Genomic DNA, 57,671 nt, shown 5'->3' on the forward strand with positions numbered 1-57,671 from the left:
GTATGACAGCATTGATTGAAATGACTCAAGTGACAAAAACGTATGGGGAAGGAAAGATGAAAGTCGTGGCCCTGCATGAGACGAATTTTCAGCTGAATGCGGGGGAGTTCGTGGCTATTGTTGGGCCTTCTGGCTCTGGAAAGACGACCTTTCTAACGACTCTTGGACAACTTCAGGAAGCTTCGAGTGGAAAGATTTTGGTAAAGGGGAAAGAAACAGGCAGTTTGACGGAGAAGGAGAAAACAGACCTCCGTTTTAGAGAGTTTGGTTTTATTCTACAAGCTTCAAACTTAATTCCTTTTCTAACGGTCAAGGAACAGCTGGATTTGATTGACAGATTGGATAAGGGAAAAAATAGTAAAAGTGACCGAAAAGAGTTACTTGACTTGTTGGATTTGGAAAAGGTACAAGATCATTATCCCAAGGCTTTATCAGGTGGCGAACGTCAACGTGCGGCCATTGCTAGAGCGCTTTATAACAATCCAAGCATCGTGCTTGCAGATGAGCCGACAGCCAGTCTGGATACTCAGCGTGCTTACCAAGTAACGGAGATGTTGGCTGCCATTGCCCACGAACAAGGGAGAGGAGTTGTCATGATTACACATGATACACGCCTTCTTGATAAGGTTGACCGTATCTATGTCATGAATGATGGCCACCTAGTAGAAAAAACACATGCATAAAAAAGAAAGTGGACGGTACTGGTTACCGTTCACTTTTTGATTGCAAACTTTAAAAAAGACTTTGACTTTTTATAAAACTCCTAGTATTCATAGCTGATTTTTGAGAAATGTGGTATAATTTTCCTTATGGAAAAGATTATCATTACAGCAACTGCTGAAAGTATTGAACAAGTTGAACAACTACTCGAAGCTGGCGTAGATCGTATCTATGTCGGTGAGAAAGATTTTGGTCTTCGTCTGCCAACGACCTTTAGTTATGACCAATTGCATGAAATCGCTAAGCTCGTTCATGATGCGGGTAAGGAATTGATCGTTGCAGTTAACGCCCTCATGCACCAAGATATGATGGACCGTATCAAGCCTTTCCTGGACTTCTTGGAGGAAATCAAGACAGACTACATCACTGTTGGAGATGCAGGTGTCTTTTACGTGGTCAACCGTGATGGCTATTCCTTCAAGACTATCTACGATGCTTCAACCATGGTAACAAGTAGTCGTCAGATTAACTTCTGGGGACAAAAGGCTGGCGCATCTGAAGCTGTTTTGGCACGTGAAATTCCATCTGCTGAGCTCTTCAAGATGCCAGAGATTTTGGAAATTCCTGCTGAAGTGTTGGTTTACGGAGCTAGTGTCATTCACCATTCTAAGCGTCCGCTCTTGCAAAACTACTACAACTTTACACATATCGATGATGAAAAGACGCGTAAACGTGACCTCTTCTTAGCAGAACCGAGTGACCCAGAAAGCCATTATTCCATCTTTGAAGACAATCATGGTACCCATATCTTTGCTAACAATGACCTTGATTTGATGACCAAATTGACAGAATTGGTAGAACATGGTTTTACCCATTGGAAACTAGAAGGGCTCTACACTCCAGGTCAGAACTTTGTTGAGATTGCTAAACTCTTTATCCAAGCGCGTAGCTTGATTCAAGAGGGCAAATTCAGCCATGATCAAGCCTTCTTGCTAGATGAGGAAGTGCGCAAGTTACACCCTAAAAACCGTTTCCTCGATACGGGATTCTATGATTACGATCCAGATATGGTTAAATAGGACACAAAAACCCGAAATAAAAATGTTCGGGTTTTTCAAGTGTATTCATGAAATAAAAATGGATACATGTTATAATGAAAGTAGCTCTATATTGGAGGTGTTTGAGTGGAAAATCTGAAGAAAATGGCAGGTATCAAGGCTGCTGAGTTTGTCAAAGATGGTATGGTTGTCGGACTGGGGACTGGGTCAACTGCCTACTATTTCGTAGAAGAGATCGGTCGTCGGATTAAGGAAGAAGGTTTGCAGATTACTGCTGTAACGACTTCCAGTGTGACCAGTAAACAGGCCAAAGGTCTTAATATCCCGCTCAAGTCGATTGATCAAGTGGACTTTGTCGATGTGACAGTCGATGGAGCGGATGAAGTAGATAGCCAGTTTAACGGGATCAAAGGCGGTGGTGGTGCGCTTCTGATGGAGAAGGTTGTCGCAACGCCCTCAAAAGAATACATTTGGGTGGTAGATGAAAGCAAGCTGGTAGAGAAACTAGGTGCTTTTAAATTGCCAGTAGAAGTGGTTCAGTATGGATCAGAACAGGTCTTTCGTCGGTTTGAGCGAGCTGGCTACAAACCAAGTTTCCGTGAAAAAGACGGCCAACGTTTTGTGACCGATATGCAGAACTTTATCATTGACCTAGCCTTGGATGTCATTGAAGATCCAATTGCCTTCGGGCAAGAGTTGGACCATGTCGTTGGTGTCGTAGAGCATGGCTTGTTCAACCAAATGGTGGATAAGGTCATCGTTGCTGGACGAGATGGTGTTCAGATTTTAACTTCAACAAAAGCAAGATAACTAAGATAGTAAGGAGACAGATTATGTCAAAATTTAATCGTATTCACTTGGTGGTACTGGATTCCGTGGGAATCGGTGCTGCACCAGATGCCAATAACTTTGTCAATGCAGGAGTTCCAGACGGAGCTTCTGACACACTGGGACACATTTCAAAAACAGTTGGTTTGAATGTGCCAAACATGGCTAAAATCGGTCTAGGAAATATTCCTCGTGAAACACCGTTGAAGACAGTTCCAGCAGAAAGCAATCCAACAGGTTATGCAACAAAATTGGAAGAAGTTTCCCTTGGTAAGGATACCATGACTGGTCACTGGGAAATCATGGGACTCAATATTACCGAGCCTTTCGATACTTTCTGGAACGGATTCCCAGAAGAAATCTTGACAAAGATTGAAGAATTTTCAGGACGCAAGGTCATTCGTGAAGCCAACAAACCATACTCAGGTACAGCTGTTATCGATGATTTTGGACCACGTCAGATGGAAACTGGGGAGTTGATTATCTATACTTCAGCAGATCCTGTTTTGCAGATTGCTGCCCATGAAGACATCATCCCTTTGGATGAATTGTACCGTATTTGTGAATACGCTCGTTCGATTACCCTTGAGCGTCCTGCCCTTCTAGGTCGTATCATTGCCCGTCCATATGTTGGTGAACCTGGTAACTTCACTCGTACAGCAAACCGTCGTGACTTGGCCGTTTCTCCATTTGCCCCAACTGTTTTGGATAAATTGAATGAGGCTGGTATCGATACTTATGCTGTTGGTAAAATTAACGATATCTTTAACGGCGCTGGTATCAATCATGACATGGGTCATAACAAGTCAAACAGCCACGGAATTGATACATTATTGAAGACCATGGGACTTGCTGAGTTTGAAAAAGGATTCTCCTTCACAAACTTGGTTGACTTTGATGCCCTTTACGGCCACCGCCGCAATGCTCATGGTTACCGTGATTGCTTGCATGAGTTTGATGAACGCTTGCCTGAAATTATCGCAGCCATGAGAGAGAATGACCTTCTCTTGATTACAGCGGACCATGGAAATGACCCAACCTATGCAGGAACAGACCACACTCGCGAATATATTCCACTTTTGGCTTACAGTCCTTCCTTTAAAGGAAATGGTGTCATTCCAGTTGGACATTTTGCAGATATCTCAGCGACTGTTGCCGATAACTTTGGTGTTGAAACTGCCATGATTGGGGAAAGTTTCTTAGATAAATTGGTATAAGATGACGCGACACGCTTTACTGGTAAGGGGCATTAATGTTGGTGGAAAAAATAAGGTTGTCATGGCGCAACTTCGTCAAGAACTAACAGAGTTGGGACTGGAAAAGGTTGAAACCTACATCAACAGTGGCAACATTTTCTTTACTTCGACAGCTCCCAAAGCCCAATTGGTTGAAATGTTAGAGGCTTTCTTTGAAGTCCATTATCCATTTATTCAGAGCTTTTCTTTACTGAGTCTAGAGGACTTTGAAGCGGAACTTGAAAATCTGCCTGAATGGTGGACCAAAGATTTGGCACGAAAGGATGTCCTCTTTTACACGGAGGGCTTAGATGTGGATCAAGTGATCGAGAAAGTGAACGGTTTGGAACTGGAAGATGAAGTCGTTCATTTTGGAAAACTTGGTATTTTCTGGGGGAAATTCTCTGAAGAATCCTACTATGCAACTGCCTATCACAAATACTTACTCAAGATGCCTTTCTACCGCCAAATCACCATTCGCAATGCAAAAACCTTTTACAAAATCGGTCAAATGCTAAAAAATAATAAAGGAGACACACAATGACATTTTTAGATAAGATCCAAGAAACAGCTGCCTTCCTGAAAGACAAGGGAATCCAAGCTCCCGAGTTTGGTCTAATCCTTGGATCGGGTCTTGGAGAATTGGCGGAAGAAATCGAGAATCCAGTTGTAGTAGACTATGCTGAGATTCCAAACTGGGGCCGTTCGACAGTAGTTGGTCACGCTGGTAAATTGGTATATGGTGACCTTGCAGGGCGCAAGGTCTTGGCTCTTCAAGGTCGTTTCCATTTCTACGAAGGAAATCCTCTCGAAATCGTGACTTTCCCAGTACGTGTGATGAAAGTTCTCGGATGCGAAGGTGTCATTGTAACCAATGCAGCTGGAGGTATTGGATTTGGTCCTGGTACTTTGATGGCTATCTCAGACCATATCAATATGACGGGGCAGAACCCATTGATGGGTGAAAACTTGGATGACTTTGGTCCACGTTTCCCAGATATGTCTAAAGCCTACACTCCAGAATATCGTGCTACTGCCCATGAAGTGGCCAAGAAACTTGGTATCAAGCTTGACGAAGGTGTCTATATTGGTGTAACAGGTCCGACTTATGAAACCCCAGCAGAAATTCGTGCCTATAAGATATTGGGAGCAGATGCAGTTGGTATGTCCACTGTTCCTGAAGTTATTGTTGCAGCTCACTCAGGTTTGAAAGTTCTCGGTATTTCATGTATTACTAACCATGCAGCAGGCTTCCAAGAAGAACTCAACCACGAAGAGGTTGTAGAAGTGACTGAACGTGTTAAAGGCGACTTCAAAGGTTTGCTGAAAGCGATTCTTGCTGAACTCTAATCCTATGAAAGCACGACTCCAAAGCCTGCCCTACGGACTGAGGCTACTTCTAGCCACTCTATCATTGGGAATAGGGACGGGTCTGGTTGGAATTGCTTGCCATTATTTACTAGAAAGTGTGCAATGGCTGGCCTTTGACCAAACTAGTTCGGATTTGCTCCAGCGATTTCAAGAAGCTGGGGGTCTCCGTAGATTCCTCGTTCTGTGTGTGACAGGGGTCTTGGCAGCTGGCTTCTGGTATGTCCTACAAAGGCGCAATAAGATTTTGTCTATTCGTCAGCAAATTATATTAGCTGGAGACAGGGAGCCAGCGCTCTTAGCCCACCTCTTTCATGCAGGGATGCAGGTTGCGATTGTCGGAGCAGGCGCATCGGTCGGAAAAGAAGGAGCACCACGTGAGGTCGGGGCTCTTCTAGCTGGTCGCTTGTCGAAGGGATTCTCTCTAACTCTCAAAGAACGAAAGGTGTTGGTTGCCTGTGGAGCAGGAGCTGGTCTAGCTGCGGTCTATCAGGTTCCCTTTGCTAGTAGTTTGTTTGTCTTTGAGACCTTAGGACTTACCTATAGTTGGCAGAGCTTTTTGCTGGTTTTGGCTAGTACTTATCTGGCAACCTGGGTGGCTCAGCCCATTATTGGTCAGGATGTCCTCTATCACCTGTCTGCAGTTTCATGGTCGCTCAGCAGTTTTCTACAGGCTATTTTGATTGCTCTCTTGGTTACTCCGCTTGCTCTGGTCTTTTCTTTCCTAACAAAGCAAGCTAATCGCAAACGGCGCAAGGATGAGACGATCCTTTGGACTCTTCCTCTAGCCTTTCTAGTGTTGGGGAGCCTTGCATCCTTTTTCCCTATCTTTATGGGAAATGGTCAGGTACTAGCGCAAGTCTTGTTATTTCACCAGCCGGTTCCCTATCTTCCACTGGCTCTTGCAATGAAGGGGCTTCTGGTTTATCTCCTCTTACGCAATGGTGCCTATGGGGGAACCTTGACACCATCATTTGCCTTGGGGATTGGGTCTGGTTACTTAGTGACCTTGCTGTTGACAGTAGTTGGCGTCCATCTGGATCCAGCTCTAGGAATGCTACTAGGAGCAACAGTCTTTTTAGGGACGACCTTACACGCTCCTCTAACGGCTATTGCCCTAAGCCTTGGATTTACAGGTCAGGATTGGAGTTTGACAATACCGCTTGTACTAGCGGCAGGAATGTCTTATGTGATTCGAAAGAGATGGGAGAGAGGACAATGAAGGTACATTTTGTACTGCATGAAACATTTGAGGTTCCGAGTGCATATCTAAAATGGGCTCTGGAACGAGGTCATCACATTACATCAACAAAGGTTTATGAAAAAGAACCTCTTCCTGAAACAATTGACGGAATTGATTTTCTGATTGTTATGGGTGGTCCTCAATCACCTGATGAGGATAGAGAAAACTTCCCATACTATGACCCTAAGGCTGAGCTTGCTTTTATGAAAGAAGCAATTGCCGCAGATATCTATATCGTTGGTGTCTGTCTTGGTGCTCAGCTCTTGTCTGTTGCCTATGGTGCGAAGTATGAACATAGTCCAGAGCGCGAGATCGGCGTTTATCCTGTGACATTGACGATGGAAGGTCTAACAGATCCTCATGTCAGCTTGTTCGGAGAAACCATAGAAACCGGCCACTGGCACGGTGATATGCCAGGGCTGACAGATGAAGCTGTCGTCTTGGCGACCAGTCAAGGTTGTCCACGTCAGATTATTCGCTTCAGTCCGAAACATTATGCCTTTCAGGCTCATTTGGAATTTGATCCAGATGCAGTAGAACTTTTAATTACTGCGGATGGTGAGGAGAAATTAAGAGAGCAAAGTGAAAAGTTGCCTTTTGTTCAAACACCAGAAGAATTACGTGGAAACGATTATTCTGAAATGAATGCAAAACTGTATGCATTTTTAGATTCATTGGTAAACTAGGAACTACAGAAAGGCAGAGTATCTGAGTTATAGTCAAACTCGGGCTAACTGTTTTGCGAAATATTTAATTTTAAAATCAAGAAAGAAAGGATGGGTAAATCGTATTTGCTGAACTGAATACGGGCGGAGAACTGTGTAAAAAAGATAAACTGTCTAGCATCTGCGATGCTTCGTCAGTTTCCTATTTTTACTTTGTTCTCTGTCGCTATCCTAAATATACAAAAAGAAAGGTAGAGCAAGGTGTTCTGAATTGAACCCGAGCTATTCTCCTATTTATCATCAAAATTAAGAAAGAAAGGAATTGAACCCACCCTAAAAGCAGTGGGAAAAAGATAGTTGGTCTAGCGAGCATCGCTCACTGCGCCCAACTCCTATTTTCCCTTCGCTTTTTGACGGGTTTGGTATCTTATATTATGTCTATCCATATTGCTGCTCAGCAGGGTGAAATTGCTGATAAAATTCTTCTTCCTGGGGATCCTCTTCGTGCGAAATTTATTGCAGAGAACTTCCTTGAAGATGCTGTTTGTTTTAACGAAGTGCGTAACATGTTTGGCTACACTGGTACTTACAAGGGCCACCGTGTATCTGTCATGGGAACTGGGATGGGGATGCCATCCATTTCGATCTACGCGCGTGAGTTAATTGTGGACTACGGTGTGAAGAAATTGATCCGTGTGGGAACTGCGGGCTCTTTGAATGAAGATGTTCATGTCCGTGAATTGGTTTTGGCACAAGCAGCTGCAACTAACTCAAACATCATTCGCAACGACTGGCCACAGTATGATTTTCCACAAATCGCTAGTTTTGATTTGCTAGACAAGGCCTACCATATCGCTAAAAATCTTGGTATGACCACCCACGTTGGGAACGTTTTGTCATCAGATGTCTTTTACTCAAACTACTTTGAAAAGAACATCGAACTTGGTAAATGGGGAGTCAAGGCTGTGGAAATGGAAGCAGCAGCTCTTTACTACTTGGCTGCCCAACACCACGTTGATGCACTTGCTATCATGACCATTTCTGATAGCTTGGTCAATCCAGATGAAGACACCACTGCAGAAGAACGCCAAAACACCTTCACCGATATGATGAAGGTTGGTTTGGAAACCTTGATTGCAGAGTAAAATGTAAAAGAAAATCCTGTTTTCAAGTGAAATCAGGATTTTTTCATAGATGCGATTTTTTCTGGGTCTGGCGTGACGCGGAGGGTCTTTTGCCCTGTGTAGGTTACAAAACCGGGTTTGCCACCAGTTGGTTTGTTGAGTTTTTTAACTTCAATCATATCCACCTGAACTAGATTTGACAAGCGCCCTTTGGAGAAGTAGGCAGCTAGTTCGGCTGCGTCTGTCTTGACTTCGTCAGAAGGATTGAGATTTCCTGAGATGACGACGTGGCTGCCAGGGATGTCCTTGGCATGGAACCAAAGTTCCTCCTTGCGGGCCATTTTAAAGGTTAGCTCTTCATTTTGCAAGTTGTTACGACCGACATAAATGATGGTTTTGCCATCGCTTGCTAGATACTGCTCTGGTTTTTTGCGTTTCTGAATTTTCTCGCGTTGGCGTCTTCTAATGAAGCCTGTTTGGATCAATTCTTCACGGATTTCAGCGATTTCCTCCAGTCCAGCTTGGTTGAGGACGGTCTCGACACTTTCCAGATAGAGAATAGTTGCCTTGGTTTCTTCAATCAACTCAGTCAAGTATTTGACAGCTTCTTTGAGTTTCTGGTAACGTTTAAAATAGCGTTGAGCATTCTGACTGGGAGTCAGGGCCTTATCAAGCGCAATGGTGATAGGTTGATTAGTGTAGTAGTTGTCTAGGATAACCTGGTCTTGGTCGTTAGGCACTTGGTGGAGGAAGGTTGTTAGCAATTCCCCTTTTTGGCGAAATTCCTCAGCATTGTCTGTCGCTAGTAACTCTTTTTCTTGTTTTTTAAGCTTATGTCGATTTTTTTGAAGTTCATTTTCAACACGTCGAATCAGTTCACTGGCTTGCTGTTTGACACGATCGCGCTCGGCCTTGTCTTTGTAGTAGGTGTCCAAGAGTTCTGATAGACTGGCAAAAGGCTCTCCTACACGATTTGCAAAAGGAACTGGACTGAAGGAAGTCTCCGTTAGGTAAGGCTTGGTTTCTTGATCGAAAAAGTTTCGGAAAGTGGATAGTTTGTCACTGACCAAGAGCCTTTCCAATTCGTTTGCTGTATCGCGTCCTAGACCTTGAAAGAGGCTTTGAAGATTTTTTGCTGTTAGTTCTTGGGTTTGAAGGATTTCAAAGAGCTTTTCATCCTTGACAGTAAAAGGATTGAGAGCATCCGTACTAGGTGGAGCGATATAGGTCGATCCAGGAAGCAAGGTGCGGTAGCTATTTTGTGAAAAGCCGACGTGTTTGATAACTTCGAGGATTTTATGACTACTTTTATCGACCAGTAGAATATTACTGTGTTTACCCATGATCTCGATAATCAGGGTAGCCTGGATATGGTCTCCAATTTCGTTTTTATTAGAAACTGTGATCTCCACAATGCGGTCATTTTCCACTTGCTCAATCGACTCAATTACGGCACCCTGCAAATACTTTCTCAAAACCATGATAAAAGTAGAAGGTTGAGCTGGATTTTCAAAGGTCGTTTGGGTCAGCTGGATGCGACCAAAAACGGGATGAGCAGAAAGGAGCAGGCGATGACTTTGGCGATTGCTGCGGATTTGCAAGACCAACTCTTGTTCAAAAGGCTGATTGATTTTCTGAATGCGACCATTGACCAACTCTCTTCGCAATTCCTCAACCATGTGGTGTAAAAAAAATCCGTCAAATGACATCGTTCTCTCCTTGTGATTGTATTCCATAGTATTATATCAAAAAGGTAGAATAAAATCATGGAAATATGGTATAATAAAGCCAAGTAAAGAGAATCGAGAAGTACATGTATATTGAAATGGTTGATGAAACTGGTCAAGTTTCACAAGAAATCTTGCAACAAACCCAAGAAATTTTGGAATTTGCAGCCCAAAAATTAGGCAAAGAAGATAAGGAGATGGCAGTCACTTTTGTGACCAATGAGCGTAGTCATGAACTCAACCTTGAGTATCGTGATACGGATCGTCCGACAGATGTCATTAGCCTTGAATATAAACCGGAGTTGGACATTACTTTTGACGAGGAAAATCTGCTTGAAAACCCTGAATTAGCAGAAATGATGTCTGAGTTTGATGCCTACATTGGGGAACTTTTCATCTCTATCGATAAAGCGCATGAGCAGGCTGAGGAATATGGCCACAGCTTTGAGCGTGAGATGGGCTTCTTGGCAGTACACGGCTTTTTACATATCAACGGCTATGATCACTATACTCCCGAAGAAGAAGCGGAGATGTTCGGTTTACAAGAAGAAATTTTGACAGCCTATGGACTCACAAGACAATAAACGAAAATGGAAAAATCGTGACCTGGTATCCAGTTTAGAATTTGCTATCACAGGGATTTTGACTGCTATCAAGGAAGAACGCAATATGCGAAAACATGCAGTGACGGCTCTAGTAGTTATCCTTGCAGGTTTTGTTTTTCAGGTGTCACGAATCGAATGGCTCTTTCTCCTAATGAGCATTTTCTTGGTAGTAGCGTTTGAAATTATTAATTCTGCTATCGAAAATGTGGTGGATCTAGCCAGTCACTATCACTTTTCTATGTTGGCAAAGAAAGCCAAGGACATGGCGGCAGGAGCCGTGCTGGTGGTCTCTCTTTTTGCTGCAGTGACAGGTGCACTTATCTTTCTCCCACGCATTTGGGATATACTATTTTAAACACTAAGAGGAAATTATGACATTTAAATCAGGCTTTGTAGCCATTTTAGGACGTCCCAATGTTGGGAAGTCAACCTTTTTGAATCACGTCATGGGGCAAAAGATTGCCATTATGAGTGACAAGGCGCAAACAACACGCAATAAAATCATGGGGATTTACACCACGGATAAGGAACAAATCGTCTTTATCGATACACCGGGGATTCACAAGCCTAAGACTGCTCTTGGAGATTTTATGGTGGAATCTGCCTACAGTACTCTGCGTGAAGTGGATACTGTTCTATTCATGGTGCCAGCTGATGAGCCACGTGGTAAGGGCGACGATATGATTATCGAGCGTCTGAAAGCTGCTAAGGTTCCTGTGATTCTAGTGGTGAATAAGATTGACAAGGTCCATCCAGACCAACTTCTGGCTCAGATTGATGATTTCCGTAACCAGATGGACTTTAAGGAAATTGTTCCTATCTCAGCCCTTCAGGGAAATAACGTTTCTCGACTAATCGATATTTTGAGTGAAAATCTAGAGGAAGGTTTCCAGTATTTCCCAGCTGATCAAATCACAGATCATCCTGAGCGTTTCTTGGTTTCTGAGATGATTCGTGAGAAAGTTCTTCATTTGACACGTGAAGAGATTCCTCACTCAGTCGCAGTAGTAGTTGACTCTATGAAGCGTGACGAAGAGACCGACAAGGTTCATATCCGAGCTACCATTATGGTCGAGCGCGATAGTCAGAAAGGGATTATCATTGGTAAAGGTGGCGCTATGCTTAAGAAAATTGGTAGTATGGCCCGTCGTGATATCGAACTTATGCTAGGGGATAAGGTTTTCCTAGAAACTTGGGTTAAAGTCAAGAAAAACTGGCGCGATAAAAAGCTAGATTTGGCTGACTTTGGCTATAATGAAAAAGAATACTAAGTAGAGGTGGGCTCATGCCTGCTTCTTGTTTTTACAGAAGGAGGATCTATGCCTGAATTACCTGAGGTTGAAACGGTTCGTCGTGGCTTAGAAAAATTGATTTTGGGAAAGAAAATTTCTAATATAGAGATTGCTTATCCTAAGATGATTAAAACGGATTTGGACGAGTTTCAAAAGGAAGTGCCTGGTCAGATTGTTGAGTCCATGGGGCGCCGTGGAAAATATTTACTTTTTTACCTGACAAACAAGGTCTTGATTTCCCATCTGCGGATGGAGGGCAAGTATTTTTACTATCCAGACCAGGTTCCTGAACGCAAGCATGCCCATGTTTTCTTCCAGTTTGAGGACGGGGGAACGCTTGTTTATGAGGATGTGCGCAAGTTTGGCACCATGGAACTGCTGACACCAGACCTTTTGGAAGCATACTTTGTTTCTAAAAAATTAGGCCCTGAGCCAAGTGAGCAGGACTTTGATTTGCAGGTCTTTCAAATTGCTCTATCCAAGTCTAAAAAGCCTATCAAATCCCATCTCCTAGACCAGACCTTGGTAGCTGGCCTCGGTAATATCTATGTGGATGAGGTTCTCTGGCGAGCTCAGGTCCATCCGGCCCGACCTTCTCAGAGTTTAACAGCAGAAGAAGCGTCAGCTATTCATGATCAGACCATTGCTGTTTTGGGACAGGCTGTTGAAAAAGGGGGCTCCACCATTCGAACCTATACCAATGCCTTTGGTGAAGATGGAACCATGCAGGATTTTCATCAGGTCTATGATAAGGCTGGTCAAGAGTGTTCACGCTGTGGCACCCTCATTGAGAAATTCCAGCTCGGTGGACGAGGAACTCATTTTTGTCCTCAGTGTCAAAGGAGGGACTGATGGGAAAAATCATTGGAATCACAGGAGGAATTGCCTCTGGGAAGTCAACTGTGACAAATTTCCTAAGAGAGCAAGGCTTTCAAGTGGTAGATGCTGACCGACTTGTCCACCAGCTACAAAGACCTGGTGGGCGTCTATATCAGGTCTTAGTTCAGCATTTTGGACAGGAAATTATCTTAGAAAATGGAGAACTCAATCGCCCTCTCCTAGCTAGTCTCATCTTTTCAAACCCTGAAGAGCGGGAATGGTCTAAGCAAACCCAAGGAGAGATTATTCGTGAGGAATTGGCTGCACTAAGAGAACAGTTGGCTCAGACGGAAGCGATTTTTTTCATGGATATTCCTCTGCTTTTTGAGCAGAACTATGCCAACTGGTTTGATGAAACGTGGCTGGTCTATGTGGACCATGATATCCAATTAGAACGTTTCATGAAACGGGATCATCTTTCTAAGGAAGTAGCGGAGTCCCGTCTGGCAGCCCAGTGGTCTTTAGAAGAAAAGAAAAAATTGGCGAGTCATATATTAGATAATAATGGCAGTCGTGAACAGCTTGTGGGGCAAGTAGTGAAGTTACTTGAAGGAGGCGATAGCTGTGCAAGAGATTAGTTGGAAAGATAATCTTCGTGTCGCCTGGTTCGGTAGTTTTCTAACGGGAGCCAGTATTTCCTTGGTCGTCCCTTTTATGCCTATCTTTGTAGAGCAGTTGGGAATCGAGAGTGACCAAGTTGCTTTCTATGCTGGATTAGCCATCTCAGTTTCGGCTGTTTCAGCAGCTTTGATTTCTCCTATCTGGGGTATTCTTGCTGATAAGTACGGTCGTAAACCCATGATGATTCGAGCTGGCCTTGCCATGACCATCACTATGGGAGGTTTGGCCTTCGTGCCGAATATCTATTGGTTAATCTTTCTTAGATTACTAAATGGCGTATTTACAGGTTTCGTACCGAATGCGACAGCTTTAATAGCCAGTCAAGTCCCCAAGGATAAGTCTGGCTATGCTTTGGGGACTTTATCAACTGGAGTAGTAGCTGGAACCCTAACCGGCCCCTTTGTTGGGGGCTTGGTTGCTGAAATTTTTGGTATTCGAAATGTTTTTCTGTTGGTAGGTGGCTTCTTGTTTTTAGCCGCACTCTTAACCATTTTCTTTATCAAGGAGGATTTTCAGCCAATAGCTAAGGAGAAAGCAATACCAACAAAGGAATTGTTCGCTTCAATCAAGCACTCTCATCTTTTGATTAATTTGTTTTTAACCAGCTTTGTCATTCAATTTTCAGCTCAATCAATTGGTCCTATCCTGGCTCTCTATGTGCGGGACTTAGGGCAATCCGAAAATCTCCTCTTTGTCTCAGGCTTGATTGTATCTAGTATGGGATTTTCTAGTATGATGAGTGCTGGAGTGATGGGAAAACTAGGAGATAAGGTGGGAAATCATAGACTTTTAGTTGCAGCCCAGATTTATTCAGTCATCATTTACCTTCTTTGTGCCCATGCAACTAGCCCCATTCAACTTGGCTTGTATCGTTTTCTCTTTGGTTTGGGAACGGGTGCTCTGATACCAGGTGTTAATGCATTACTTAGTAAGATGACTCCCAAAGTAGGCATTTCAAGGATTTTTGCCTTTAACCAAGTCTTTTTCTACCTTGGGGGTGTTGTTGGTCCCATGACTGGTTCAGCAGTAGCAGGGCAATTCGGCTACCACTCTGTTTTTTATGCGACAGCAGCCTGTGTAGCTCTCAGTTGTTTATGTAACTTAGTTCAATTTAGATCATTATTAAAAGTAAAGGAAATCTCGTGCGAGTAAAAATTAATCTCAAATGCTCCTCTTGTGGTAGCATGAATTATCTAACCAGCAAGAACTCCAAAACCCATCCAGAAAAGATTGAAGTTTTAAAGTATTGTCCCAAGGAAAGAAAAGTAACCCTACATCTTGAATCTAAGTAGAATTTATGGTAAAATAATAGGGATTTTAAGGAGTTTGATATGTACAACCTATTATTAACCATTTTATTAGTATTATCTGTTGTGATTGTGATTGCGATTTTCATGCAACCAACTAAAAACCAATCCAGCAATGTATTTGATGCCAGCTCAGGTGATTTGTTTGAACGTAGTAAGGCGCGTGGTTTTGAAGCCGTGATGCAACGTTTGACAGGTATTTTAGTCTTTTTCTGGCTAGCCATTGCCTTAGCATTGACGGTATTATCAAGTAGATAAGAAATGGGCGAGACTAGGTCTTAGCCTATTTTTATTTTGAATGATGTTTACTAAAGTTATCACTCAAAAAGAATTATAAAAATCTAGAAAGAAAACATGAAAGATAAAATTAAAGAATATTTAGAAGAGAAGGGGCGAGTGACGGTAAATGATCTAGCTCAGGCTCTCGGAAAGGATGGGTCTAAGGATTTCCGTGAGTTGATTAAAACCCTGTCTCTGATGGAAAGAAAGCACCAGATTCGTTTTGAAGATGATGGTAGCCTCACCTTAAACCAAAAGAAGAAACACGAAATTACACTCAAAGGGATTTTTCATGCCCATAAAAATGGCTTTGGCTTTGTCAGTCTAGAAGGGGAAGAGAACGATCTTTTTGTAGGAAAAAACGATGTCAACTACGCTATTGATGGTGATACCGTTGAAGTCGTAATTAAGAAAGTCGCTGACCGTAACAAGGGAACAGCAGCAGAAGCCAAGATTATTGATATTCTAGAACATAGCCTGACGACAGTTGTAGGCCAAATCGTTCTGGATCAGGAAAAGCCTAAGTATGCGGGCTACATCCGTTCAAAGAATCAGAAAATCAGCCAACCAATCTATGTGAAGAAACCAGCTATCAAGTTGGAAGGTACAGAGGTTCTCAAGGTCTTTATCGACAAATACCCAAGTAAGAAACATGATTTCTTTGTCGCTAGTGTGCTGGACGTGGTGGGACACTCTACTGATGCTGGGATTGATGTCCTTGAAGTTTTGGAGTCCATGGATATTGTTTCGGAATTTCCAGAAGCTGTCCTAAAAGAGGCGGGAAGTGTGCCAGATGCTCCGTCTCAAAAGGATATGGAAGGTCGTCTGGACCTGAGAGATGAAATCACTTTTACCATTGATGGTGCGGATGCCAAGGATTTGGACGATGCAGTTCACATCAAGGCTTTGAAAAATGGCAATATCGAACTCGGAGTTCACATCGCGGATGTTTCCTACTATGTGACCGAGGGTTCAGCCCTCGACAAGGAGGCCCTTAACCGCGCGACTTCTGTCTACGTGACAGACCGTGTGGTGCCAATGCTTCCAGAGCGTTTGTCAAATGGCATCTGCTCGCTCAATCCTCAAGTCGATCGCTTGACCCAGTCTGCCATTATGGAAATTGATAAACATGGTCGTGTGGTTAATTACACCATTACCCAAACAGTCATCAAGACTAGTTTTCGTATGACTTATAGCGCTGTCAATGGCATCTTGGCTGGCGATGAGGAAAAGAGACGAGAGTATAAGAAAATTGTTCCAAGTATCGAACTCATGGTCAAGCTTCATGAAAGGCTAGAAAGCATGCGTGAGAAACGTGGTGCCCTTAATTTTGATACCAGCGAAGCAAAGATTCTAGTGGATAAAAAAGGTAAGCCAGTGGATATCGTTCTTCGTCAGCGTGGTGTTGCTGAGCGTATGATCGAGTCTTTCATGTTGATTGCCAACGAAACGGTTGCCGAGCACTTCAGCAAACTGGACCTACCTTTTATCTATCGGATTCACGAGGAGCCCAAGGCTGAAAAAGTTCAGAAGTTTATTGATTATGCTTCGAGCTTTGGTTTGCGAATTTATGGAACTGCCAGTGAGATTAGCCAGGAGGCCCTCCAAGACATCATGCGTGCTGTTGAGGGAGAACCTTATGCGGATGTATTGTCCATGATGCTTCTTCGCTCCATGCAACAGGCTCGCTATTCGGAGCACAATCACGGTCACTATGGTCTTGCTGCAAAATATTACACTCACTTTACCAGTCCGATTCGCCGTTATCCTGACCTCCTTGTTCACCGTATGATTCGCGACTATGGGCGTTCTATGGAAATAGCCGAGCATTTTGAACAAGTGATTCCAGAGATTGCGACTCAGTCTTCCAACCGTGAGCGTCGTGCCATCGAGGCGGAGCGTGAAGTCGAAGCCATGAAAAAGGCTGAGTACATGGAAGAATACGTTGGTGAAGAGTACGACGCAGTTGTATCCAGCATTGTCAAGTTCGGTCTCTTTGTCGAATTGCCAAATACGGTTGAAGGCTTGATTCATATCACTAATCTACCTGAATTTTATCATTTTAATGAACGTGATTTGACTCTCCGTGGGGAGAAATCAGGCACAACCTTCCGTGTAGGACAGCAGATTCGCATTCGAGTTGAAAGAGCGGATAAGATGACAGGTGAGATTGACTTCTCTTATATCCCAAGTGAATTTGATGTCATCGAGAAGGGCTTGAAACAAACGGATCGTAAAGAAAGAGGGAAATCTTCCAACCGTCGTTCAGACAAAAAAGAGGACAAGAGAAGACAAGGACGTCCTAGCGACAAACGCAAGTCCTTATCAAAAGACAAAAAGAAAAAGAGCAAGAAACCTTTTTACAAGGAAGTAGCTAAGAAAGGAGCCAAGCATGGCAAAGGGCGAGGGAAAGGTCGTCGCACAAAATAAAAAGGCGCACCACGACTATACAATCGTAGACACGCTAGAGGCAGGAATGGTGCTGACAGGAACGGAAATCAAGAGTGTACGAGCGGCTCGAATCAATCTCAAGGACGGTTTTGCTCAGGTAAAAAATGGGGAAGTCTGGCTGAGCAATGTTCATATCGCGCCTTACGAAGAGGGCAATATCTGGAACCAGGAACCGGAACGCCGTCGCAAACTCTTACTCCATAAGAAACAAATCCAAAAGTTGGAACAAGAGACCAAAGGGACAGGAATGACCCTTGTTCCCCTTAAAGTCTATATTAAAGATGGTTATGCTAAACTCCTTTTGGGACTTGCTAAGGGGAAACATGACTATGATAAACGGGAGTCAATCAAGCGTCGTGAACAAAACCGTGACATCGCACGTGTCATGAAAGCTGTCAACCAGCGTTAAGAAGAGGAAGTAAAATGGAAAAACTAATTGCCTATAAACGAATGCCCTTGTGGAATAAACAGACCATGCCAGAAGCTGTCCAGCAAAAGCACAATACTAAAGTCGGCACTTGGGGAAAAATTACTGTCTTGAAGGGGGCACTCAAGTTTATTGAATTGACTGAAGATGGTGAGGTTCTAGCTGAGCACCTCTTTGAGGTAGGAGCTGACAATCCTATGGCACAACCGCAAGCCTGGCACCGAGTAGAGGCTGCAACAGACGATGTAGAATGGTACTTGGAATTTTATTGTAAACCTGAGGATTATTTCCCTAAGAAATACCAGACCAATCCAGTCCATTCAGAGGTCCTAGAAGCCATGCAAACGGTGAAACTAGGAAGAGCCTTGGATTTGGGTTGTGGTCAGGGGCGTAATTCTCTCTTTCTCGCACAGAATGGTTTTGATGTGACAGCTGTGGATCAAAATGAATTGTCCCTTGAAATCTTGCAAAGCATCGTAGAGCAAGAGGATCTCGACATGCCTGTAGGACTATATGATATCAATTCAGCCAGCATTAGCCAAGACTATGATTTCATCGTTTCAACAGTTGTTCTGATGTTCCTACAAGCGGACCGCATTCCAGCTATTATCCAGAATATGCAGGAGCACACCACGGTCGGTGGTTACAATCTTATCGTCTGTGCGATGGATACGGAGGATTATCCTTGCTCAGTGAACTTCCCATTTACCTTTAAAGAAGGGGAGCTAGCCGACTACTACAAGGATTGGGAATTGGTCAAGTACAATGAAAATCCAGGACATCTGCACCGTCACGATGAAAATGGCAATCGCATTCAACTACGCTTTGCGACCATGTTAGCCAAAAAAGTCAAGTAAATCAAACATCTACAAGCGAATAGTAACCACTTTGCAAGGTTTCTATTCGTTTTTATTTGCGTTGGTTGATTGGGGCGAGCAGGATTTTATGCTATACTAGAAGTGGGAAAAGCGAGCAGTAGAAGTGTGTTGCTGTCTCTTTCAGCACAAGAAGTTGTATATGATGGAGGTGATCCAATGACGAGTCTTTTGGTGGAGCTGTATGATCGGCATGTATTGGAAAAGAATGTCTACCAAGCTTTTGTCAGTGATTGTAACGAGATTCTCTTCCTATCTTTGACGAAAATAAGCAGTAATGATAAACTTTCACTGCGCCATTTTATCTTGGATGAGGTTTCCCATATTCAACGAGTGACCTTTCGTCAGCTATCCTTAGAACAACTAGCAGACCAGTTAGATTATTGTCTAGCAGGCTATGACCAGGTTCTCCTTGATGTCTTTGGTGGGGATTCGCTACTAGCCTTATCTCTATATCAATACGGCTTGGCTCACCACCTCCCCATTGTGGCCATGGATGTCGAGCGGGGAAAACAATACAAGTGGACAGCTGGTCAGTTGGAAAAAGAAGACTTGGACATTCCAACCCTAAGCATACAACAGTTGATAGCCTTGCGTGGTGGAAAAATGCTCAAATCCAAACGCCCTATCCACTCGGCTCAGCAAATTGCTGCCATCAAAAAATTAGCCAGCTCAGCTATTGCCAATCCCGCACGCTGGTACCAAGTGACCCAATTTTTCTCGCTTGCTAAAACCAATGACCTTCATGCTGAAACCGAAAAGATACTGGAAAATAATGGCAAGTATTACCACTATCCAAAATCCGTCATCCCCTTACTAGCGGATGCGGGGATGCTTCGTATTGAAAGCGAAGACAAGAAACGAGTAAGCTACAGCTTTCCAAGTCAAGAAGCCCAAGTCTTTTGTCGCAACAAAGGGCATATTTTAGAATTGTATCTCTATCTCTTGGCGCTGGAATCTCAGCTGTTTGATGAGTGCATGATAGGCGGTGAAATTGATTGGAATGGTATCTTTCCAGAGGCGGATAATGTTCAAAATGAGATTGATGTCATTCTGAGAAAGGGGCGCTCGATTACCTTTATCTCTTGCAAGATGACAGATTTATCAGTTGAAGCCATCAATGAGCTAGAAGTCTATGCCAATCATTTTGCTGGGGAGAGTTGCCTCAAGTTAATTGTCTGTACGGGGAAAATCAATCCTGTTTATGCCAATCGCTGTCAGGAATACGGCGTGCTGGTCATTAGAAGTGAGCAGATTCCCAATCTCATTCCCATGCTAAAAAAATACTCTAAGAGACAAAAAAGATAAGAAATAATATCATGAAAGGCTGGAATTCCAGCCTTTTTTACTTCTTTTTCGAATAAATGAGAAAAGGAGGTAGACCATGTTTGTAGCCAGAGATGCCAAGGGAAATTTGGTGAATGCCCTCGAAAAAGATGTGACCAAGCAAGCTTATACTTGTCCAGCCTGTGGGGGCGGACTACGATTACGCCAAGGACAGAGTATTCGAACGCACTTTGCCCATGAAAGGTTAAGGGATTGTATAGCTATTTTTGAAAATGAAAGTCCAGAACACTTGGGCAACAAAGAGGCCCTTTATCACTGGGCCAAGAAGGACAATCAGGTCGCCTTAGAATATAATCTGCCCGATATTCAGCAGATAGCTGATGTTCTCGTCAATGAGAAACTAGCGTTGGAGGTTCAGTGCAGCCCTTTGTCTCAAAAGCTTTTAGGCGATAGAAGCCAAGGATACCGCAGCCAGGGCTATCAGGTTATCTGGCTACTGGGAGAAAAACTCTGGTTAAAAGAGCGATTAACACAACTGCAAAGGGGATTCCTCTATTTTAGTCAAAATATGGGATTCTATGTTTGGGAACTAGATCTCAAAAAGCAAGTTTTGAGACTCAAATATCTTCTGCATCAGGACCTACGTGGCAAGCTTCATTTTCAGGTTAAGGAATTTCCCTATGGACAAGGAAATCTCTTGGAAATTCTACGATTTCCTTATCAAAAACAAAAAATGCCTCGTTTTGCAGTTGTCCAAGATTCCACTATCTGTCACTATATTCGCCAGCAGTTGTACTACCAAACGCCTTACTGGATGAAAAAACAGGAGGAGGCTTATCAACGAGGAGACAATCTATTAAACCGTCAACTGGACGACTGGTATCCTCAGGTCAGACCAATAGAGTCAGGAAATTTTTGTCAAATTGACCAAGATTTAAGTAGCTATTATAAAGAATTTTTCGCTTACTATCAAAAAAATATAAAAAATAATCGCCAAAAGCTCTATCCACCAGCCTTTTATCACTTATATTTTTCAGAAAATGTGATAAAATAGAAAGGATGGAGGAATCTTATGGTATTACAACGACATGAAATAAATGAAAAAGATACATGGGATCTTTCAACAATCTACCCAACAGACCAGGCTTGGGAAGAAGCCTTGAAAGACTTAACTGAAAAAGTACAAACAGCATCCCAGTATGAGGGACATCTCTTGGACAGCGCAGACAGTTTGCTTGAGATTACAGAATTCTCACTTGACTTGGAACGCCAAGTTGAAAAGCTCTATGTCTATGCACATATGAAAAACGACCAAGATACGCGTGAAGCCAAGTATCAGGAGTACTATGCCAAGGCTATGACCCTCTACAGTCAGTTAGAACAAGCCTTTTCATTCTATGAACCAGAGTTTATGGAGATTAGCCAAGAGCAGTATGTGACCTTCCTAGAAGCTCAACCAAAACTCCAAGTTTACAAACACTTTTTTGACAAGCTATTGCAAAAGAAAGACCATGTTCTTTCGCAACGTGAGGAAGAATTGCTAGCTGGCGCAGGAGAAATCTTTGGCGCTGCTAGTGAAACTTTCGCCATCTTGGACAATGCGGATATTAGCTTTCCATATGTCCTTGATGATGAAGGCAAGGAAGTGCAGCTCTCACACGGTACTTACATTCGCTTGATGGAGTCTAAAAATCGTGAAGTGCGCCGTGGTGCTTATGAAGCCCTCTATGCGACGTACGAACAATTCCAACATACTTACGCGAAGACTTTGCAGACAAATGTTAAGGTGCAAAACTACCGAGCAAAAGTCCGCAACTATAAGAGTGCTCGTCATGCAGCCCTCGCAGCCAACTTTGTTCCAGAGAGTGTCTATGACAATCTAGTAGCAGCAGTTCGCAAGCATTTGCCACTCTTGCATCGTTACCTTGAACTCCGCTCTAAAATCTTGGGAATTTCAGATCTCAAGATGTACGATGTTTACACACCACTTTCGTCAGTAGAATACAGCTTTACTTATGAGGAAGCCTTGAAAAAGGCAGAAGAAGCCTTGGCAGTCTTGGGTGACGACTACTTGAGCCGTGTCAAACGGGCTTTCAGTGAGCGTTGGATTGATGTCTATGAAAACCAAGGCAAGCGTTCTGGTGCCTACTCTGGTGGTTCTTATGATACCAATGCCTTTATGCTCCTCAACTGGCAGGATAATTTAGATAATCTCTTTACCCTTGTCCATGAAACAGGTCACAGTATGCACTCTAGCTATACTCGTGAAACCCAACCATATGTTTACGGAGATTACTCTATCTTCTTGGCAGAGATTGCCTCAACGACCAACGAAAATATCTTGACAGAGAAATTGTTGGAAGAAGTAGAAGACGACGCAACTCGCTTTGCTATCCTTAATAACTTCTTGGATGGTTTCCGTGGAACAGTCTTCCGTCAAACTCAATTCGCTGAGTTTGAACATGCTATCCACCAAGCAGACCAAAATGGAGAAGTCTTGACAAGTGATTTCCTGAATAAACTCTATGCTGACTTGAACCAAGAGTACTATGGACTTAGCAAAGAAGACAATCCTGAAATTCAGTACGAATGGGCGCGCATTCCACACTTCTACTATAACTACTACGTATACCAGTATTCGACTGGTTTTGCAGCGGCTTCAGCCTTGGCTGAGAAGATTGTCCATGGTAGTCAGGAAGACCGTGACCGCTATATAGACTACCTCAAGGCAGGTAACTCAGACTATCCACTCAATGTCATGAGAAAAGCGGGAGTGGATATGGAGAAGGAAGACTATCTCAACGACGCCTTTGCAGTCTTTGAACGCCGCTTGAATGAGTTTGAAGCCTTAGTTGAAAAATTGGGACTAGCTTAAGATGGTAGAGTCTTATAGTAAAAACGCCAATCATAACATGCGTCGTCCCGTTGTCAAGGAAGAAATCGTAGAGTTCATGCGCCAGCGTCAAAAGCAGGTGACAGGTTCCTTGAAAGAATTGGAAACCTTCGCTCGTAAGGAAAATATTCCAATCATTCCTCATGAAACAGTCGCATATTTCCGTTTTCTCATGGAAAGTCTGCAGCCTAAGAATATTTTGGAAATTGGGACAGCTATCGGTTTTTCAGCTCTTTTGATGGCGGAACATGCCCCAAATGCTAAGATTACAACGATTGACCGTAATCCTGAGATGATCGGCTTTGCCAAGGAAAACTTTGCCCAGTTTGATAGTCGCAAGCAAATCACCCTCCTAGAGGGAGACGCAGTCGATGTCTTGTCAACCTTGACTGAAACTTATGATTTTGTCTTTATGGATTCGGCCAAGTCCAAGTACATCGTCTTTCTACCAGAAATCCTCAAACACTTGGAAGTTGGTGGAGTAGTAGTCTTGGATGATATTTTCCAAGGAGGCGATGTTGCCAAGGATATCATGGAAGTCCGCCGGGGTCAACGCACCATTTACCGTGGTTTACAAAGACTGTTCGACGCAACGTTGGACAATCCAGATTTAACGGCGACTTTAGTTCCACTTGGAGACGGCATTCTCATGCTACGAAAGAATGTGGAAAATGTAACTTTACCAGAAATGGAATAATATTAAAAATCGTATAATCCTTCTGTATCAAAAACAGGAGGATTTTTATGTCTCAAAACATCATCAATATTGGCTATGCACGCGTTTCAACCCACAAGCAAGATTTGGGCTTAGAAGTGCAAATCGATGCTCTCAAGCATTGTGACCAGCTTTTTATCGAGCGTGAATCTGGTTCCAACAATGTACGTCCAGAACTCGAAAAGGCCTTAAAATTGGCTCAAACGCTTTCGAAAAAAGGAACGCAAGTCACTTTCACCATCTACAAGCTTGATAGACTTACGCGCTCTATGTTTAAATTGCTAGAACTGATTGAACAATTTAATGATTCGGATATTCAGCTAGTCAGTTTGCATGAAAAGCTGGAAACCGATTCGCTCATTGGTAGGTTACTTTGTATGATTTTAGGATTTGTGTCAGAAAGTGAGCTGGAAAACTTACGATTTCGTACTCGTGAAGGACTTCGTAAAGCTAAGGAAAAAGGTGTCAAACTGGGTGCTAAGCGAATTTCGAAAGAGAAGGAGAAGAGAATTATTCAGCAGTATTTGGCAGGTGGATTAAGCATAAGAAAAATTGCAAAAGCAGAACAAATTTCGACCTCAACTATCTATAAAGTCTTGGAACGAAACAAGGTGGCCAACAATCGCAAAAAAGTTTCGCAAAATTCTTGCTAAAAACAAGACAAAATGCTACAATGAGAGTGTAAATTTGTTTCGATTAACGACCGTTTGGCGAAACATTCAAAATAACAATGTGAATATTTCAGAAAATACGAATTTAACAAGGTTTTGAGCCTGTGTTGGATTTGTATTTTTTTGTTTTTAAGTTTATCGTTTAACGGTCGTTATCCGATACACCAAAACCCTTGTCGCCCAAGTGGTTGAGGTGAATTTTACGAAATACTAAAATCAAAAAATTAGGCTTTTTATAGTATTTGCACACCTTAAAAAGTAATTCTACATTCCTAAGGAGGAAATGATGAAAACGAATAAAGTGACCAAACTTGGTATTTCTTTGCTTTCTGTTGCATCTCTTGGTGTTGTTGCGCCAGCTTTGACTGATGTGCCTGTTTTAGGGGCTGCTATTGTAAAGGCTGAAGAACGGCAAGGGCAAATCAAAATCCGCATTAGGTATTTAGATGAGCATAGTAGAGAAATAGCACCTATGTATACTGGGGTCCTAAACCCTGGTGAGTCTGTAAATATCTACAAGGATATTGAAGGGCACCAAGTGGTATCAAATTTTTCCTGGATGCCGGGCTATAACCTAACGTATAATATAGCAAGCAGATTCTTTTACGGTGCTAATGATGGGTATCTGGAAGGATACCTAAGATATAAGAAGTTAGATGCGGATGTCAAGCCTTCAGAAACTCCAAAACCAGAAACTAAACCTTCAGAGACTCCGAAACCAGAAGTGACACCTGAGTCTAAACCATCTGAAGCTCCAAAACCAGAAGTTAAGCCAGAGACCAACCCTTCAGAGACTCCGAAACCAGAAGTGACACCTGAGACTAAACCATCTGAAACTCCAAAACCAGAAGTGAAACCGGAAACTAAACCTTCTGATACGCCAAAACCAGAAGTAAAACCAGAGACTAAACCATCTGAAACTCCAAAACCAGAAGTAAAACCGGAAACTAAACCTTCAGAGGCTTCAAAACCAGAAGTAAAACCAGAAACTAAACCTTCAGAGACTTCAAAACCAGAAGTTAAACCGGAAACTAAACCTTCTGATACACCAAAACCAGGAGTTAAGCCGGAAACTAAGCCTTCAGAAACTCCAAAACCAGAAGTAAAACCGGAAACTAAACCTTCAGAAACTCCGAAACCAGAGGTTAAGCCGGAAACTAAGCCTTCAGAAACTCCAAAACCAGAAGTGAAACCGGCAACTAAACCTTCAGAAACTCCGAAACCAGAGGTGAAACCGGAAACTAAACCTTCAGAGGCTTCAAAACCAGAAGTAAAACCAGAAACTAAACCTTCAGAGACTTCAAAACCAGAAGTAAAACCGGAAACTAAACCACAAACTAATTCGAATACTGCTCCACAAGCTCCTGTAAAACCTGTTGGGCAAGATTCAAACACTAAAGCTGACAAACCTGTTTCGAAACCAGAAACTACAGCCCTACCAAACACTGGCGAACAAAATTCAATTCTTGGATTTGCAGGCTTTCTCCTTGCAAGTCTTGGTCTAGCAGGCTTGACCTACAAAGGACGTCACTAAAAAATAATATAAGATAAACAAAGAACTTGAACCGTTGTTCAGGTTCTTTTTGGAATGAAAAAAATTGAATCGTTAAAAATTTAAAAGCTACTATTTTTAGTCTTATTTAAGTTATCTGCTATAAAATATGGTATAATGATTGAGTTGGTCTAGAGAAATTTTTGACCGTTTTTAGAAAAAGGAGTAAACATGAAGAAAAAACTATTGGCAGGAGCCATTACCTTATTATCTGTAGCGACTTTGGCTGCTTGTTCAAAAAGTTCTGAAGGAGCTGACCTCATCAGTATGAAGGGTGATGTTATCACTGAACACCAATTTTATGAACAAGCCAAAAACAACCCAACTGCACAACAAGTCTTGCTCAATATGACGATAGAAAAAGTATTTGAAAAACAATATGGGTCTGAAGTGACTGAACAGGAAGTAGATGACGCTGTTGCCGAAGAGCAGAAGAAATACGGGGACAGTTATCAAAATGTTCTTTCACGTGCAGGAATGACTCCTGAAACTCGTAAAGCTCAAATTCGCACCAGCAAATTAGTTGAATTGGCAGTTAAGAAAGCAGCAGAAAATGAACTGACTGACGAAGCTTACCAAAAGGCTTTTGAAGCTTACACACCCGATGTGACAGCACAAATCATCCGTATGGATAATGAAGACAAGGCAAAAGAAGTGCTCGAAAAAGCAAAAGCTGAGGGAGCTGACTTTGCCCAGTTGGCAAAAGACAACTCAAATGATGACAAGACAAAAGAAAATGGTGGCGAAATCACTTTTGACTCTGCTTCAACAGAACTTCCAGAACAAGTCAAGAAGGCGGCCTTTGCCTTGGATGTGAATGGTGTCTCTGATGTTATCACAGCGACTGGAACACAAGCTTACAGTACCCAATACTACATTATTAAGCTAACCAAGAAAACAGAAAAATCATCAAACCTAGATGACTACAAAGAAAAATTGAAAACGGTCATCCTGGCTCAGAAACAAAACGATTCATCTTTCGTTCAGAGCGTTATCGGAAAAGAATTCCAAGCTGCCAATATTAAAGTGAAAGATCCTGTTTTCCAAAATATCTTTGCCCAATACGTTGGTGGTGCCGATTCAAACTCAAGCAGTAGCTCATCAGCAGAATAAAAAAGAAAATACAAACTTTGTCTTGAAGTTTGTATTTTTTAGTAATCAGTTTTGGCCAAATAGCAAAATTCGAAGGATTGGAGGATAAGAGTTTTTTTCTTTCTGAAAAAATGGTATAATAGCAATCAAAACTAGAAAATAAAACGGAATTAGGAACAGTTTTCTCTGTTTCTATTAGAGTGGTGACATATGAAAATTAGTAAAAGGCACCTATTGAACTATTCCATTTTAATTCCTTACCTCCTTTTATCAATTTTGGGTCTAATCGTCGTTTACTCAACGACGAGTGCTACCTTGATTCAAGAAGGGAAAAGCGCTCTTCAGTTAGCTCGGAACCAAGGAATGTTTTGGGGAGTTAGTTTGGTTTTGATTGCCTTAATTTATAAACTGAAACTTGGTTTTTTAAGAAATGAACGCTTGATTTTTATCGTTATGTTTGTAGAGATCATTCTCCTAGCTTTGGCTCGGCTAATTGGGACACCAGTCAATGGTGCTTACGGTTGGATTTCTGTAGGACCTGTAACGATTCAGCCTGCAGAGTACCTTAAGATTATCATTATTTGGTACCTAGCCCATCGATTCTCAAAACAGCAAGATGAGATAGCTGTTTACGATTTCCAAGTCTTGACTCAGAATCAGTGGTTACCTCGAGCTTTTAACGACTGGCGTTTCGTTTTACTTGTTTTGATTGGTAGTTTGGGAATTTTCCCTGACTTGGGAAATGCGACCATTCTGGTTTTGGTGTCGTTGCTTATGTACACAGTTAGTGGAATTGCCTATCGTTGGTTCTCGACTATTCTAGCTCTCTTAGCAGGAAGTTCCATTTTAGCCTTGTCTGTCATTCGTCTTGTTGGGATTGAGAAGTTTTCTCAAATTCCGGTATTTGGTTACGTTGCTAAACGTTTCAGCGCCTTCTTTAATCCTTTCAATGACTTGGCAGGCGCAGGGCACCAGCTTGCAAATTCCTACTATGCCATGGTGAATGGTGGCTGGTTTGGACTTGGACTAGGAAATTCTATCGAAAAGCGTGGTTATTTGCCAGAAGCCCATACGGACTTCGTCTTTTCGATCGTCATCGAGGAGTTTGGATTTGTAGGAGCGAGTATGATTTTGGCACTCCTCTTCTTCTTGATTTTGAGAATCATCCTAGTCGGTATTCGAGCTAAGGATCCCTTTAACTCTATGGTTGCTATCGGTGTTGGAGGGATGATCCTTGTTCAGGTCTTTGTCAATATCGGTGGGATTTCCGGTTTGATTCCTTCTACAGGGGTAACCTTCCCCTTCCTTTCACAAGGGGGAAATAGTCTCCTAGTCTTATCTGTAGCCATTGCCTTTGTACTAAATATCGATGCTAGTGAAAAACGTGCCAAACTTATCAGAGAATATGAAGGTCAAACTTCTGTTACTCTATAAGGATTGAATGGAAAGGAAAGTTTATGTCACTTCAAAAATTAGAAAACTATAGCAATAAAGCCGTCGTCCAAGAAGAAGTCTTGATTTTGACAGAGCTATTAGAAGACATCACAAAAAATATGCTTGCGCCTGAGACTTTTGATAAAATCATGCAGTTGAAGGACTTGTCTACAAGCGAAAACTATCAAGGACTCAATAAATTGGTGACCAGCCTTTCAAACGAGGAAATGATCTATATTTCTCGCTATTTCTCAATTCTTCCACTCTTGATCAATATCTCTGAAGATGTGGATTTGGCTTATGAGATCAATCACCAAAATAATGTGGACCAAGACTATCTAGGAAAACTGTCAACAACCATTAAGATGGTGGCTGAAAAAGAAAACGCGGCTACAATTTTGGAGCAGCTGAATGTAGTTCCAGTTTTGACGGCCCACCCGACTCAAGTACAACGCAAGAGTATGCTGGACTTAACTAATCATATCCATACACTTTTACGGAAGTACCGTGATGTCAAACTAGGCTTGATCAACAAAGAAAAATGGCACACCGATCTCCGTCGTTATATTGAGATTATCATGCAAACGGACATGATTCGCGAGAAAAAATTGAAAGTAACCAACGAAATCACCAACGTGATGGAGTACTATCAAAGTTCTTTCTTGAATGCTGTTCCACGTTTGACGGCTGAGTATAAGAAACTAGCTAAGGAACAAGGTATCGAGCTCCAACATCCAAAACCGATTACCATGGGGATGTGGATTGGAGGAGACCGTGATGGGAATCCTTTCGTAACGGCAGAAACCCTCAACAAATCAGCCTTGACTCAGTGCGAAGTCATCATGAACTACTATGATGAAAAGATTTATAATCTTTATCGTGAATTCTCACTTTCAACCAGTATTGTGAATGTCAGTGACAAGGTTCGTGAGATGGCGCTCAAGTCACAGGATAACTCGATTTATCGTGAAAAAGAACTCTATCGTCGTGCCCTCTTTGACATCCAAGCTAAGATGCGGGCAACCAAGACCTATCTTATCGAAGATAAGGATGTTCATCCAAGATATGCTACCGCGGATGAATTTTACCAAGACTTGTTAGCTATCAGGGATTCTCTCCTCGAGAACAAAGGTGAATACCTGATTTCAGGAGAATTTGTCGAGCTGATGCAAGCAGTTGAAATTTTTGGATTCTACCTTGCTTCTATCGATATGCGCCAAGATTCTAGTGTTCATGAAGCTTGTGTCGCAGAATTGCTAGCATCCGCAGGTATCAACGACCATTATAGCGATCTTTCTGAAGATGAAAAATGCGTCCTCCTCTTAAAAGAGTTGGAAGAAGATCCTCGTATCCTCTCAGCAACTCATGCTGAAAAGTCAGAACTACTTGAGAAGGAACTGTCTATATTTAAAGCTGCGCGCAAGTTGAAGGATAAATTAGGTGAAAACGTCATTCGTCAAACCATCATCTCTCATGCAACTAGCGTGTCCGATATGCTCGAACTAGCAATTATGCTTAAGGAAGTCGGCTTGGTGGATGCTCAAAAAGCGCGCGTTCAGATTGTTCCCCTCTTTGAAACTATCGAGGACTTGGATCATTCGGAAGAAACCATGAGAAAATATTTCTCTCTTCCTTTGGCTAAAAAATGGATTGCTTCAAAGGATAACTACCAAGAAATCATGCTTGGCTACTCTGATAGTAACAAGGACGGTGGTTACCTGTCATCATGTTGGACTCTATATAAAGCTCAACAGCAACTGACTGCTATTGGAGACGAATTTGGCGTTAAAGTAACCTTCTTCCACGGTCGTGGTGGTACCGTGGGCCGTGGTGGTGGTCCAACTTATGAAGCCATTACATCTCAACCGCTCAAGTCTATCAAGGACCGCATCCGTTTGACTGAACAGGGAGAAGTGATTGGAAACAAATACGGAAACAAAGACGCTGCTTATTATAACCTTGAAATGTTAGTTTCTGCAGCCATTAACCGTATGATTACCAAGAAGAAGAGCGATACTAATACGTCAAATCGTTACGAAGCTATCATGGATCAAGTAGTGGACCGTAGCTACGATATCTACCGTGATTTGGTCTTTGGAAATGAACATTTCTATGACTATTTCTTCGAGTCAAGCCCAATCAAAGCTATTTCAAGCTTTAACATCGGTTCGCGTCCAGCAGCTCGTAAGACCATCACTGAAATCGGCGGTTTGCGTGCTATCCCTTGGGTCTTCTCATGGTCACAAAGTCGTGTCATGTTTCCTGGATGGTATGGCGTGGGTTCAAGCTTCAAAGAATTTATTGATCAAGATCCTGATAATATTGAGATCCTTCGTGATATGTATCAAAACTGGCCTTTCTTCCAATCTTTGCTTTCCAATGTGGACATGGTCTTGTCTAAGTCTAACATGAACATTGCCTTCGAATATGCCAAACTCTGTGAAGATGAAGAAGTGCAAGCCATCTATTACACCATTTTAGATGAATGGCAGTTGACCAAGGACGTTATTTTAGCTATTGAAGGCTATGACGAACTCTTGGCTGAAAACTCTTACTTAAAAGACAGTCTAAACTATCGTATGCCTTACTTTAATATCCTTAACTACATCCAGTTGGAGTTGATTAAACGTCAACGTCGTGGTGAATTGTCAACAGACGAAGAAAGATTGATTCATACAACCATTAACGGAATTGCAACCGGTTTGCGTAATTCAGGCTGATATTCTACAAACTTCCTCTTTTTCTGGGGAAGTTTTTGAATAGTTTAAAAAATTCTAGAAACAGTCTTGACAAGTAATTGAAAAATGATATAATTTAAACATTCAGAAAGTAATCATTGAAGTTTTTTAGAGAGTCTGTGGTTGGTGGAAACAGATAAATGAAAGTGATGAAAATTGGGCTGAATGTTCTTAAGAGTTTGAAATCATAAAAATTCGGTGAGCACACCTTACAGTGCAACTCGTGAATGCGAGAAAGAGAGATAGGGATATTCCCTATAATTGAGGTGGCACCGCGCATCGACGTCCTCACACAAGTTTTTTGTGTGAGGACTTTTTCTATTAGGAGGATGATGATGGAATTTAAACGATGGCGTCGCTTGTTTTGAGTGAAAAGAGTATAGTACAAGTGATTTAAAGGAGAAAAAATATGAAAAATAAACGTTTAATTGGAATTATCGCTGGATTAGCAGTATTGGTAGTGGCTAGCTTGATCTATTCTTCAATGAACAAGCCAGTAGCTAAGGAAGAGCAAAAGGTTGCTAAGGTTGGTGTCCTTCAATTTGTTAGTCACCCATCCTTGGACTTGATTTACCAAGGGATTCAAGATGGACTAGCTGAAGAAGGCTATAAAGGTGACCAAGTGAAAATCGACTTTATGAACTCTGAAGGAGATCAGAGCAAGGTTGCAACCATGAGTAAACAATTGGTAGCAAATGGAAACGATGTAGTTGTTGGGATTGCGACACCAGCGGCTCAAGGTTTAGCTAGCGCTACGAAAGACCTACCTGTTATCATGGCTGCTATTACAGACCCAATCGGTGCTAACTTGGTCAAAGACTTGAAAAAACCAGGTGGCAACATCACAGGGGTATCAGACCACAACCCTGCTGAACAACAAGTAGAGTTGATTAAAGCTCTCACACCAAATGTCAAAACAATCGGTGCTCTTTACTCAAGTAGCGAAGATAACTCAAAAACACAGGTAGAAGAATTCAAGGCTTATGCTGAAAAAGCAGGTTTGACAGTCGAAACCTTTGCCGTTCCTTCGACTAACGAAATTGCTTCAACAGTCAATGTTATGACAAGCAAGGTTGATGCAATCTGGATTCCAATTGACAACACCATCGCATCAGCCTTCCCAACAGTTGTATCAAGCAACCAAACAGCTAAAAGACCAATCTACCCAAGCGCAACTGCCATGGTAGAAGCAGGAGGTCTGGCATCTGTAGTAGTTGACCAACACGATCTTGGAGTGGCTACTGGTAAAATGATTGCCAAAGTATTGAAAGGTGAAAAACCAGCTGATACTCCAGTTAATGTCTTCTCAACTGGTAAATCAGTTATCAACAAAAAACTAGCGCAAGAACTTGGTATCACAATCCCTGAGTCTGTTCTAAAAGAAGCAGGACAAGTGATTGAATAAAGATAAAGGAGGAGTTGGGGACATCTCCTCCCATTTTTACTAAAGAAAGAAATGAGTGAAAGATTATGATAGTATCCATTATTTCTCAGGGAATGGTCTGGGCGATTTTAGGTTTGGGAATCTTTATGACTTTTCGAATTTTGAATTTTCCAGATATGACTACTGAGGGCTCTTTTCCTCTAGGGGGAGCAGTAGCTGTTACCTTGATAACACAAGGGGTTAATCCATTTTTAGCGACCTTGGTTGCAGTAGGAGCAGGCTGTCTGGCTGGTATGGCAACGGGTCTTTTATACACCAAAGGAAAAATTCCAACTCTCTTATCAGGGATTTTGGTTATGACTTCTTGCCATTCCATCATGCTCATGATTATGGGACGTGCCAATCTGGGTCTTCTTGGAACCAAGCAAATTCAGGATGTCTTGCCTTTTGATTCGGACCTCAATCAACTCCTGACTGGATTTATCTTTGTTGCTCTTGTTATTGGCCTCATGCTCTTTTTCCTTGATACTAAACTAGGTCAAGCCTACATCGCTACAGGTGATAATCCTGATATGGCTCGTAGTTTTGGTATCAATACGGGACGTATGGAACTCATGGGCTTGGTTTTCTCAAATGGGATTATCGCGCTTGCAGGAGCCTTAATTGCTCAACAAGAAGGATATGCAGATGTTTCTCGAGGAATTGGAGTAATCGTCGTAGGGCTTGCTAGCTTGATTATTGGTGAGGTATTGTTCAAGAGTTTGACCTTGGCAGAGCGACTCATGACCATCGTTGTAGGTTCTATCTCTTATCAGTTCCTCGTATGGGGAGTGATTGCTATTGGGTTTAATACAAGTTATCTTCGTTTGTACAGCGCCTTGATTTTGGCAGTTTGCCTTATGATTCCAGCCTTCAAAAGCAAATATCTGAAAGGAGTCAAGTTTAGCAAATGACAGCAATTGTAGAATTAAAAAATGCTACCAAAGTCATCACGAATGGCTTTGACGAGGAAAAAATCATTCTGAATGATGTTTCTCTTGAAATTTTTGAACATGATTTCATTACCATCCTAGGTGGAAATGGAGCTGGAAAGTCAACTCTTTTTAACACTATTGCAGGTACCTTACCTTTAACAAGCGGAAGTATCCGCATCATGGGCGAGGACGTGACGCATTTTTCACCTGAAAAGAGGGCTAAGTACTTGTCTCGTGTCTTTCAGGATCCTAAAATGGGTACGGCTCCCCGTATGACCGTTGCAGAAAACCTTTTGATTGCCAAGTTTCGTGGTGAGAAGAGAGGGCTCCTGCCTAGAAGACTATCAAGTCATAGAGAAGAGTTTCAGGCTACCATTGAAAAGGTTGGAAATGGTCTTGAAAAACATCTGGACACTCCGATTGAGTTTCTATCAGGCGGTCAGCGCCAGGCCTTGAGTCTCTTGATGGCAACATTAAAGCGACCAGAGTTGCTCTTGTTGGATGAACACACAGCAGCCCTCGACCCCAAGACCAGTGTGGCCTTGATGGAGTTAACAGATGAATTTGTCAGCAAAGACCATCTGACAGCTTTGATGATTACCCATCATATGGAAGACGCTCTTAAGTACGGAAATCGTCTCATTGTCATGAAAGAAGGACGAATTATCCAAGATTTGAACAAGGATGAAAAATCTAAAATGAAGATTTCTGATTATTATCAACTGTTTGAGTAGATGATTTTAAATAATTGATATAAAAAGCTTAGAGGTGGAATTTTTACTTCTAACTTTTTTAGTTGTTTTTAAATATTATTTATATTTCTCTTTTCGTCTATTTTACTTTATAATATAATCGATTTAAGAATTTCAAACTTTGATAAGTGTAAGGAGATAAAAACATGGCATATACACAAGAAGATTTTCAGGAATGGATTTTTCAGATTGGATTTAAGATGGATTATTTTACCAGGGAGTTTGCGGAGAAAGAAGGGCTAAATTTAGACTATAGCATTCAGTCCTTGGATGATTTGGAAGCTTGGATCTTGGCGCATTATGAAGATCATCATGCTTTGATAGCGGACTGTAAGATGTTGGACTACCTGACAGTTTATATTGGCGAAACCTTTCGCAAGCATCTGGGTGGTAAGTGGTTTATTGACCTTAAAAATAAAAAGAACGCCTATTATTCTATGCCTGTATTGACCGACCCGTCATATAGAGGAGAAGTTTATATAGCACCGATGACTTTTGCAACGGCTTGTATTAGTAGAAAAGATGGTCAGTATATTAGCAGAATATTGAAAAATAATCTCGAAGATCAAGTGAAATAGGATTTTATTTCTTCTATTTTTCTTTCAAATATTAGAATGATTTGCTCAGATGATTCAGTTTTTCATGATAGCTGGAAACTTATGAAATAGAAGCATGCAAAAGGTATGAAATGGTTTACTTTTTTTCAGAAATAAGCTATACTAGTTAACGTAAAACTATGATAAGATGGAGGTATTGTGTATGGTTGACAAGCAAGTTATTGAAGAAATCAAAAACAATACCAACATTGTGGAAGTCATAGGCGACGTGATTTCTTTACAAAAGGCTGGACGGAACTATTTAGGGCTCTGTCCTTTTCATGGTGAGAAGACCCCTTCTTTCAACGTTGTGGAAGACAAGCAGTTTTATCACTGTTTCGGATGTGGTCGTTCAGGAGATGTCTTTAAGTTCATCGAAGAGTACCAAGGTGTGTCCTTTATGGAAGCTGTTCAGCTCTTAGGGGAGCGAGTCGGTATTCAACTAGCCATGCCTGTCCAGTCTCGTCCTCAACAGGTTTCGCCTCATCAAGCTTTATATGATATGCATGAAGAAGCTGCCCGCTTTTACCATGCAATTCTCATGACGACTAAGATGGGAGAAGAAGCAAGGGCTTATCTTTACAAACGTGGATTGACGGATGATGTTCTGAAGCACTTCCAGATTGGACTGGCTCCAGCAGAGAGAACCTATCTCTACCAACGTTTATCTGACAAGTTTGAGGAAAAGGATTTATTGGATTCGGGCTTGTTTTACTTGTCAGATAGCAATCAGTTTTATGATACTTTTTTCGGACGTATCATCTTTCCTTTGACCAATGACAAGGGGCAGGTTATTGCTTTTTCAGGTCGTATCTGGCAAGAAACGGATAGTCAGACTGCCAAGTACAAAAATAGTCGCTCGACCGCAATTTTTAACAAGAGTTACGAATTGTATCATTTGGACAAGGCAAAAAAGGGAACAGGTAAGATTACAGAGCTCTATCTGATGGAAGGCTTCATGGATGTTATCGCGGCCTACCGTGCTGGTATAGAAAATGCTGTAGCTTCTATGGGGACAGCCTTAAGTAAGGAGCATGTTGACCACCTCAAACGCTTCACCAAAAAGATAGTTCTCAGCTATGATGGCGACAAGGCAGGGCAGGCAGCAACAGCCAAGGCACTAGAGGAGTTAAAAGATTTCTCAGTTGAGGTTGTTCGAGTACCTGATGCCATGGACCCAGATGAGTATTTACAAAAGAATTCTGCTGAAGACCTAGCCTACCTTCTAACCAAGACTCGGATTAGTCCTATAGAGTTCTATATTCACCAGCTCAAACCTGAAAATAGTGATAACTTGCAAGCGCAAATCGAGTTCATTGAAAAGATTGCGCCCTTAATCGCCAAAGAAAAGTCGATCACTGCCCAGAATTCTTACATCCACATTCTGGCGGATAACCTACCTTCCTTTGATTACCAGCAGGTAGAACAGATTGTAAATGAAAGTCGGATTGTTCAAAGGCAGGAGAGGGTCAAGGAGCAACCTACACCAGTAGCGATTAGTTTACCTGTGACGCGTCAACTGACAGCAGTTATGAGAGCAGAAGCTCATCTCCTTTATAGGATGGCAGAGAATCCAGTTGTTTTAAACGACTACCGATTAAGAGAAGATTTTTTCTTTGATACCCCAGAATTTCAGATTCTTTACGAATTATTAAATGTAGAGGGAGAAATCGGATCAGAGGAACTTTCTCATCAGACTCCTGAGGTTGAAAATGCCTGGTACCATGTTCTTGGTCTAGATTTGCCAGCAGAGATGTCGCCTCAAGAACTTTCTGAAGTCGAAGCGACTCGTAACCGTGCTCTCCTCAGCAAGGACAATTTAAGGATTAAAAAGAAAGTGCAGGAAGCTAGTCATGTAGGAGATACAGACACAGCCTTGGAAGAATTGCAACGATTGATTTCCCAAAAGAGAAGAATGGAGTAATAATGGCAACAAAACAAAAAGAAGTAACCACATTTGATGTGCAGGTAGCAGACTTTATCCGTAACCACAAAAAAACAGGAACAGCAACAGACGATGAAATCAACTCAAGTCTGGTGATCCCTTTTGCTTTAGATGCTGACGGCATTGAAGATCTTTTGCAACGGATTCAGGATGCTGGAATTTCTATCACTGATAACGAAGGGAATCCAAGTGCACGTGTCCTTAGTACAGAAGAAGAGCCAGAACTCAGTGATGAGGATTTGATTGGCTCAACCTCTGCCAAGGTTAATGACCCTGTCCGTATGTATTTGAAGGAAATCGGGGTTGTTCCTCTCTTGACCAACGAAGAGGAAAAAGAATTGGCCCTTGCAGTTGAAGCTGGTGATATCGAAGCTAAACAACGTCTTGCAGAGGCCAACCTTCGTTTGGTGGTTTCTATCGCTAAGCGCTACGTAGGGCGTGGCATGCAGTTTCTTGACTTGATTCAAGAAGGAAACATGGGCTTGATGAAGGCAGTGGACAAGTTTGACTATTCAAAAGGATTCAAGTTTTCTACGTATGCAACCTGGTGGATTCGTCAGGCGATCACTCGTGCCATCGCTGATCAGGCTCGTACCATTCGTATCCCGGTTCACATGGTAGAAACCATTAACAAACTCGTCCGTGAACAGCGTAACCTCCTTCAAGAATTGGGTCAAGATCCAACTCCTGAACAAATCGCTGAGCGTATGGATATGACACCTGACAAGGTCCGTGAAATCTTGAAAATCGCCCAAGAGCCAGTATCACTTGAAACACCGATTGGTGAAGAGGACGATAGCCATCTTGGGGACTTTATCGAAGACGAAGTGATTGAAAATCCAGTAGACTACACAACTCGAATCGTTTTGCGCGAGCAGTTGGATGAAGTCTTGGATACTCTCACAGACCGTGAAGAAAACGTCTTGCGCTTGCGCTTTGGACTGGACGATGGGAAAATGCGCACCCTTGAAGATGTTGGGAAAGTCTTTAACGTAACTCGTGAACGTATCCGTCAGATCGAGGCCAAGGCTTTGAGAAAATTACGTCAACCAAGTCGCAGTAAACCGCTTCGTGATTTTATTGAAGATTAGAGTGAGGATGAATATGGCTTATACAGAAGAGCAAATTGAAACGATTAAAACTCGTATTTTGACTGCCTTGGAAGAGGTCATCGACCCTGAGTTGGGAATTGATATTGTCAACCTAGGTTTGATTTATGAAATTCGTTTTGATGGTGAAACTGGTCACACTGAAATTGATATGACCTTGACAACTATGGGCTGTCCACTGGCTGACCTCTTAACAGACCAGATACATGATGCGATGACAGATGTGCCTGAAGTAACCAATACCGAAGTTAAATTGGTCTGGTATCCAGCTTGGACTGTTGAAAAAATGAGTCGCTATGCACGTATCGCGCTAGGAATTAAATAAAGACTAAGAAAAATGTGAGAGACGATTGGAAAATGAGGAAATCTCCTTCTTTTTCCTTTGGTCTCTTCTTTCTTTTGCTGATTTTCTGGAAATAAAATGGTATAATGAATGGTATGGAAAACGAAAAATTGCGTGTCAATATGCTAAGTTCAAGTGAAAAAGTGGCTGGTCAAGGAGTATCAGGAGCCTACCGTGAGTTGGTACGTCTCCTACATCGTGATGCCCAAGATCAGTTAATTGTTACGGAAAACCTTCCTGTTGAGGCTGATGTAACCCACTTTCATACCATTGATTTCCCTTATTATTTATCTACATTCCAAAAGAAGCGGTCTGGGAGAAAAATTGGCTATGTGCATTTTTTGCCTGATACGCTTGAAGGAAGTTTGAAAATTCCATTTTTCTTAAAGGGAATTATCAAGCGCTATGTTTTTTCATTTTACAACAGAATGGAACACCTAGTGGTGGTCAATCCCATGTTTATCGAGGATTTGGTGGCAGCTGGTATTCCACGTGAAAAAGTAACTTATATTCCAAATTTTGTAAACAAAGAAAAATGGCATCCATTGCCAGCTGACCAAGTAGCAAAACTTCGTCAGGAAATGGATCTAGCTGAAACTCAGTTTGTTGTTGTCGGTGCAGGTCAGGTTCAGAAACGTAAAGGAATTGATGACTTTATTCGTCTTGCTGAGGAATTGCCAGAAATTACCTTTATCTGGGCTGGTGGTTTTTCATTTGGCGGGATGACAGATGGTTATGAACGCTATAAAAAAATCATGGACAATCCACCTAAAAATCTAATTTTTCCAGGTATTGTTCCTCCAGAGCGAATGCGAGAGCTCTACGCTTTAGCGGATCTCTTCTTGCTACCAAGTTACAACGAACTATTCCCTATGACTATCTTAGAGGCAGCTAGTTGTGAAGCACCGATTATGTTGAGGGATTTAGATCTATATAAGGTCATTCTCGAAGGGAATTATCGTGCGACAAGTGATGTTTCAGAGATGAGAGAAGCCATTCTCGAATACAAAGATCATCCTGAAAAGTTGAAAGACTTGAAAGAAAAAGCTAGAGAGATTTCTAAAGAGTATTCCGAGGAGCATTTATTGGAAATCTGGTTGAAGTTCTATCGGGAGCAGGCGGCTCTAGGCGAAAAGTGAGGTAATCTATGCGAATTGGTTTATTTACTGACACCTATTTCCCTCAAGTGTCTGGGGTTGCGACCAGTATTCGAACCTTGAAGACAGAACTTGAAAAGCAAGGGCATGCAGTTTTTATCTTTACAACTACCGATAAAGACGTGAACCGATACGAGGATTGGCAAATTATTCGCATTCCGAGTGTCCCTTTCTTTGCATTTAAAGATCGACGATTTGCCTATCGAGGTTTTACAAAGGCGCTTGAAATTGCCAAACAGTATCAACTCGATATCATTCATACCCAGACAGAGTTTTCACTAGGTTTGTTAGGGATTTGGATTGCAAGAGAATTGAAAATTCCTGTTATTCATACCTACCACACCCAGTATGAGGACTATGTGCATTACATTGCTAAGGGTATGCTGATTCGGCCAAGTATGGTAAAATATCTGGTACGGGGCTTCCTTCATGATGTAGATGGCGTGATTTGCCCTAGTGAGATTGTTCGGGACCTTCTATCTAAGTACAAAGTCAAGGTTGAAAAGCGTGTTATCCCAACTGGAATTGAGTTGGCTAAGTTTGAACGACCTGAGATCAAAGAGGAAAACTTGCAAGAACTTCGTTTGAAGTTAGGCATTCAGGAAGGCGAGAAAATGTTACTGAGTCTTTCTCGTATCTCCTATGAGAAGAATATCCAAGCAGTCATAGCCGCCTTTGCACAGGTTTTGAAAGAAGAAGACAGGGTGAAGCTGGTTGTTGCTGGTGACGGTCCTTATCTGGACAGTCTGAAAGAGCAAGCAGTGAAATTAAACCTGCAAAAACATGTGATTTTTACAGGTATGATTCCTCCAAGTGAGACAGCCTTATACTATAAGGCTGCAGATTTCTTCATCTCTGCCTCTACTAGTGAAACCCAAGGATTAACTTATCTAGAGAGTTTAGCCAGTGGAACGCCTGTCATTGCTCATGGCAATCCTTATCTGGATAATCTGATCAGTGACAAAATGTTTGGAACTCTCTACTATGGAGAGCATGATCTTGCTGGTGCAATCTTGGAGGCCTTGATCGCCACTCCAGATATGGATGAGCAGAAGTTGGCTGACAAGTTGTATGAGATTTCGGCTGAGAATTTTGGGAAACGAGTTCATGAGTTTTATCTTGATGCGATGATTTCAAATAAATTTGAGCAGGAACTACGTGGCGACGAACCCATGACACAGCGATTCTTAAAAACTATTTTGTACCTACCTCAGCAGGCTGTTTCAGCTCCAGTTAAAGAGTCCAAACGAATATTAAAGGCTTCTAAAAAGCAATTGTCTAGCATCCGGGATTACTGGAGAGATTAGTAAAAATATAGGAGAATAAAATATGGCAAAAAAATTTATGAGAAGTGGTAGAGATCAAAAAATTGGAGGCGTTTGCGCAGGTGTAGCCCACTATTTTGATATTGACCCTACCATTGTCCGTGTGATTTGGGGCGTTCTTGCCTTTTGTTATGGGGCAGGGGTACTTGCTTACTTGATTTTATGGGTAATTGCACCTGTTTCTAGCGAATATTAAAAGAGAATCAGAATAGAACAAAGAGAAATAAAAAGGAGTCCAGATGGCTTTTGGAGATAATGGAAAACGTAAAAAAACAATGTTTGAAAAAGTAACGCTTTTTGTCGTGCTAATTATGTTGTTTGTAACCCTTGCTGGTATCTTTGCGACAGCACTTGGAGCTTTTAGCAGATTCTAAGCAAGTTGCTAAGATAGGAACAATAACTAATGACTGGATTTTCCAGTCCTTTTTAAAGTGAGAATAAAATATGAGTATGTTTTTAGATACAGCTAAGATCAAGGTCAAGGCTGGTAATGGTGGCGATGGCATGGTCGCCTTTCGCCGTGAAAAGTATGTCCCGAATGGCGGTCCTTGGGGTGGTGATGGTGGACGTGGAGGTAACGTCGTTTTCGTTGTGGACGAAGGCTTGCGTACCTTGATGGATTTCCGCTATAACCGTCATTTCAAGGCCGAATCTGGTGAAAAAGGAATGACTAAAGGAATGCATGGACGTGGTGCAGAAGATCTTCGTGTTCGCGTACCACAAGGAACGACTGTACGTGATGCAGAAACAGGTAAAGTCATTACAGACTTGATTGAACATGGTCAAGAATTTATCGTTGCTCATGGCGGTCGTGGTGGTCGTGGGAATATCCGTTTTGCAACACCAAAAAATCCTGCGCCTGAAATTTCTGAGAATGGAGAACCAGGTCAAGAACGTGAGTTGCAACTGGAATTGAAGATTCTAGCGGATGTCGGCTTGGTCGGTTTCCCCTCTGTCGGAAAGTCAACTTTGCTTAGTGTCGTTACTTCAGCCAAACCAAAGATTGGTGCCTACCACTTTACGACAATTGTCCCAAATCTTGGGATGGTTCGTACCCAGTCAGGTGAATCGTTTGCCGTAGCGGACCTGCCAGGTTTGATTGAGGGAGCTAGCCAGGGTGTCGGCTTGGGGACTCAGTTCCTTCGTCATATTGAACGCACTCGAGTCATCCTTCATATCGTCGATATGTCGGCTAGCGAAGGTCGTGATCCTTACGAAGATTACCTTGCTATCAATAAAGAGTTGGAATCATACAACCTTCGTCTTATGGAGCGTCCCCAGATCATCGTAGCCAACAAGATGGACATGCCTGAGAGTCAGGAAAATCTTGAAGCCTTCAAGAAGAAATTGGCAGCAAACTACGACGAGTTTGAAGAACTACCAGCAATCTTCCCTATTTCTGGTCTGACCAAGCAAGGTTTGGCAACTCTTTTAGATGCGACAGCCGAGTTGTTAGACAAGACTCCTGAGTTCTTGCTCTATGACGAGTCTGATATGGAAGAAGAGGCTTACTACGGCTTTGACGAGGAAGAAAAGGCCTTTGAGATTAGTCGTGATGATGATGCGACATGGGTACTTTCTGGTGAGAAACTCATGAAACTCTTTAACATGACTAACTTTGACCGTGACGAATCAGTTATGAAATTTGCCCGCCAGCTTCGTGGTATGGGGGTTGATGAAGCCCTTCGTGCGCGTGGAGCCAAGGATGGAGACTTGGTCCGAATCGGTAAATTTGAGTTTGAATTTGTAGACTAGGAGACAGATATGGGAGATAAACCGATATCATTCCGAGATGCAGATGGAAATTTTGTTTCTGCAGCAGATGTATGGAATGAAAAGAAACTAGAAGAATTGTTTAATCGTCTCAATCCCAAACGTTCTCTTAGATTAGCACGAGAAAAAAAAGGCAATGAGAAGGCTGATAAAGAAGAAAAATAGCCTATCGACATTGATAAAACAGAACCCCGTGATTGTATTCATCACGGGGAATTTTTTAGTCATTGAAGAAAAATGGTGGCGCAAATTTTTTAAGAATTTCAAAGCAAGTCTGTGCTTCTTCAGCGTTTTCACAGATAAGAAGGCAGACGTCATCACCACATACTGTGGCAATGATTTGTTTAAAATTGAGAGCATCGAGAACAGCTCCAAACGATTGTGCAAGGCCTGGCAAGGTTTTGAGGACAACCTGATGCTGGACAGGACGTAGCATGACTAAGCCATCTTCCATATAGTTTTCCAAGCGTTTTTCCCATTTGGAGATGGAACCAGTATTTAAAACATAGTAAGAATGTTCTGCTTCGCGAACCTTTGAAAGGTTCATAGTCTTGATATCGCGTGAGAGAGTAGCCTGTGTGACTTGGATGTCGTTTTCAGCTAGTAAAGCTTGCAACTCTGCCTGTGTATGAATCTTATTTTTAGCTACAAGTGCACGGATGAGTTGGTGTCTATGTTCAGATTTATTCATATGAGGCTGACTCCTTTTATGAGGGGATGGTGATGGAGGATTGTGTGAGATCGACTGTTAAGTGATAGTCTGTATTATCACGGACAGTGATTTCAAAGTCTGTTGTATAGAGGACAAGGCGAAGTGTGTCACCTTTTTTCAGCTTGTAAATCGTAGGTTGTAGGGCAAGTTGGATTTCCATCCATTTTTCAGCTTCTATGCTCTCAACAGTTAGTAAATCATTTCGATTTTGTAAATTAAGGTAGCCTTTGGTGATAACACGTTGAACACTTGGATTGAATGGCAGTTCGCAGAGATTTTCTAACATGTGGTAGCGACCGTTGTCAATGGTTCTAGCACTTAAAACAGCTGGATAAGGCTGCAGATATTTCTTTTGTCCAAGTTCTAGCAGTTGAGCAGACAATAAGCCCTTGTTTGTACTTGATTTGACACGAAGTTTCAGCTCCACTCGACCATTTAAGTGAATATCTTGAGTTACTGGAAGGTCAATGGTGATCTGATTAGCTTTTCCTTGGTAAAGTTCTGTGTTGAAAGTCTGGTAAGTCTTACCATAACGATCAAAATCATCTTGATCATACTGGTTTTGAATCACTTTTTCTTCAGTTCCAAGTGAGAAGGTATGCAGTTCATCTTGCTTGCCAAAGTCATCAAGGCACTGCCATGTTTGAGGTACAGTATTGTCTTGCCAGATAACAGTAGGAGGTTGATAGCTTGAGTCAAGTCCTAACAGTTTCTTACTTAACAAGGCATTCATGGACTCACGGAAGTCAATTGACTGCCAGTTATTCATATAAACATGAGCCCCATGATGGAAAAATAGGTGCTTATTGATATGAGCTGGAAGGGTATGAAACATCTGGTAAACATGAAGAGGTTTGACGTTCCAATCCTGAGAACCATGCGTAAAGACGACCTCGGCTTTAACCTTGTGAGCATTGAGTAGATAGTTGCGGTCATGCCAAAATTGATTGTAGTCACCAGTCTTGCGATCTAATTGTTCTTTTACCTTCTCTAAGTCTGCCTGATGAGCTTCATTACCACGAATATAATCACCAGCTAGGAGATTACGGGAGTAGGTCAATTCAGCAAGTGAGTCAAAATCCTCACCTGGATAACCACCAGGGCTGGTTACCAGACCATTTTCACGATAGTAGTTATACCAAGAGGAAATACCTGCTTCAGCGATAATCACTTCTAAACCATCAACACCAGTTGTCGCGAGACCATTGGACATGGTACCTAGATAGGAAATTCCTGTTGTTGCGACTTTCCCGTTTGACCAGTCAGCCTTGACTTGACGTTTGCGCGTGTGGTCCGTGAAAGCACGACAACGACCATTAAGCCAGTCAATCACGTTTTTATATGCTTCAATTTGATGGTAGTCCCCATTAGTCATGAGACCTTGGGAATCTCTGGTACCAACACCCGATACATAGAGATTGGCAAATCCTCGTGGGAGGAAGTAGTCATTGAGGGTGTATGAGCTATTGATATGAGCTAACTTTTCTTCAGCTTTTGAGACGACTTCAGTTTGGCCGAGAGGCTCGACTAAATTCAGCTTAGGCTCCTCAAGCTCAATGGTGTGGGCAGGTTTGACCTCAAGCTCTCCTTCCATTTTGTAGAGAGCCTTGTCGCTGGCTTTATCATTGGTGCCTTGGTGATAAGGACTGGCAGTCATAAGAGCAGGGACTTGTCCATCATAACGTGGACGAATAATGCTGACCTTGACTAAATCAGGGAGTCCGTCTTTATCAGTATCCACACGACTCTCGACATACACGACTTCACGAATGACATCGTGAGTAGAGAAGGTTGCCAAGCTCTTACCGTTAAAGTAGTGGTAGTGATTATCTTCTGAAATGAGTCCATCACTAACAAGCTGGTCGATGAGGGTATTTCCCTTTTTGGTTCGAGTGTTGAGTAAATGGTAAAGATTTTCAATCAAATCTCCGTAAATAATAGGAAATCCAGTCTCCTTACGAAATAGTTCGGCATCCTCAAAATCAACAAGATAGCTGAATCCTAAAAGTTGAAAAACTACCGTATAGAAAATATCAGCAGTCAACTCTTTATCAGACTGAAAGAAGCTCAAAAGGTCCGTTTCTCTATCTGCAGCTAGGGTAGATAGAGCATAATCGGTGTTCGCATAAGTGAAAAAACTCCAGCGGACAAATTGTTCAAGTTGTTTTTTTGATGCTTGTTCTGGTACCAGCTTCAAACCAAGCTGAGATAACTCGCGCAAAATTTGTGAATGAGAAACGGGCAAGTAGCTGAATTGATTAAAACGCATGGCGCTCTCCTTTGAAAATATTCTAAATTTAGTATATCAAAAATAAGGTAAAAAAGATATTGTTGACCTGTGATGAAGTCACTTTAAAAGGAATGGTCTTATACCTTTTCATTCTAGTTTTTAAAATGGTATAATAGTACTATATATAAAGCAAGGGGGAGATGGAATGATTGCACAACTCGACACCAAGACTGTTTACAGTTTTATGGAAAGTGTGGTTTCGATTGAAAAATACGTACAAACAGCTAAAGAATACGGCTATTCTCACCTTGCTATCATGGATGTGGATAATCTCTATGGAGCCTATCACTTTTTAGAAGTGACTCGTAAGCAGGGCATCCAACCTTTAATTGGTCTTGAAATGAACTTGATTATAGACGAGAAGGCGCTTTCTTTCCGTTTTCTAGCCTTATCCACTAAAGGTTATCAAGAGTTGATGAAGTTATCCACTTTAAAAATGACTGGACGGAAAAATTGGTCTGACTTCACCTCCCACCTCGAAGATGTTGCCGTTATTGTTCCTTATTTTGATGGAATCGAACAGCTGGATTTGGGGCATGATTATTTTATCGGTGTCAGTCCAGATACTCCTCAAGAAGTCTTTACCAGACCCATTCTTCCACTCTATCAAGTCAACTCTTTTGAAAAAGAAGATATACAAGTTTTGCAAATCTTGTCGGCAGTCAAGGACAATGTCAGTCTTAGGGAAGTGGATGTGCATTCACAACAAGGGATTTTTTTACCTGCCTCAGATTTAGAAGCTCGGTTTAAAAATCGCTTCTCTCAGGCACTTGCCAATCTTCAAGGTTTGATAGAGAATGTTAGATACCAACTTGATCCAAGTTTAAAACTCCCTCGCTTTAATCCTGAAAGACCAGCGGTGGAAGAGCTTCGAGCAAGAGCTGAGCAAGGCTTGAGTGACAAGGGGCTAACCTCAATTATCTATCGTGAGCGACTGAATGAAGAGTTGGCTGTGATTCATGATATGGGCTTTGACGACTATTTCCTTGTAGTTTGGGATTTGCTCCGTTTTGGACGCTCCCAAGGCTACTATATGGGAATGGGGCGCGGTTCTGCGGTTGGTAGTCTGGTGGCCTACTCACTCGATATCACAGGAATTGACCCGGTTGAAAAGGACTTGATTTTCGAGCGCTTTTTAAATCGTGAGCGTTACACCATGCCCGATATCGATATTGACATTCCAGACCTTTATAGACCAGAGTTCATTCGTTATGTTCGTGATCGCTATGGCAGTCAACACGTGGCGCAGATTGTCACTTATTCGACCTTTGGAGCAAAACAGGCAATTCGTGATGTTTTCAAACGCTATGGCGTTCCAGAGTACGAATTAACAAATATTACGAAAAAAATCAGTTTCCGAGATACGCTAACGACGGCCTATGAAAAGAATTTGCAATTTAGGCAGGTCATCAATAGTAAGATTGAATACCAAAAAGCTTTTGAGATTGCTCGAAAGATTGAAGGTTATCCACGTCAGACCTCTATCCATGCAGCCGGAGTCGTTATGAGCGACCAGGACTTGACGGACTATATTCCGCTCAAATACGGTGAAGATATGCTCATCACCCAGTATGATGCTCATGGTGTTGAAGCTAATGGTCTTTTAAAAATGGATTTCCTAGGTCTGCGTAACCTAACTTTTGTCCAAAAAATGCAGGAATTACTAGCTGAGTCAGAAGGTATTCATCTGAAAATCGAAGAGATTGATTTGGAAGACAAAGAAACTCTGGCCCTTTTTGCTTCTGGAAATACTAAAGGTATTTTCCAATTTGAACAACCAGGAGCCATTCGACTCTTGAAACGAGTCAAGCCGCAAGTTTTCGAAGAAGTGGTGGCAACGACATCCCTCAACAGACCAGGTGCTAGTGATTATATCGATAATTTTGTGGCTCGAAAGCACGGCAAAGAAAAGGTGACGGTGCTGGATCCTGCCTTGGAAGACATCCTTTCATCAACCTACGGTATCATGCTCTATCAAGAGCAAGTCATGCAGGTGGCTCAGCACTTTGGAGGTTTCAGCCTTGGCAAAGCCGATATCCTCAGACGAGCCATGGGTAAGAAAAATGCTAAAGAGATGCATTTGATGAAGGAAGATTTTATCACAGGGGCTATGAAACTTGGGCATTCAGAAGAAAAAGCCAACCAAGTTTTTGCAGTGATGGAAAAGTTTGCGGGCTACGGATTTAACAGATCCCACGCCTATGCCTACTCAGCCCTGGCTTTCCAGCTAGCTTATTTCAAGACGCACTATCCTGCTATTTTCTTTCAAGTCATGTTGAATTATTCAAGCAGTGATTACATTGTGGATGCATTGCAGATGGGCTTTGAAGTAGCTCAATTAGCAATCAACACTATTCCCTATCATGATAAGATTGCACAGAAGAAAATCTATCTTGGTCTAAAAGCCATTAAGGGCATGCCAAGAGATTTGTCTTACTGGATTATTGAAAATCGTCCCTTCTTAAGCATTGAAGATTTTGTCACACGTCTTCCCAAGAATTACAAGAAACTGTCGCTTCTGACGCCTTTGGTTGAACTGGGGCTTTTTGATGACTTTGACAAGAATCGCCAGAAAATCTTAGTCAACCTACCAAACCTATTTGTTTTTGTTGAGGAGTTGGGTGGTCTCTTTGCAGATGCAAGTTATAGTTGGACTGAAGCTGATGATTTTACTGAGGCAGAGAAATTTTACAAAGAGCAGGAACTGATTGGAGTTGGAATCAGTGCCCATCCTCTACAAACTCTTGCCAAACAAGCTTTATATCCAACAACGTCCATCGTTAATCTCACTGAGGGGAGTCAAGCAACTCTTCTAGTTGAAGTGCAAAAACTAAAAGTCATTCGAACTAAGAAAGGCGAGAGTATGGCCTTTCTACAGGTTCATGACAGTAAGTCTAGGCTGGATGTAACTGTATTTTCTGACCAATATCGAAAATTCGCTTCTATCTTGTTCGAAGGAAAATTCTACTATATCAATGGCAAGGTTCAATCCCGAGATGGTCGTCTGCAAATGATTGCACAAGATTTGAAAGAAGCAGTCGCTGAACGATTCTGGATTCAAGTTAAAAATCACGACAACGATAGAGAGATTTCAAATATCTTGGAACAATATAAAGGCTCTATTCCTGTTATTATCAGGTATGTAGAGGAAGAAAAAACAATTGTTTCCTCCCAACATTTTGTAAAAAAAGATACACTTTTACAGGAAAAATTAGAGGGAATTACTATGAAAACGATTTATCGCTAAAAATACGAAAAATAGAAGAATTTTCAAATGAAATGTGGTATAATCAATAAGAATGTTAAAAGAAAAAGGAGCAAAACCAAATGAAACGTATTGCTGTTTTGACTAGTGGTGGAGACGCCCCTGGTATGAACGCTGCCATCCGTGCAGTAGTTCGTCAAGCAATCTCAGAAGGAATGGAAGTCTTTGGTATCTATGATGGATACGCAGGGATGGTTGCCGGTGAAATCTATCCACTTGATGCTGCTTCAGTTGGAGACATCATTTCACGTGGTGGTACTTTCCTTCACTCTGCTCGTTACCCTGAGTTTGCACAACTCGAAGGTCAACTTAAAGGGATTGAGCAGTTGAAAAAACACGGTATCGAAGGTGTCGTTGTTATCGGTGGTGACGGTTCTTATCACGGAGCTATGCGCTTGACTGAGCATGGATTCCCTGCTATCGGACTTCCAGGTACAATCGATAACGATATCGTAGGTACTGACTTCACAATCGGATTTGATACTGCAGTTACTACTGCAATGGATGCAATCGATAAGATTCGTGATACATCATCAAGTCACCGTCGTACTTTCGTTGTTGAAGTAATGGGACGTAATGCTGGTGATATCGCACTTTGGGCAGGTATTGCAACTGGTGCTGATGAAATCATTATCCCTGAAGAAGGCTTCAAGATGGAAGATATCGTAGCTAGTATCAAAGCTGGTTACGAATGCGGAAAAAACACAACATCATCGTTTTGGCCGAGGGGGTTATGTCTGCCGATGAATTCGGTAAGAAACTCAAGGAAGCAGGAGATACTAGTGACCTTCGTGTAACTGAACTTGGTCACATCCAACGTGGTGGTTCACCAACTGCGCGTGACCGCGTCTTGGCGTCACGCTTGGGAGCACATGCTGTTAAACTCCTCAAACAAGGAATCGGTGGTGTCGCTGTTGGTATTCGTAATGAGAAAATGGTTGAAAACCCAATTCTTGGAACAGCAGAAGAAGGAGCCTTGTTCAGCCTAACTGCTGATGGCAAAATCGTTGTTAACAACCCTCACAAAGCTGACCTTGGACTTGCTAGCTTGAACAAGAGCTTGTCCTAATCAACTTTAACTAATCTGGTAAAATGACCATAAAAGGTCAAATTATATAAAGGAGTCACAAATCATGAATAAACGTGTAAAAATCGTTGCAACTTTGGGTCCTGCGGTAGAAATCCGTGGTGGTAAAAAATTCGGTGATGACGGATACTGGGGTGAAAAACTTGACGTTGAAGCTTCAGCAAAAAACATTGCTAAATTGATTGAAGCAGGAGCTAACACTTTCCGTTTCAACTTCTCACACGGTGACCACCAAGAACAAGGTGAACGTATGGCAACTGTTAAACTTGCAGAAAAACTTGCAGGTAAAAAAGTTGGTTTCCTTCTTGATACTAAAGGACCAGAAATCCGTACAGAATTGTTTGAAGGTGAAGCTAAAGAGTACTCATACAAAACGGGTGAAAAAATCCGTGTTGCAACTAAACAAGGAATCAAATCAACTCGTGAAGTGATTGCTTTGAACGTTGCGGGTGCTCTTGATATCTACGACGATGTTGAAGTTGGTCGTCAAGTATTGGTTGACGATGGTAAACTTGGTCTTCGCGTTGTTGCTAAAGACGATGCAACTCGTGAATTTGAAGTTGAAGTTGAAAATGACGGAATTATCGCTAAACAAAAAGGTGTAAACATCCCTAACACTAAAATTCCTTTCCCAGCACTTGCTGAACGTGATAACGATGATATCCGTTTCGGTCTTGAGCAAGGTATTAACTTCATCGCGATCTCATTCGTACGTACTGCAAAAGACGTGAATGAAGTTCGTGCAATCTGTGAAGAAACTGGAAACGGGCATGTTCAATTGTTCGCTAAAATCGAAAACCAACAAGGTATCGACAACTTGGATGAAATCATCGAAGCTGCTGACGGTATCATGATTGCTCGTGGTGACATGGGTATTGAAGTACCATTTGAAATGGTTCCAGTTTACCAAAAAATGATTATCACTAAAGTTAACGCAGCTGGTAAAGTTGTTATCACAGCAACAAACATGCTTGAAACTATGACTGAAAAACCACGTGCCACTCGTTCAGAAGTATCAGACGTATTTAACGCTGTTATCGACGGAACTGACGCAACAATGCTTTCAGGTGAGTCTGCAAATGGTAAATACCCACTTGAGTCAGTTACAACAATGGCTACAATTGACAAGAACGCTCAAACTCTTCTTAACGAATACGGACGTTTGAACTCAGATACTTTCGAACGTAACTCTAAGACAGAAGTTATGGCTTCAGCAGTTAAAGATGCAACAAACTCAATGGACATCAAATTGGTTGTAACTCTTACTAAGACTGGTCACACTGCACGTTTGATCTCTAAATACCGTCCAAATGCTGATATCTTGGCATTGACATTTGACGAATTGACAGAACGTGGATTGATGTTGAACTGGGGTGTTATCCCAATGTTGACAGATGCTCCATCATCAACTGACGATATGTTCGAAATTGCTGAACGTAAAGCAGTTGAAGCAGGTCTTGTACAATCTGGTGACGATATCGTTATCGTTGCAGGTGTACCGCTTGGAGAAGCTGTCCGTACAAACACGATGCGTATCCGTACAGTACGTTAATCTAAACTTTTAAAAGCCTATCATACCAAGCTTTTGTGCTTGTATGATGGGTCTTTTTTCTATTTTAGAAGATAAAAAGAGAGAGATTTTTATTAAACAGAAATGGGAAAAATAGGAGAACTATGGTATAATAGAACGTAGAGACCTTTTTAGTAAATTTTGAAAGAGTATAACATGAGAAAAATTGTCATCAATGGTGGACATCCATTGCAAGGTGAGATCACCATTAGCGGTGCTAAGAATAGTGTTGTAGCATTAATCCCTGCTATTATACTGGCAGATGATGTTGTCACTTTGGATTGTGTCCCAGATATTTCAGACGTTGCTAGTCTTGTAGAGATTATGGAAATCATGGGAGCGAAAGTAAAACGCTATGATGATGTTTTGGAGATTGATCCGAGAGGTGTTCAAAACATTCCTATGCCTTATGGTAAGATTAATAGCCTTCGTGCTTCTTATTATTTCTATGGAAGTCTGTTAGGTCGCTTTGGTGAAGCAACAGTTGGACTTCCTGGTGGATGTGATTTGGGACCTCGTCCGATTGACCTTCACTTAAAAGCTTTTGAAGCCATGGGAGCTAAGGTGAGCTATGAGGGAGACAATATGAATTTGTCTGCTCAGGGTAAGGGACTTCACGGCGCAAGTATCTACATGGATACTGTCAGCGTTGGTGCAACTATTAACACCATGATTGCTGCAGTAAAAGCTAAGGGACGTACTGTCATTGAAAATGCGGCCCGTGAACCAGAAATCATCGATGTGGCTACCCTTTTGAATAACATGGGGGCTCACATTCGTGGTGCAGGGACTGATATTATCATCATTGATGGTGTCGAGCAACTTCATGGGACGCGTCACCAAGTAATCCCAGACCGTATCGAAGCTGGAACCTATATTTCACTTGCTGCAGCGGTAGGAAAAGGAATTCGTATTAACAACGTTCTCTATGAACACTTAGAAGGCTTTATCGCCAAACTAGAGGAAATGGGCGTTCGTATGACAGTCTCTGAGGATTGTATCTTCGTTGAAGAACAGTCTGATTTGAAGGCCATCAATATCAAAACAGCTCCCTATCCAGGGTTTGCAACCGATTTGCAACAGCCTATTACGCCACTTTTACTAACTGCTCAAGGTCGTGGTACCATTATTGACACCATTTACGAAAAACGTGTCAACCATGTTTTTGAGTTAGCAAAAATGGATGCGGATATTACGACTACAAATGACCATATTTTCTACACTGGTGGGCGTGTTCTACATGGTGCCAAGGTGAAAGCTACAGACTTGCGAGCTGGTGCTGCACTTGTCATCGCTGGATTGATGGCTCAAGGCCAGACTGAAATTACAAATATTGAGTTTATCCTTCGTGGTTACTCAGATATTATTGAAAAATTGCGTAGTCTTGGAGCGGACATTACACTTGTTGAAGACTAAACCGTTGAGGTGATTATGAATATTTGGACCAAATTAGCAATGTTTTCTTTTTTTGAAACGGAGCGCTTGTATTTGCGTCCTTTCTTTTTTAGTGACAGTCAAGCGTTTTTCGAGATTGCTTCCAATCCTGAAAATCTTCAGTTTATTTTTCCCAGTCAAGCAAGTTTGGAAGAAAGTCAGTACGCACTTGCCAACTATTTTATGAGAGCTCCTCTGGGTGTCTGGGCAATTTGTAGCCAAGACAATCAGGAAATGATTGGTTCCATCAAGTTTGAAAAAATAGACGAAATCAAAAAAGAAGCTGAAATTGGTTATTTCTTAAGAAAGGATTCTTGGTCACAAGGTTTTATGACAGAAGTAGTTACCAAACTATGTCAGCTTTCATTTGAAGAATTTGGTTTAAAACAATTATCCATTATCACTCATCTGGAGAATCAAGCTAGTCAAAAAGTAGCCTTGAAATCGGGCTTTAGTCTCTTCCGACAGTTTAAGGGGAGCGATCGCTATACACGTAAAATGAGGGACTATCTTGAATTTCGATACATAAAAGGAGAATTCAATGAGTAAACACCAGGAAATCTTAAGTTATCTGGAAGAGTTGCCAATTGGGAAGAGAGTTAGTGTTCGTAGTATTTCAAATCACCTAGGTGTCAGTGATGGGACGGCTTATCGTGCCATTAAAGAAGCTGAAAACCGTGGAATTGTAGAAACTCGACCTCGTAGTGGAACCATTCGTGTCAAATCTCAGAAAGTGGCTATTGAAAAACTGACCTATGCAGAGATTGCAGAAGTAACCTCATCTGAAGTTTTGGCTGGTCAAGAAGGTTTGGACAGAGAATTCAGTAAATTCTCCATTGGGGCTATGACCGAGCAGAATATCTTGTCCTATCTGAATGATGGTGGTCTTTTGATCGTAGGTGACCGTACTCGTATTCAACTTTTAGCTCTGGAAAATGAAAACGCGGTCCTTGTAACGGGTGGCTTTCATGTGCACGAGGATGTACTAGCTCTTGCCAATAAAAAGGGTATTCCTGTCCTGAGAAGCAAGCATGATACTTTTACAGTTGCGACCATGATCAATAGAGCTTTGTCAAATGTGCAGATTAAGACAGATATTTTAACAGTTGAAAAGCTCTATCGTCCCAGTCATGAGTATGGTTTCTTAAGAGAAACGGACACAGTGAAAGATTATCTAGACTTGGTACGCAAGAATCGAAGTAGTCGTTTCCCAGTCATCAATCAGCATCAAGTGGTTGTGGGAGTTGTTACCATGCGTGATGCAGGGGACAAATCCCCTAGCACGACGATTGATAAGGTGATGACGCGCAGTATTTTTGTGACAGGATTAGCGACCAATATTGCCAACGTCAGTCAACGGATGATAGCAGAAGACTTTGAGATGGTCCCAGTCGTGAGAAGCAATCAAACTTTGCTCGGAGTTGTAACGAGACGAGATGTCATGGATAAGATGAGCCGCTCTCAAGTTTCGGCTTTGCCGACTTTTTCAGAGCAAATCGGACAAAAGTTGTCTTATCATCACGACGAAGTTGTGATTACAGTTGAGCCCTTTATGCTTGAGAAGAACGGAGTTTTGGCAAATGGTGTTCTTGCTGAAATTTTAACTCACATGACACAGGATTTGGTGGCAAATAGCAGACGCAATCTCATTATCGAGCAGATGCTAATTTACTTCTTACAAGCTGTTCAGATAGATGATACTTTGCGAATTCAGGCACGTATTATTCACCACACGAGACGTTCGGCTATTATTGATTATGATATTTATCATGGTCACCAGATTGTTTCAAAAGCAAACGTTACAGTCAAAATCAATTAGAATCTAGGAGAAAAAATGATAACTTTAAAATCAGCACGTGAAATCGAAGCCATGGACAAGGCAGGTGATTTCCTCGCTAGTATTCATATCGGCTTACGTGATTTGATTAAGCCAGGCGTGGATATGTGGGAAGTAGAAGAGTACGTTCGTCGACGTTGTAAAGAGGAAAATTTCCTTCCTCTACAGATTGGCGTGGATGGTGCAGTCATGGATTACCCCTATGCCACTTGTTGCTCTCTCAACGACGAAGTAGCTCACGCCTTCCCACGTCATTACATTTTGAAAGATGGCGATTTACTCAAGGTTGACATGGTTCTAGGCGGTCCGATTGCCAAATCCGACCTCAATGTATCTAAACTCAACTTCAATAATGTTGAGCAAATGAAAAAATACACTCAAAACTATACTGGCGGTCTAGCAGACTCATGTTGGGCTTATGCGGTTGGTACACCGTCTGAAGAAGTGAAAATCCTGATGGACGTGACCAAGGAAGCTATGTATATAGGGATTGAGCAGGCAGTTGTTGGAAATCGTATCGGTGATATCGGTGCAGCAATTCAGGAATATGCTGAAAGTCGCGGTTACGGTGTCGTACGTGATTTGGTTGGTCATGGTGTTGGACCAACTATGCACGAAGAACCAATGGTTCCTAACTACGGTGTAGCAGGTCGTGGACTCCGTCTCCGTGAAGGAATGGTACTAACCATTGAACCCATGATAAATACTGGTGACTGGGAAATTGATACAGATATGAAGACTGGCTGGGCTCATAAGACTATTGATGGCGGCCTATCTTGCCAATATGAACACCAGTTCGTGATTACCAAAGACGGTCCTGTTATCTTGACTAGTCAAGGTGAAGAAGGAACGTATTAAAATGAAAGGAGCTTGTACCACCCTCAAAAAGTTAGACAGAAAAAATCAGCTCTTTGTCAACTGTAGTGGGTTGAAGTCAGCTAAGATCGAGAAAGGACGAATTTCGTCCTTTCTTTTTTGATATTTAGAGCAATGAAAATTCTTTTATTGAAATTTTCAAAATTCCGAAAACCAAAGGCATTTCGTTTGATAAGTTTAATGAGATTATTAGTCGCTTTTCATTATAGATCTTATGGGACTTTTTTTGTACCAGATTTCTGAATAAACTGATTAAATTCCTATTTTTCCCTATCATTGTCCCTGTTTTTTCTGGAGTTTTGGGGATATAATAGACCTATCAAATCAAAGAATGGAGGAAGGCAATGGACAATGCAATCTTTTTTATCAGCGTTTTTCTTGCTGGAATTCTTTCCTTCTTTTCTCCTTGTATTTTACCCTTGTTGCCAGTCTATGCGGGGGTCTTGTTGGATGATAAGAATGATGCTCAGGCTTCTAGTGGAAAATTTTCAATCTCACTTGTTAGTTTATTGCGAACTCTGGCCTTTATAGCGGGGATTTCTTTTATCTTTATCTTACTGGGCTATGGAGCTGGTTTTTTAGGCAATTTGCTGTATGCTTCTTGGTTTCAGTATGTGACGGGTGCGGTTATCATTCTCTTGGGCTTGCACCAGATGGAAGTCCTACATTTGCAGGGGCTCTACAAGGAAAGAAGGCTACAATTAAAGAGACAGGATCAAAACGCTAACGGCTATAGTCAGGCATTTTTACTGGGGTTGACCTTTAGTTTTGCTTGGACGCCGTGTGTAGGGCCAGTTCTGGGCTCTGTTTTGGCTTTGGCGGCTTCAGGTGGTTCAGGAGCTTGGCAAGGAGCTGGTCTCATGTTGGTTTACACGCTGGGTTTGGCGCTACCATTTTTGGTTCTAGCTCTTGCCTCCAGCTATGTTTTGAAACATTTCCGAAAACTCCATCCTTATCTCGGAACCCTCAAGAAAGTGGGTGGTTTCCTCATTATCCTGATGGGAATCTTGGTGCTTTTGGGGAATGCTTCCATTTTGACTACATTATTTGAATAGAGAGGAAAAAGAAATGAAAAAATGGCAAACATGTCTCCTTGGAGTAGGCTCAATCTGTTGTTTGGCAGCCTGTTCGGCTAAAAATATGTCAGACGAGTCTACTATGAAGGAGCAAACCAAAACAGAACAAGTCAGTTCACAAACTGCCACTAAAGGTCAGCAAGTCGCTGATTTTGAACTAACAGGTGTAGATGGCAAGACCTACCGCTTGTCTGATTACAAGGGCAAGAAAGTCTATCTCAAATTCTGGGCTTCTTGGTGTTCTATCTGTCTGGCTAGTCTTTCGGATACGGATGAAATTGCTAAGGATGCTGGTGATGACTACGTGGTCTTGACAGTGGTGTCTCCTGGTCACAAGGGAGAACAAGCGGAAGCGGATTTTAAAAAATGGTATAAGGGCTTGGATTATAAAAATTTTCCAGTTTTAATTGATCCATCAGGTAAACTCTTGGAAAGTTATGGTGTTCGTTCTTATCCAACTCAAGCCTTTATAGACAAGGAAGGCAAGCTGGTCAAAACGCAACCAGGTTTTATGGATAAGGATATGATTTTAAAAGAATTGAAAGAAATGGGGTAGAGAAAGGCTATGAATGATAAAGTAAAACTTTTTGTCTTGGCAGGGGTCATTCTCCTAGCCCTAACCGGTTTCTATTTTCTATTGATGCGAAATGCAGGGCAGACAGATACGTCGCAAATTGAGAAAGCGTCAGTTAGCCAAGGAGGAAAAACAGTGAAAAAAACAGAAGTCAGTAAAAACTCAGACTTGCACGAAATTTATCTTGCTGGGGGATGTTTCTGGGGAGTTGAGGAATACTTCTCACGCGTTCCCGGAGTGACAGATGCCGTTTCAGGCTATGCAAATGGTAGAGGGGAAACAACCAAGTACGAATTGATTAACCAAACAGGACATGCGGAAACCGTCCATGTCACCTATGATGCTAACCAAATTTCCCTCAAGGAAATCCTACTTCATTACTTCCGCATTATCAACCCAACCAGCAAAAATAAACAAGGAAATGATGTGGGAACCCAGTACCGTACAGGTGTTTATTACACAGATGAAAAGGATTTGGAAGTAATCAATCAGGTCTTTGATGAAGTGGCTAAGAAATACGACCAACCTCTGGCAGTTGAAAAGGAGACCTTGAAGAATTTTGTGGT

Annotated in this window: 54 protein-coding genes, 2 pseudogenes and 1 other annotated feature (1 of these 57 cut by a window edge); of the genes and pseudogenes, 52 read left to right on the top strand and 4 right to left on the bottom strand. The window is 41.9% G+C overall.

Annotated features, from left to right (window positions below):
- Positions 1–2 precede the first annotated feature (2 nt).
- From HMPREF9965_RS04025 to deoD, 9 genes are all read left to right on the top strand, one after another.
- Entirely contained in the window at positions 3–683 is a 681-nt protein-coding gene (locus HMPREF9965_RS04025; protein WP_000125743.1) for an ABC transporter ATP-binding protein, read from the top strand.
- 126 nt (positions 684–809) lie between these two features.
- Positions 810–1,739: a peptidase U32 family protein gene (locus HMPREF9965_RS04030; RefSeq protein WP_000411173.1), complete on the top strand. Its 930-nt coding sequence runs from the start codon at positions 810–812 to the stop codon at positions 1,737–1,739.
- Between the two features lie 105 nt (positions 1,740–1,844).
- The gene (gene rpiA, locus HMPREF9965_RS04035) at positions 1,845–2,528 is read left to right on the top strand and encodes a ribose-5-phosphate isomerase RpiA (protein ID WP_000429277.1); all 684 of its coding nucleotides are present in this window, start codon (positions 1,845–1,847) and stop codon (positions 2,526–2,528) included.
- Positions 2,529–2,551: 23 nt separating this feature from the next.
- Positions 2,552–3,763: a phosphopentomutase gene (locus HMPREF9965_RS04040; RefSeq protein WP_000033119.1), complete on the top strand. Its 1,212-nt coding sequence runs from the start codon at positions 2,552–2,554 to the stop codon at positions 3,761–3,763.
- A gap of 1 nt (position 3,764) precedes the next feature.
- Positions 3,765–4,325, top strand: coding sequence for a DUF1697 domain-containing protein (locus HMPREF9965_RS04045; protein WP_004243127.1), 561 nt, complete (start codon positions 3,765–3,767; stop codon positions 4,323–4,325).
- Complete coding sequence (locus HMPREF9965_RS04050; protein ID WP_000143378.1) at positions 4,322–5,131, top strand: purine-nucleoside phosphorylase; 810 nt, start codon at positions 4,322–4,324, stop codon at positions 5,129–5,131. The genes HMPREF9965_RS04045 and HMPREF9965_RS04050 overlap by 4 nt, the downstream gene beginning before the upstream one ends.
- Before the next feature lie 4 nt (positions 5,132–5,135).
- A complete protein-coding gene (locus HMPREF9965_RS04055; RefSeq protein WP_025170813.1) occupies positions 5,136–6,371 on the top strand; it encodes a chloride channel protein in 1,236 nt (411 codons plus the stop codon).
- Positions 6,368–7,078 (top strand): GMP synthase, encoded by a 711-nt coding sequence (locus HMPREF9965_RS04060; RefSeq protein ID WP_000862855.1) that lies wholly within the window; start codon positions 6,368–6,370, stop codon positions 7,076–7,078. Before HMPREF9965_RS04055 ends, HMPREF9965_RS04060 begins: the two co-directional genes overlap by 4 nt.
- 413 nt (positions 7,079–7,491) lie before the next feature.
- A complete protein-coding gene (gene deoD, locus HMPREF9965_RS04065) occupies positions 7,492–8,202 on the top strand; it encodes a purine-nucleoside phosphorylase (protein WP_000022093.1) in 711 nt (236 codons plus the stop codon).
- Positions 8,203–8,234: 32 nt separating this feature from the next.
- On the opposite strand, the gene pavA is transcribed toward deoD, so the two are convergent.
- Positions 8,235–9,890 (bottom strand): Rqc2 family fibronectin-binding protein PavA, encoded by a 1,656-nt coding sequence (pavA, locus tag HMPREF9965_RS04070; RefSeq protein WP_000006750.1) that lies wholly within the window; start codon positions 9,888–9,890, stop codon positions 8,235–8,237.
- Positions 9,891–9,994: 104 nt separating this feature from the next.
- On the opposite strand from pavA, the gene ybeY reads away from it, so the two are divergent.
- The 33 genes from ybeY (at position 9,995) to HMPREF9965_RS12950 (ending at position 42,549) form a co-directional block, all read left to right on the top strand.
- Entirely contained in the window at positions 9,995–10,492 is a 498-nt protein-coding gene (gene ybeY / locus HMPREF9965_RS04075) for an rRNA maturation RNase YbeY (RefSeq protein ID WP_000275175.1), read from the top strand.
- A complete protein-coding gene (locus HMPREF9965_RS04080) occupies positions 10,473–10,868 on the top strand; it encodes a diacylglycerol kinase family protein (RefSeq protein ID WP_000378174.1) in 396 nt (131 codons plus the stop codon). Before ybeY ends, HMPREF9965_RS04080 begins: the two co-directional genes overlap by 20 nt.
- 16 nt (positions 10,869–10,884) lie before the next feature.
- Positions 10,885–11,784 carry a GTPase Era gene (era, locus tag HMPREF9965_RS04085; RefSeq protein WP_000143273.1) on the top strand — a complete coding sequence of 300 codons (900 nt, stop codon included), beginning with the start codon at positions 10,885–10,887 and terminating at the stop codon, positions 11,782–11,784.
- A 48-nt stretch (positions 11,785–11,832) separates the two neighbouring features.
- Positions 11,833–12,657 (top strand): DNA-formamidopyrimidine glycosylase, encoded by an 825-nt coding sequence (gene mutM, locus HMPREF9965_RS04090; protein ID WP_001114608.1) that lies wholly within the window; start codon positions 11,833–11,835, stop codon positions 12,655–12,657.
- Positions 12,657–13,262: a dephospho-CoA kinase gene (coaE, locus tag HMPREF9965_RS04095; protein ID WP_000516176.1), complete on the top strand. Its 606-nt coding sequence runs from the start codon at positions 12,657–12,659 to the stop codon at positions 13,260–13,262. Before mutM ends, coaE begins: the two co-directional genes overlap by 1 nt.
- Positions 13,249–14,457, top strand: a complete 1,209-nt coding sequence (locus HMPREF9965_RS04100; RefSeq protein ID WP_001156294.1) for a multidrug efflux MFS transporter — start codon at positions 13,249–13,251, stop codon at positions 14,455–14,457. The genes coaE and HMPREF9965_RS04100 overlap by 14 nt, the downstream gene beginning before the upstream one ends.
- A complete protein-coding gene (rpmG, locus tag HMPREF9965_RS04105) occupies positions 14,448–14,597 on the top strand; it encodes a 50S ribosomal protein L33 (RefSeq protein ID WP_042898781.1) in 150 nt (49 codons plus the stop codon). Before HMPREF9965_RS04100 ends, rpmG begins: the two co-directional genes overlap by 10 nt.
- A 39-nt stretch (positions 14,598–14,636) precedes the next feature.
- Entirely contained in the window at positions 14,637–14,870 is a 234-nt protein-coding gene (secG, locus tag HMPREF9965_RS04110; protein WP_000282517.1) for a preprotein translocase subunit SecG, read from the top strand.
- Positions 14,871–14,966: 96 nt separating this feature from the next.
- Positions 14,967–17,321, top strand: a complete 2,355-nt coding sequence (rnr, locus tag HMPREF9965_RS04115; protein ID WP_000653267.1) for a ribonuclease R — start codon at positions 14,967–14,969, stop codon at positions 17,319–17,321.
- Entirely contained in the window at positions 17,284–17,751 is a 468-nt protein-coding gene (gene smpB, locus HMPREF9965_RS04120) for an SsrA-binding protein SmpB (RefSeq protein WP_001051742.1), read from the top strand. The genes rnr and smpB overlap by 38 nt, the downstream gene beginning before the upstream one ends.
- 14 nt (positions 17,752–17,765) lie before the next feature.
- A complete protein-coding gene (tehB, locus tag HMPREF9965_RS04125; protein WP_000413066.1) occupies positions 17,766–18,626 on the top strand; it encodes an SAM-dependent methyltransferase TehB in 861 nt (286 codons plus the stop codon).
- Between the two features lie 177 nt (positions 18,627–18,803).
- Positions 18,804–19,952 carry a DUF1887 family protein gene (locus tag HMPREF9965_RS04130; RefSeq protein WP_000202646.1) on the top strand — a complete coding sequence of 383 codons (1,149 nt, stop codon included), beginning with the start codon at positions 18,804–18,806 and terminating at the stop codon, positions 19,950–19,952.
- A gap of 76 nt (positions 19,953–20,028) precedes the next feature.
- Complete coding sequence (locus HMPREF9965_RS04135; RefSeq protein ID WP_000495879.1) at positions 20,029–20,985, top strand: competence protein CoiA; 957 nt, start codon at positions 20,029–20,031, stop codon at positions 20,983–20,985.
- Positions 20,986–21,003: 18 nt separating this feature from the next.
- Positions 21,004–22,806, top strand: coding sequence for an oligoendopeptidase F (pepF, locus tag HMPREF9965_RS04140; RefSeq protein ID WP_000244101.1), 1,803 nt, complete (start codon positions 21,004–21,006; stop codon positions 22,804–22,806).
- A 1-nt stretch (position 22,807) separates the two neighbouring features.
- Positions 22,808–23,521 (top strand): O-methyltransferase, encoded by a 714-nt coding sequence (locus HMPREF9965_RS04145; protein WP_004243097.1) that lies wholly within the window; start codon positions 22,808–22,810, stop codon positions 23,519–23,521.
- A 47-nt stretch (positions 23,522–23,568) separates the two neighbouring features.
- The gene (locus tag HMPREF9965_RS04150) at positions 23,569–24,192 is read left to right on the top strand and encodes a recombinase family protein (RefSeq protein ID WP_000081179.1); all 624 of its coding nucleotides are present in this window, start codon (positions 23,569–23,571) and stop codon (positions 24,190–24,192) included.
- A 304-nt stretch (positions 24,193–24,496) separates the two neighbouring features.
- Positions 24,497–25,744, top strand: coding sequence for an LPXTG cell wall anchor domain-containing protein (locus tag HMPREF9965_RS13135; protein WP_000856210.1), 1,248 nt, complete (start codon positions 24,497–24,499; stop codon positions 25,742–25,744).
- A gap of 189 nt (positions 25,745–25,933) precedes the next feature.
- Positions 25,934–26,875, top strand: a complete 942-nt coding sequence (gene prsA, locus HMPREF9965_RS04160; RefSeq protein ID WP_000727955.1) for a peptidylprolyl isomerase PrsA — start codon at positions 25,934–25,936, stop codon at positions 26,873–26,875.
- Between the two features lie 189 nt (positions 26,876–27,064).
- Complete coding sequence (ftsW, locus tag HMPREF9965_RS04165) at positions 27,065–28,288, top strand: cell division peptidoglycan polymerase FtsW (RefSeq protein WP_004243106.1); 1,224 nt, start codon at positions 27,065–27,067, stop codon at positions 28,286–28,288.
- 23 nt (positions 28,289–28,311) lie between these two features.
- Positions 28,312–31,008: a phosphoenolpyruvate carboxylase gene (ppc, locus tag HMPREF9965_RS04170; RefSeq protein WP_000058159.1), complete on the top strand. Its 2,697-nt coding sequence runs from the start codon at positions 28,312–28,314 to the stop codon at positions 31,006–31,008.
- Between the two features lie 94 nt (positions 31,009–31,102).
- Positions 31,103–31,319, top strand: a binding site (T-box leader).
- Between the two features lie 116 nt (positions 31,320–31,435).
- Positions 31,436–32,431 (top strand): tryptophan ABC transporter substrate-binding protein, encoded by a 996-nt coding sequence (gene trpX / locus HMPREF9965_RS04175; protein WP_000792177.1) that lies wholly within the window; start codon positions 31,436–31,438, stop codon positions 32,429–32,431.
- Between the two features lie 65 nt (positions 32,432–32,496).
- Positions 32,497–33,363, top strand: coding sequence for an ABC transporter permease (locus tag HMPREF9965_RS04180; RefSeq protein WP_000637258.1), 867 nt, complete (start codon positions 32,497–32,499; stop codon positions 33,361–33,363).
- Positions 33,360–34,118 (top strand): ABC transporter ATP-binding protein, encoded by a 759-nt coding sequence (locus HMPREF9965_RS04185; RefSeq protein ID WP_000125421.1) that lies wholly within the window; start codon positions 33,360–33,362, stop codon positions 34,116–34,118. Before HMPREF9965_RS04180 ends, HMPREF9965_RS04185 begins: the two co-directional genes overlap by 4 nt.
- 164 nt (positions 34,119–34,282) lie before the next feature.
- A complete protein-coding gene (locus HMPREF9965_RS04190; RefSeq protein ID WP_000332015.1) occupies positions 34,283–34,714 on the top strand; it encodes a hypothetical protein in 432 nt (143 codons plus the stop codon).
- A 181-nt stretch (positions 34,715–34,895) separates the two neighbouring features.
- Entirely contained in the window at positions 34,896–36,656 is a 1,761-nt protein-coding gene (gene dnaG, locus HMPREF9965_RS04195; RefSeq protein WP_000227917.1) for a DNA primase, read from the top strand.
- Positions 36,657–36,658: 2 nt separating this feature from the next.
- Entirely contained in the window at positions 36,659–37,768 is a 1,110-nt protein-coding gene (gene rpoD, locus HMPREF9965_RS04200) for an RNA polymerase sigma factor RpoD (RefSeq protein ID WP_000201891.1), read from the top strand.
- 13 nt (positions 37,769–37,781) lie between these two features.
- A complete protein-coding gene (locus HMPREF9965_RS04205) occupies positions 37,782–38,111 on the top strand; it encodes a metal-sulfur cluster assembly factor (RefSeq protein ID WP_004243128.1) in 330 nt (109 codons plus the stop codon).
- Between the two features lie 113 nt (positions 38,112–38,224).
- On the top strand, positions 38,225–39,268 hold the full coding sequence (locus HMPREF9965_RS04210; RefSeq protein WP_004243114.1) for a glycosyltransferase family 4 protein: 1,044 nt from the start codon (positions 38,225–38,227) through the stop codon (positions 39,266–39,268).
- Positions 39,269–39,276: 8 nt separating this feature from the next.
- Positions 39,277–40,593: a glycosyltransferase family 4 protein gene (locus HMPREF9965_RS04215; RefSeq protein ID WP_001219458.1), complete on the top strand. Its 1,317-nt coding sequence runs from the start codon at positions 39,277–39,279 to the stop codon at positions 40,591–40,593.
- A gap of 22 nt (positions 40,594–40,615) precedes the next feature.
- Complete coding sequence (locus tag HMPREF9965_RS04220; protein ID WP_001074503.1) at positions 40,616–40,807, top strand: PspC domain-containing protein; 192 nt, start codon at positions 40,616–40,618, stop codon at positions 40,805–40,807.
- A gap of 43 nt (positions 40,808–40,850) precedes the next feature.
- Positions 40,851–40,985 (top strand): DUF4044 domain-containing protein, encoded by a 135-nt coding sequence (locus HMPREF9965_RS04225; RefSeq protein WP_000863854.1) that lies wholly within the window; start codon positions 40,851–40,853, stop codon positions 40,983–40,985.
- A 70-nt stretch (positions 40,986–41,055) separates the two neighbouring features.
- Entirely contained in the window at positions 41,056–42,366 is a 1,311-nt protein-coding gene (obgE, locus tag HMPREF9965_RS04230) for a GTPase ObgE (RefSeq protein WP_000061653.1), read from the top strand.
- Between the two features lie 9 nt (positions 42,367–42,375).
- Complete coding sequence (locus tag HMPREF9965_RS12950) at positions 42,376–42,549, top strand: hypothetical protein (RefSeq protein ID WP_000502579.1); 174 nt, start codon at positions 42,376–42,378, stop codon at positions 42,547–42,549.
- 55 nt (positions 42,550–42,604) lie between these two features.
- Here the strand turns inward: HMPREF9965_RS12950 and HMPREF9965_RS04240 are convergent, their stop codons facing one another.
- Together HMPREF9965_RS04240 and HMPREF9965_RS04245 are read right to left on the bottom strand one after the other, a co-directional pair.
- The gene (locus tag HMPREF9965_RS04240; RefSeq protein ID WP_001043007.1) at positions 42,605–43,075 is read right to left on the bottom strand and encodes an arginine repressor; all 471 of its coding nucleotides are present in this window, start codon (positions 43,073–43,075) and stop codon (positions 42,605–42,607) included.
- 16 nt (positions 43,076–43,091) lie between these two features.
- The gene (locus HMPREF9965_RS04245; protein ID WP_001212004.1) at positions 43,092–45,365 is read right to left on the bottom strand and encodes a Xaa-Pro dipeptidyl-peptidase; all 2,274 of its coding nucleotides are present in this window, start codon (positions 45,363–45,365) and stop codon (positions 43,092–43,094) included.
- A gap of 166 nt (positions 45,366–45,531) precedes the next feature.
- Between HMPREF9965_RS04245 and HMPREF9965_RS04250 the strand changes: the two genes are divergently transcribed.
- The 7 genes and pseudogenes from HMPREF9965_RS04250 (at position 45,532) to HMPREF9965_RS04280 (ending at position 55,437) form a co-directional block, all read left to right on the top strand.
- Positions 45,532–48,633 carry a DNA polymerase III subunit alpha gene (locus tag HMPREF9965_RS04250; RefSeq protein WP_000561563.1) on the top strand — a complete coding sequence of 1,034 codons (3,102 nt, stop codon included), beginning with the start codon at positions 45,532–45,534 and terminating at the stop codon, positions 48,631–48,633.
- Between the two features lie 80 nt (positions 48,634–48,713).
- A pseudogene (gene pfkA / locus HMPREF9965_RS04255) lies at positions 48,714–49,720 on the top strand (6-phosphofructokinase).
- Positions 49,721–49,784: 64 nt separating this feature from the next.
- Entirely contained in the window at positions 49,785–51,290 is a 1,506-nt protein-coding gene (gene pyk / locus HMPREF9965_RS04260) for a pyruvate kinase (protein ID WP_001042794.1), read from the top strand.
- Positions 51,291–51,464: 174 nt separating this feature from the next.
- Complete coding sequence (locus HMPREF9965_RS04265; protein WP_001227074.1) at positions 51,465–52,724, top strand: UDP-N-acetylglucosamine 1-carboxyvinyltransferase; 1,260 nt, start codon at positions 51,465–51,467, stop codon at positions 52,722–52,724.
- A gap of 15 nt (positions 52,725–52,739) precedes the next feature.
- Entirely contained in the window at positions 52,740–53,291 is a 552-nt protein-coding gene (locus HMPREF9965_RS04270) for a GNAT family N-acetyltransferase (protein WP_001028746.1), read from the top strand.
- Positions 53,284–54,561, top strand: a complete 1,278-nt coding sequence (spxR, locus tag HMPREF9965_RS04275) for a CBS-HotDog domain-containing transcription factor SpxR (protein ID WP_000033803.1) — start codon at positions 53,284–53,286, stop codon at positions 54,559–54,561. Before HMPREF9965_RS04270 ends, spxR begins: the two co-directional genes overlap by 8 nt.
- Positions 54,562–54,576: 15 nt before the next feature.
- Entirely contained in the window at positions 54,577–55,437 is an 861-nt protein-coding gene (locus HMPREF9965_RS04280) for a methionyl aminopeptidase (RefSeq protein WP_000631550.1), read from the top strand.
- A gap of 80 nt (positions 55,438–55,517) precedes the next feature.
- Here HMPREF9965_RS04280 and HMPREF9965_RS12955 read toward each other — a convergent pair.
- A pseudogene (locus HMPREF9965_RS12955) lies at positions 55,518–55,655 on the bottom strand (transposase); the annotation flags it as partial.
- Positions 55,656–55,799: 144 nt separating this feature from the next.
- On the opposite strand from HMPREF9965_RS12955, the gene ccdA2 reads away from it, so the two are divergent.
- The 3 genes in view from ccdA2 to msrB are tightly spaced (at most 13 nt apart) and all read left to right on the top strand, a layout consistent with a single transcriptional unit that may run on beyond the window.
- Positions 55,800–56,510, top strand: a complete 711-nt coding sequence (ccdA2, locus tag HMPREF9965_RS04285) for a thiol-disulfide oxidoreductase-associated membrane protein CcdA2 (protein WP_000367928.1) — start codon at positions 55,800–55,802, stop codon at positions 56,508–56,510.
- Positions 56,511–56,523: 13 nt separating this feature from the next.
- The gene (locus HMPREF9965_RS04290; RefSeq protein WP_000759265.1) at positions 56,524–57,087 is read left to right on the top strand and encodes a redoxin family protein; all 564 of its coding nucleotides are present in this window, start codon (positions 56,524–56,526) and stop codon (positions 57,085–57,087) included.
- 9 nt (positions 57,088–57,096) lie between these two features.
- Positions 57,097–57,671, top strand: partial view of a peptide-methionine (R)-S-oxide reductase MsrB gene (gene msrB, locus HMPREF9965_RS04295; RefSeq protein ID WP_000998587.1) — the 5' portion only. It continues 538 nt past the right edge of the window; the window shows 575 of its 1,113 coding nt (coding positions 1–575); the start codon lies at positions 57,097–57,099; the stop codon falls past the right edge of the window.

Origin of the sequence: Streptococcus mitis bv. 2 str. SK95, from assembly GCF_000222705.1 — a bacterium.
GTDB lineage: Bacteria > Bacillota > Bacilli > Lactobacillales > Streptococcaceae > Streptococcus > Streptococcus mitis_AY.

What these genes read in the sequence shown, in the direction of transcription:
- HMPREF9965_RS04290 (WP_000759265.1), top strand. Translation starts at nt 56,524, where the DNA reads ATGAAAAAATGGCAAACATGTCTCCTTGGAGTAGGCTCAATCTGTTGT.
- HMPREF9965_RS04130 (WP_000202646.1), top strand. Translation starts at nt 18,804, where the DNA reads ATGACGAGTCTTTTGGTGGAGCTGTATGATCGGCATGTATTGGAAAAG.
- HMPREF9965_RS04215 (WP_001219458.1), top strand. Translation starts at nt 39,277, where the DNA reads ATGCGAATTGGTTTATTTACTGACACCTATTTCCCTCAAGTGTCTGGG.
- HMPREF9965_RS04040 (WP_000033119.1), top strand. Translation starts at nt 2,552, where the DNA reads ATGTCAAAATTTAATCGTATTCACTTGGTGGTACTGGATTCCGTGGGA.
- HMPREF9965_RS04250 (WP_000561563.1), top strand. Translation starts at nt 45,532, where the DNA reads ATGATTGCACAACTCGACACCAAGACTGTTTACAGTTTTATGGAAAGT.
- ybeY (WP_000275175.1), top strand. Translation starts at nt 9,995, where the DNA reads ATGTATATTGAAATGGTTGATGAAACTGGTCAAGTTTCACAAGAAATC.
- obgE (WP_000061653.1), top strand. Translation starts at nt 41,056, where the DNA reads ATGAGTATGTTTTTAGATACAGCTAAGATCAAGGTCAAGGCTGGTAAT.
- pyk (WP_001042794.1), top strand. Translation starts at nt 49,785, where the DNA reads ATGAATAAACGTGTAAAAATCGTTGCAACTTTGGGTCCTGCGGTAGAA.
- smpB (WP_001051742.1), top strand. Translation starts at nt 17,284, where the DNA reads ATGGCAAAGGGCGAGGGAAAGGTCGTCGCACAAAATAAAAAGGCGCAC.
- HMPREF9965_RS04220 (WP_001074503.1), top strand. Translation starts at nt 40,616, where the DNA reads ATGGCAAAAAAATTTATGAGAAGTGGTAGAGATCAAAAAATTGGAGGC.
- rpoD (WP_000201891.1), top strand. Translation starts at nt 36,659, where the DNA reads ATGGCAACAAAACAAAAAGAAGTAACCACATTTGATGTGCAGGTAGCA.
- pavA (WP_000006750.1), bottom strand. Translation starts at nt 9,890, where the DNA reads ATGTCATTTGACGGATTTTTTTTACACCACATGGTTGAGGAATTGCGA.
- deoD (WP_000022093.1), top strand. Translation starts at nt 7,492, where the DNA reads ATGTCTATCCATATTGCTGCTCAGCAGGGTGAAATTGCTGATAAAATT.
- HMPREF9965_RS04240 (WP_001043007.1), bottom strand. Translation starts at nt 43,075, where the DNA reads ATGAATAAATCTGAACATAGACACCAACTCATCCGTGCACTTGTAGCT.
- HMPREF9965_RS04025 (WP_000125743.1), top strand. Translation starts at nt 3, where the DNA reads ATGACAGCATTGATTGAAATGACTCAAGTGACAAAAACGTATGGGGAA.
- ftsW (WP_004243106.1), top strand. Translation starts at nt 27,065, where the DNA reads ATGAAAATTAGTAAAAGGCACCTATTGAACTATTCCATTTTAATTCCT.
- HMPREF9965_RS04190 (WP_000332015.1), top strand. Translation starts at nt 34,283, where the DNA reads ATGGCATATACACAAGAAGATTTTCAGGAATGGATTTTTCAGATTGGA.
- HMPREF9965_RS04245 (WP_001212004.1), bottom strand. Translation starts at nt 45,365, where the DNA reads ATGCGTTTTAATCAATTCAGCTACTTGCCCGTTTCTCATTCACAAATT.
- HMPREF9965_RS04030 (WP_000411173.1), top strand. Translation starts at nt 810, where the DNA reads ATGGAAAAGATTATCATTACAGCAACTGCTGAAAGTATTGAACAAGTT.
- HMPREF9965_RS04185 (WP_000125421.1), top strand. Translation starts at nt 33,360, where the DNA reads ATGACAGCAATTGTAGAATTAAAAAATGCTACCAAAGTCATCACGAAT.
- HMPREF9965_RS04270 (WP_001028746.1), top strand. Translation starts at nt 52,740, where the DNA reads ATGAATATTTGGACCAAATTAGCAATGTTTTCTTTTTTTGAAACGGAG.
- HMPREF9965_RS04050 (WP_000143378.1), top strand. Translation starts at nt 4,322, where the DNA reads ATGACATTTTTAGATAAGATCCAAGAAACAGCTGCCTTCCTGAAAGAC.
- tehB (WP_000413066.1), top strand. Translation starts at nt 17,766, where the DNA reads ATGGAAAAACTAATTGCCTATAAACGAATGCCCTTGTGGAATAAACAG.
- HMPREF9965_RS04225 (WP_000863854.1), top strand. Translation starts at nt 40,851, where the DNA reads ATGGCTTTTGGAGATAATGGAAAACGTAAAAAAACAATGTTTGAAAAA.
- spxR (WP_000033803.1), top strand. Translation starts at nt 53,284, where the DNA reads ATGAGTAAACACCAGGAAATCTTAAGTTATCTGGAAGAGTTGCCAATT.
- HMPREF9965_RS04280 (WP_000631550.1), top strand. Translation starts at nt 54,577, where the DNA reads ATGATAACTTTAAAATCAGCACGTGAAATCGAAGCCATGGACAAGGCA.
- HMPREF9965_RS04210 (WP_004243114.1), top strand. Translation starts at nt 38,225, where the DNA reads ATGGAAAACGAAAAATTGCGTGTCAATATGCTAAGTTCAAGTGAAAAA.
- prsA (WP_000727955.1), top strand. Translation starts at nt 25,934, where the DNA reads ATGAAGAAAAAACTATTGGCAGGAGCCATTACCTTATTATCTGTAGCG.
- HMPREF9965_RS04205 (WP_004243128.1), top strand. Translation starts at nt 37,782, where the DNA reads ATGGCTTATACAGAAGAGCAAATTGAAACGATTAAAACTCGTATTTTG.
- ppc (WP_000058159.1), top strand. Translation starts at nt 28,312, where the DNA reads ATGTCACTTCAAAAATTAGAAAACTATAGCAATAAAGCCGTCGTCCAA.
- HMPREF9965_RS04135 (WP_000495879.1), top strand. Translation starts at nt 20,029, where the DNA reads ATGTTTGTAGCCAGAGATGCCAAGGGAAATTTGGTGAATGCCCTCGAA.
- HMPREF9965_RS04265 (WP_001227074.1), top strand. Translation starts at nt 51,465, where the DNA reads ATGAGAAAAATTGTCATCAATGGTGGACATCCATTGCAAGGTGAGATC.
- HMPREF9965_RS04145 (WP_004243097.1), top strand. Translation starts at nt 22,808, where the DNA reads ATGGTAGAGTCTTATAGTAAAAACGCCAATCATAACATGCGTCGTCCC.
- rnr (WP_000653267.1), top strand. Translation starts at nt 14,967, where the DNA reads ATGAAAGATAAAATTAAAGAATATTTAGAAGAGAAGGGGCGAGTGACG.
- HMPREF9965_RS04180 (WP_000637258.1), top strand. Translation starts at nt 32,497, where the DNA reads ATGATAGTATCCATTATTTCTCAGGGAATGGTCTGGGCGATTTTAGGT.
- HMPREF9965_RS04060 (WP_000862855.1), top strand. Translation starts at nt 6,368, where the DNA reads ATGAAGGTACATTTTGTACTGCATGAAACATTTGAGGTTCCGAGTGCA.
- ccdA2 (WP_000367928.1), top strand. Translation starts at nt 55,800, where the DNA reads ATGGACAATGCAATCTTTTTTATCAGCGTTTTTCTTGCTGGAATTCTT.
- HMPREF9965_RS04080 (WP_000378174.1), top strand. Translation starts at nt 10,473, where the DNA reads ATGGACTCACAAGACAATAAACGAAAATGGAAAAATCGTGACCTGGTA.
- HMPREF9965_RS04150 (WP_000081179.1), top strand. Translation starts at nt 23,569, where the DNA reads ATGTCTCAAAACATCATCAATATTGGCTATGCACGCGTTTCAACCCAC.
- pepF (WP_000244101.1), top strand. Translation starts at nt 21,004, where the DNA reads ATGGTATTACAACGACATGAAATAAATGAAAAAGATACATGGGATCTT.
- HMPREF9965_RS04045 (WP_004243127.1), top strand. Translation starts at nt 3,765, where the DNA reads ATGACGCGACACGCTTTACTGGTAAGGGGCATTAATGTTGGTGGAAAA.
- era (WP_000143273.1), top strand. Translation starts at nt 10,885, where the DNA reads ATGACATTTAAATCAGGCTTTGTAGCCATTTTAGGACGTCCCAATGTT.
- HMPREF9965_RS12950 (WP_000502579.1), top strand. Translation starts at nt 42,376, where the DNA reads ATGGGAGATAAACCGATATCATTCCGAGATGCAGATGGAAATTTTGTT.
- HMPREF9965_RS13135 (WP_000856210.1), top strand. Translation starts at nt 24,497, where the DNA reads ATGAAAACGAATAAAGTGACCAAACTTGGTATTTCTTTGCTTTCTGTT.
- mutM (WP_001114608.1), top strand. Translation starts at nt 11,833, where the DNA reads ATGCCTGAATTACCTGAGGTTGAAACGGTTCGTCGTGGCTTAGAAAAA.
- dnaG (WP_000227917.1), top strand. Translation starts at nt 34,896, where the DNA reads ATGGTTGACAAGCAAGTTATTGAAGAAATCAAAAACAATACCAACATT.
- coaE (WP_000516176.1), top strand. Translation starts at nt 12,657, where the DNA reads ATGGGAAAAATCATTGGAATCACAGGAGGAATTGCCTCTGGGAAGTCA.
- trpX (WP_000792177.1), top strand. Translation starts at nt 31,436, where the DNA reads ATGAAAAATAAACGTTTAATTGGAATTATCGCTGGATTAGCAGTATTG.
- secG (WP_000282517.1), top strand. Translation starts at nt 14,637, where the DNA reads ATGTACAACCTATTATTAACCATTTTATTAGTATTATCTGTTGTGATT.
- HMPREF9965_RS04055 (WP_025170813.1), top strand. Translation starts at nt 5,136, where the DNA reads ATGAAAGCACGACTCCAAAGCCTGCCCTACGGACTGAGGCTACTTCTA.